The 56,201-nt window shown below is 72.4% G+C and carries 52 protein-coding genes and 1 pseudogene (2 of these 53 cut by a window edge); 23 read left to right on the forward strand and 30 right to left on the reverse strand.

Features of this window, described 5'->3' with window-relative positions:
* On the forward strand, nucleotides 1-1,038 hold the 3' portion of the coding sequence (locus GCL84_RS22865) for a glutamate--cysteine ligase family protein (protein WP_156757576.1). The gene continues 462 nt to the left of window position 1, outside the view; 1,038 of the gene's 1,500 nt are visible here — the last part of the coding sequence; its start codon lies off the left edge, out of view; the stop codon is at nucleotides 1,036-1,038.
* A gap of 201 nt (nucleotides 1,039-1,239) precedes the next feature.
* On the opposite strand, the gene GCL84_RS22870 is transcribed toward GCL84_RS22865, so the two are convergent.
* Together GCL84_RS22870 and GCL84_RS22875 are read right to left on the reverse strand one after the other, a co-directional pair.
* The gene (locus tag GCL84_RS22870; RefSeq protein ID WP_235926607.1) at nucleotides 1,240-3,084 is read right to left on the reverse strand and encodes an ABC transporter ATP-binding protein; all 1,845 of its coding nucleotides are present in this window, start codon (nucleotides 3,082-3,084) and stop codon (nucleotides 1,240-1,242) included.
* Between the two features lie 101 nt (nucleotides 3,085-3,185).
* Nucleotides 3,186-4,952 carry an ABC transporter ATP-binding protein gene (locus GCL84_RS22875; RefSeq protein ID WP_156757578.1) on the reverse strand — a complete coding sequence of 589 codons (1,767 nt, stop codon included), beginning with the start codon at nucleotides 4,950-4,952 and terminating at the stop codon, nucleotides 3,186-3,188.
* Between the two features lie 153 nt (nucleotides 4,953-5,105).
* On the opposite strand from GCL84_RS22875, the gene GCL84_RS22880 reads away from it, so the two are divergent.
* Complete coding sequence (locus GCL84_RS22880) at nucleotides 5,106-5,339, forward strand: hypothetical protein (protein WP_235926609.1); 234 nt, start codon at nucleotides 5,106-5,108, stop codon at nucleotides 5,337-5,339.
* A gap of 18 nt (nucleotides 5,340-5,357) precedes the next feature.
* On the opposite strand, the gene sepH is transcribed toward GCL84_RS22880, so the two are convergent.
* The 4 genes from sepH to GCL84_RS22905 all read right to left on the reverse strand — a co-directional run bounded on the left by sepH (nucleotide 5,358) and on the right by GCL84_RS22905 (nucleotide 11,418).
* The gene (sepH, locus tag GCL84_RS22885; RefSeq protein WP_156757579.1) at nucleotides 5,358-6,383 is read right to left on the reverse strand and encodes a septation protein SepH; all 1,026 of its coding nucleotides are present in this window, start codon (nucleotides 6,381-6,383) and stop codon (nucleotides 5,358-5,360) included.
* 372 nt (nucleotides 6,384-6,755) lie between these two features.
* On the reverse strand, nucleotides 6,756-7,892 hold the full coding sequence (gene serC, locus GCL84_RS22890; RefSeq protein ID WP_156757580.1) for a phosphoserine transaminase: 1,137 nt from the start codon (nucleotides 7,890-7,892) through the stop codon (nucleotides 6,756-6,758).
* A gap of 118 nt (nucleotides 7,893-8,010) precedes the next feature.
* Entirely contained in the window at nucleotides 8,011-9,366 is a 1,356-nt protein-coding gene (locus tag GCL84_RS22895; RefSeq protein ID WP_156757581.1) for a serine hydrolase domain-containing protein, read from the reverse strand.
* Nucleotides 9,367-10,278: 912 nt separating this feature from the next.
* Complete coding sequence (locus GCL84_RS22905; protein WP_156757583.1) at nucleotides 10,279-11,418, reverse strand: citrate synthase 2; 1,140 nt, start codon at nucleotides 11,416-11,418, stop codon at nucleotides 10,279-10,281.
* Nucleotides 11,419-11,769: 351 nt separating this feature from the next.
* On the opposite strand from GCL84_RS22905, the gene pdxH reads away from it, so the two are divergent.
* From pdxH to GCL84_RS22920, 3 genes are read left to right on the forward strand one after another with little or no spacing between them, the layout of a single operon-like run.
* On the forward strand, nucleotides 11,770-12,429 hold the full coding sequence (pdxH, locus tag GCL84_RS22910; protein WP_156757584.1) for a pyridoxamine 5'-phosphate oxidase: 660 nt from the start codon (nucleotides 11,770-11,772) through the stop codon (nucleotides 12,427-12,429).
* A 59-nt stretch (nucleotides 12,430-12,488) separates the two neighbouring features.
* A complete protein-coding gene (locus GCL84_RS22915; RefSeq protein ID WP_156757585.1) occupies nucleotides 12,489-13,778 on the forward strand; it encodes an MFS transporter in 1,290 nt (429 codons plus the stop codon).
* Between the two features lie 43 nt (nucleotides 13,779-13,821).
* The gene (locus GCL84_RS22920) at nucleotides 13,822-15,198 is read left to right on the forward strand and encodes an APC family permease (protein ID WP_156757586.1); all 1,377 of its coding nucleotides are present in this window, start codon (nucleotides 13,822-13,824) and stop codon (nucleotides 15,196-15,198) included.
* Here GCL84_RS22920 and GCL84_RS22925 read toward each other — a convergent pair.
* On the reverse strand, nucleotides 15,184-16,014 hold the full coding sequence (locus GCL84_RS22925; protein ID WP_156757587.1) for an MBL fold metallo-hydrolase: 831 nt from the start codon (nucleotides 16,012-16,014) through the stop codon (nucleotides 15,184-15,186). The genes GCL84_RS22920 and GCL84_RS22925 overlap by 15 nt on opposite strands.
* Before the next feature lie 54 nt (nucleotides 16,015-16,068).
* Here GCL84_RS22925 and GCL84_RS22930 point away from each other — a divergent pair, with 54 nt between their 5' ends.
* Complete coding sequence (locus GCL84_RS22930) at nucleotides 16,069-16,965, forward strand: aldose 1-epimerase family protein (protein WP_156757588.1); 897 nt, start codon at nucleotides 16,069-16,071, stop codon at nucleotides 16,963-16,965.
* Nucleotides 16,962-18,158, forward strand: a complete 1,197-nt coding sequence (locus GCL84_RS22935; protein ID WP_156757589.1) for an amidohydrolase — start codon at nucleotides 16,962-16,964, stop codon at nucleotides 18,156-18,158. The genes GCL84_RS22930 and GCL84_RS22935 overlap by 4 nt, the downstream gene beginning before the upstream one ends.
* A gap of 231 nt (nucleotides 18,159-18,389) precedes the next feature.
* On the opposite strand, the gene GCL84_RS22940 is transcribed toward GCL84_RS22935, so the two are convergent.
* Nucleotides 18,390-18,977 carry a hypothetical protein gene (locus GCL84_RS22940; RefSeq protein WP_156757590.1) on the reverse strand — a complete coding sequence of 196 codons (588 nt, stop codon included), beginning with the start codon at nucleotides 18,975-18,977 and terminating at the stop codon, nucleotides 18,390-18,392.
* Nucleotides 18,978-19,032: 55 nt separating this feature from the next.
* Nucleotides 19,033-20,178: an acyl-CoA dehydrogenase family protein gene (locus tag GCL84_RS22945; protein WP_156757591.1), complete on the reverse strand. Its 1,146-nt coding sequence runs from the start codon at nucleotides 20,176-20,178 to the stop codon at nucleotides 19,033-19,035.
* Between the two features lie 87 nt (nucleotides 20,179-20,265).
* On the opposite strand from GCL84_RS22945, the gene GCL84_RS22950 reads away from it, so the two are divergent.
* The 3 genes from GCL84_RS22950 (at nucleotide 20,266) to GCL84_RS22960 (ending at nucleotide 23,836) form a co-directional block, all read left to right on the forward strand.
* Nucleotides 20,266-20,859 (forward strand): TetR/AcrR family transcriptional regulator, encoded by a 594-nt coding sequence (locus GCL84_RS22950; RefSeq protein ID WP_156757592.1) that lies wholly within the window; start codon nucleotides 20,266-20,268, stop codon nucleotides 20,857-20,859.
* 204 nt (nucleotides 20,860-21,063) lie between these two features.
* A complete protein-coding gene (locus GCL84_RS22955) occupies nucleotides 21,064-22,380 on the forward strand; it encodes a citrate synthase (protein WP_156757593.1) in 1,317 nt (438 codons plus the stop codon).
* An 88-nt stretch (nucleotides 22,381-22,468) separates the two neighbouring features.
* The gene (locus GCL84_RS22960) at nucleotides 22,469-23,836 is read left to right on the forward strand and encodes a cryptochrome/photolyase family protein (RefSeq protein ID WP_156757594.1); all 1,368 of its coding nucleotides are present in this window, start codon (nucleotides 22,469-22,471) and stop codon (nucleotides 23,834-23,836) included.
* 41 nt (nucleotides 23,837-23,877) lie between these two features.
* Here the strand turns inward: GCL84_RS22960 and GCL84_RS22965 are convergent, their stop codons facing one another.
* Nucleotides 23,878-25,065 carry an ABC transporter permease gene (locus GCL84_RS22965; protein ID WP_156757595.1) on the reverse strand — a complete coding sequence of 396 codons (1,188 nt, stop codon included), beginning with the start codon at nucleotides 25,063-25,065 and terminating at the stop codon, nucleotides 23,878-23,880.
* Nucleotides 25,062-25,970, reverse strand: coding sequence for an ABC transporter ATP-binding protein (locus tag GCL84_RS22970; RefSeq protein ID WP_156757668.1), 909 nt, complete (start codon nucleotides 25,968-25,970; stop codon nucleotides 25,062-25,064). The genes GCL84_RS22965 and GCL84_RS22970 overlap by 4 nt, the downstream gene beginning before the upstream one ends.
* 196 nt (nucleotides 25,971-26,166) lie before the next feature.
* On the opposite strand from GCL84_RS22970, the gene GCL84_RS22975 reads away from it, so the two are divergent.
* From GCL84_RS22975 to GCL84_RS22985, 3 genes are read left to right on the forward strand one after another with little or no spacing between them, the layout of a single operon-like run.
* On the forward strand, nucleotides 26,167-26,601 hold the full coding sequence (locus tag GCL84_RS22975; RefSeq protein WP_156757596.1) for a YbaB/EbfC family nucleoid-associated protein: 435 nt from the start codon (nucleotides 26,167-26,169) through the stop codon (nucleotides 26,599-26,601).
* Between the two features lie 22 nt (nucleotides 26,602-26,623).
* The gene (locus GCL84_RS22980; RefSeq protein WP_156757597.1) at nucleotides 26,624-26,923 is read left to right on the forward strand and encodes a type VII secretion target; all 300 of its coding nucleotides are present in this window, start codon (nucleotides 26,624-26,626) and stop codon (nucleotides 26,921-26,923) included.
* Nucleotides 26,924-26,930: 7 nt separating this feature from the next.
* A complete protein-coding gene (locus tag GCL84_RS22985; RefSeq protein WP_156757598.1) occupies nucleotides 26,931-28,478 on the forward strand; it encodes an EspA/EspE family type VII secretion system effector in 1,548 nt (515 codons plus the stop codon).
* A 45-nt stretch (nucleotides 28,479-28,523) separates the two neighbouring features.
* Here the strand turns inward: GCL84_RS22985 and GCL84_RS22990 are convergent, their stop codons facing one another.
* Together GCL84_RS22990 and GCL84_RS22995 are read right to left on the reverse strand one after the other, a co-directional pair.
* Nucleotides 28,524-30,062 (reverse strand): glycerol-3-phosphate dehydrogenase/oxidase, encoded by a 1,539-nt coding sequence (locus GCL84_RS22990; protein ID WP_156757599.1) that lies wholly within the window; start codon nucleotides 30,060-30,062, stop codon nucleotides 28,524-28,526.
* Nucleotides 30,063-30,076: 14 nt separating this feature from the next.
* Nucleotides 30,077-30,676 carry a TetR/AcrR family transcriptional regulator gene (locus GCL84_RS22995; RefSeq protein WP_156757600.1) on the reverse strand — a complete coding sequence of 200 codons (600 nt, stop codon included), beginning with the start codon at nucleotides 30,674-30,676 and terminating at the stop codon, nucleotides 30,077-30,079.
* A 28-nt stretch (nucleotides 30,677-30,704) separates the two neighbouring features.
* On the opposite strand from GCL84_RS22995, the gene GCL84_RS23000 reads away from it, so the two are divergent.
* Nucleotides 30,705-32,330 carry an FAD-binding oxidoreductase gene (locus GCL84_RS23000; protein ID WP_156757669.1) on the forward strand — a complete coding sequence of 542 codons (1,626 nt, stop codon included), beginning with the start codon at nucleotides 30,705-30,707 and terminating at the stop codon, nucleotides 32,328-32,330.
* Here the strand turns inward: GCL84_RS23000 and GCL84_RS23005 are convergent.
* Both GCL84_RS23005 and GCL84_RS23010 read right to left on the reverse strand, forming a co-directional pair.
* On the reverse strand, nucleotides 32,275-32,673 hold the full coding sequence (locus GCL84_RS23005) for a hypothetical protein (RefSeq protein WP_156757601.1): 399 nt from the start codon (nucleotides 32,671-32,673) through the stop codon (nucleotides 32,275-32,277). The two genes, GCL84_RS23000 and GCL84_RS23005, sit on opposite strands and share 56 nt — an antisense overlap.
* Before the next feature lie 225 nt (nucleotides 32,674-32,898).
* On the reverse strand, nucleotides 32,899-33,690 hold the full coding sequence (locus GCL84_RS23010; protein WP_156757602.1) for an SDR family oxidoreductase: 792 nt from the start codon (nucleotides 33,688-33,690) through the stop codon (nucleotides 32,899-32,901).
* A gap of 118 nt (nucleotides 33,691-33,808) precedes the next feature.
* Here GCL84_RS23010 and GCL84_RS23015 point away from each other — a divergent pair, with 118 nt between their 5' ends.
* Together GCL84_RS23015 and GCL84_RS23020 are read left to right on the forward strand one after the other, a co-directional pair.
* Nucleotides 33,809-34,198 carry a winged helix-turn-helix transcriptional regulator gene (locus GCL84_RS23015; protein WP_407924423.1) on the forward strand — a complete coding sequence of 130 codons (390 nt, stop codon included), beginning with the start codon at nucleotides 33,809-33,811 and terminating at the stop codon, nucleotides 34,196-34,198.
* A 3-nt stretch (nucleotides 34,199-34,201) separates the two neighbouring features.
* Entirely contained in the window at nucleotides 34,202-35,245 is a 1,044-nt protein-coding gene (locus GCL84_RS23020; RefSeq protein ID WP_156757603.1) for a gamma-glutamylcyclotransferase, read from the forward strand.
* On the opposite strand, the gene GCL84_RS23025 is transcribed toward GCL84_RS23020, so the two are convergent.
* From GCL84_RS23025 to GCL84_RS23035, 3 genes are all read right to left on the reverse strand, one after another.
* Nucleotides 35,235-36,467, reverse strand: a complete 1,233-nt coding sequence (locus GCL84_RS23025) for a C39 family peptidase (protein WP_156757604.1) — start codon at nucleotides 36,465-36,467, stop codon at nucleotides 35,235-35,237. The two genes, GCL84_RS23020 and GCL84_RS23025, sit on opposite strands and share 11 nt — an antisense overlap.
* Nucleotides 36,468-36,509: 42 nt before the next feature.
* Nucleotides 36,510-37,100, reverse strand: coding sequence for a PadR family transcriptional regulator (locus tag GCL84_RS23030; RefSeq protein ID WP_156757605.1), 591 nt, complete (start codon nucleotides 37,098-37,100; stop codon nucleotides 36,510-36,512).
* Between the two features lie 78 nt (nucleotides 37,101-37,178).
* A complete protein-coding gene (locus GCL84_RS23035) occupies nucleotides 37,179-38,840 on the reverse strand; it encodes a long-chain fatty acid--CoA ligase (protein WP_156757606.1) in 1,662 nt (553 codons plus the stop codon).
* A 391-nt stretch (nucleotides 38,841-39,231) separates the two neighbouring features.
* Here GCL84_RS23035 and mihF point away from each other — a divergent pair, with 391 nt between their 5' ends.
* The 7 genes from mihF (at nucleotide 39,232) to GCL84_RS23070 (ending at nucleotide 44,195) form a co-directional block, all read left to right on the forward strand.
* Nucleotides 39,232-39,543 carry an integration host factor, actinobacterial type gene (gene mihF / locus GCL84_RS23040; RefSeq protein WP_197523455.1) on the forward strand — a complete coding sequence of 104 codons (312 nt, stop codon included), beginning with the start codon at nucleotides 39,232-39,234 and terminating at the stop codon, nucleotides 39,541-39,543.
* 120 nt (nucleotides 39,544-39,663) lie between these two features.
* On the forward strand, nucleotides 39,664-40,800 hold the full coding sequence (locus GCL84_RS23045; protein ID WP_156757608.1) for an isochorismate synthase: 1,137 nt from the start codon (nucleotides 39,664-39,666) through the stop codon (nucleotides 40,798-40,800).
* Between the two features lie 133 nt (nucleotides 40,801-40,933).
* Nucleotides 40,934-41,770 (forward strand): PucR family transcriptional regulator, encoded by an 837-nt coding sequence (locus tag GCL84_RS23050; protein WP_156757609.1) that lies wholly within the window; start codon nucleotides 40,934-40,936, stop codon nucleotides 41,768-41,770.
* A gap of 7 nt (nucleotides 41,771-41,777) precedes the next feature.
* On the forward strand, nucleotides 41,778-42,191 hold the full coding sequence (locus GCL84_RS23055) for a very short patch repair endonuclease (RefSeq protein WP_156757610.1): 414 nt from the start codon (nucleotides 41,778-41,780) through the stop codon (nucleotides 42,189-42,191).
* A 72-nt stretch (nucleotides 42,192-42,263) separates the two neighbouring features.
* Entirely contained in the window at nucleotides 42,264-42,779 is a 516-nt protein-coding gene (locus GCL84_RS23060; RefSeq protein WP_156757611.1) for a SigE family RNA polymerase sigma factor, read from the forward strand.
* On the forward strand, nucleotides 42,776-43,831 hold the full coding sequence (locus GCL84_RS23065) for an LCP family protein (RefSeq protein ID WP_156757612.1): 1,056 nt from the start codon (nucleotides 42,776-42,778) through the stop codon (nucleotides 43,829-43,831). Before GCL84_RS23060 ends, GCL84_RS23065 begins: the two co-directional genes overlap by 4 nt.
* Nucleotides 43,832-43,895: 64 nt before the next feature.
* On the forward strand, nucleotides 43,896-44,195 hold the full coding sequence (locus GCL84_RS23070; RefSeq protein WP_197523456.1) for a hypothetical protein: 300 nt from the start codon (nucleotides 43,896-43,898) through the stop codon (nucleotides 44,193-44,195).
* 537 nt (nucleotides 44,196-44,732) lie between these two features.
* Here the strand turns inward: GCL84_RS23070 and GCL84_RS23075 are convergent.
* The 12 genes and pseudogenes from GCL84_RS23075 to GCL84_RS23125 all read right to left on the reverse strand — a co-directional run.
* A complete protein-coding gene (locus GCL84_RS23075; protein WP_156757614.1) occupies nucleotides 44,733-45,845 on the reverse strand; it encodes a hypothetical protein in 1,113 nt (370 codons plus the stop codon).
* Between the two features lie 34 nt (nucleotides 45,846-45,879).
* Complete coding sequence (locus GCL84_RS23080) at nucleotides 45,880-46,029, reverse strand: hypothetical protein (RefSeq protein WP_156757615.1); 150 nt, start codon at nucleotides 46,027-46,029, stop codon at nucleotides 45,880-45,882.
* A 125-nt stretch (nucleotides 46,030-46,154) separates the two neighbouring features.
* Nucleotides 46,155-47,066 (reverse strand): alpha/beta fold hydrolase, encoded by a 912-nt coding sequence (locus tag GCL84_RS23085; RefSeq protein ID WP_156757616.1) that lies wholly within the window; start codon nucleotides 47,064-47,066, stop codon nucleotides 46,155-46,157.
* A gap of 1 nt (nucleotide 47,067) precedes the next feature.
* Nucleotides 47,068-48,759 carry a substrate-binding and VWA domain-containing protein gene (locus tag GCL84_RS23090; RefSeq protein ID WP_156757617.1) on the reverse strand — a complete coding sequence of 564 codons (1,692 nt, stop codon included), beginning with the start codon at nucleotides 48,757-48,759 and terminating at the stop codon, nucleotides 47,068-47,070.
* 114 nt (nucleotides 48,760-48,873) lie between these two features.
* A complete protein-coding gene (locus tag GCL84_RS23095; RefSeq protein WP_156757618.1) occupies nucleotides 48,874-50,673 on the reverse strand; it encodes an AMP-dependent synthetase/ligase in 1,800 nt (599 codons plus the stop codon).
* A gap of 244 nt (nucleotides 50,674-50,917) precedes the next feature.
* A complete protein-coding gene (locus GCL84_RS30305) occupies nucleotides 50,918-51,295 on the reverse strand; it encodes a proprotein convertase P-domain-containing protein (protein WP_235926632.1) in 378 nt (125 codons plus the stop codon).
* Nucleotides 51,296-51,298: 3 nt separating this feature from the next.
* A pseudogene (locus tag GCL84_RS23100) lies at nucleotides 51,299-52,093 on the reverse strand (S1 family peptidase); the annotation flags it as partial.
* A 75-nt stretch (nucleotides 52,094-52,168) separates the two neighbouring features.
* Nucleotides 52,169-52,978 (reverse strand): S1 family peptidase, encoded by an 810-nt coding sequence (locus tag GCL84_RS23105; protein ID WP_156757620.1) that lies wholly within the window; start codon nucleotides 52,976-52,978, stop codon nucleotides 52,169-52,171.
* A 136-nt stretch (nucleotides 52,979-53,114) separates the two neighbouring features.
* Complete coding sequence (locus GCL84_RS23110; protein ID WP_407924424.1) at nucleotides 53,115-54,377, reverse strand: M14 family metallopeptidase; 1,263 nt, start codon at nucleotides 54,375-54,377, stop codon at nucleotides 53,115-53,117.
* A gap of 324 nt (nucleotides 54,378-54,701) precedes the next feature.
* Nucleotides 54,702-55,187, reverse strand: a complete 486-nt coding sequence (locus GCL84_RS23115) for a hypothetical protein (RefSeq protein WP_156757622.1) — start codon at nucleotides 55,185-55,187, stop codon at nucleotides 54,702-54,704.
* 217 nt (nucleotides 55,188-55,404) lie between these two features.
* On the reverse strand, nucleotides 55,405-55,548 hold the full coding sequence (locus GCL84_RS23120; protein WP_156757623.1) for a hypothetical protein: 144 nt from the start codon (nucleotides 55,546-55,548) through the stop codon (nucleotides 55,405-55,407).
* 125 nt (nucleotides 55,549-55,673) lie between these two features.
* Nucleotides 55,674-56,201, reverse strand: partial view of a GntR family transcriptional regulator gene (locus GCL84_RS23125; protein WP_207710098.1) — the 3' portion only. Its footprint extends 144 nt past the window's final position; only the last 528 of its 672 coding nucleotides appear in the window; its start codon lies off the right edge, out of view; the stop codon is at nucleotides 55,674-55,676.

The following is a 56,201-nucleotide window of genomic DNA, read 5'->3' on the forward strand; positions in this document are numbered from 1 at the left end:
CGCATCGTCGCCGCCAGGGGCGAGGACGTGCGGCTGGCGATGGAGGGCATCGCGCTGCCCGGCCGCGACTCCGAGTCGCTGCGCAGCCTGCACGACTCGATCCTGGCCGAGTCGGCGTGCACCTCCACCCAGTTGCACCGCATGGTCGCCCCGGCGGAGTTCGCGCCGTTCTGGAACGCCGCGCAGTGCCTGGCGGGCGTGCAGGTCGCCATCGGCGCCAACTCCCCGTTCCTGCTGCGCAAGGCGCTGTGGCACGAGACCCGCATCCCGCTGTTCCTGCAGGCGACCGACACCCGCCCGGACGAGCTCAAGAACCAGGGCGTGCGCCCCAGGGTGTGGTTCGGCGAGCGCTGGATCTCCTCGATCGCGGACCTGTTCGAGGAGAACTGCCGCTACTTCCCCGGCCTGCTCGCCGAGGTCGACGACGAGGACCCCCTCGACGCCCTCGACGCGGGCCACGTCCCCCGCCTGTCCGAGCTGCGCCTGCACAACGGCACCATCTGGCGCTGGAACCGCCCGGTCTACGACATCGGCGCCTCGGGTCCCCACCTGCGCGTGGAGAACCGCGTCCTGCCCTCGGGCCCGACGGTCATCGACCTGGTGGCCAACGCCGTGTTCTTCTACGGCGCCCAGCACGCCCTCACCCTCCAGGAACCTCCGGTGTGGACGATGATGTCCTTCCAGGCCGCCGAGGAGAACCTGCACGCGGGCGCCCGCCACGGCCTCGCCGCCCGCCTCTACTGGCCGGGCGAGGGCCGCGTCGCCCCCGACGACCTCGTGCTCCGCAGGCTCCTCCCCTTGTCCGAACTCGGCCTCCGCGACCTCGGCGTCTCAGCCGAGGCCAGAGACCGCTACCTGGGCGTCATCGAGAGCCGCTGCCTGGCCCGCCGCACCGGCGCCTCCTGGCAGCGGGACGCGGTGGCGGCCCTGGAGGCCCGCGGCCGCACCCGCGACCAGGCCCTCACCGGCATGCTGGCCCGCTACATGGAGCACAGCGCCACCGGGGCGCCGGTCCACTCCTGGCCCGACCCGGATTGAAGATCAGTCCGGAATGAGGTGGTGTGCCGTCTTCGCCGCTGCGGCCGGGTATTCCATGATCATGGTGTGCGCGCCGAGGCGGGCTCGTCATCCGACTCCACCCACCCGCGCGCCCTCAACGGGGCGACCATGTCGGGCTGCCTCCGGTCGACCAGGCCAAGCAAGCCCCGGGCAGCGCGGGCGGGCGTTCTCTGAGATGCCTCACACCAGGGATTCGCGCCAGGTCCGGTGCAGCTCGGCGAAATCGCCGCCCGCGGCGATCAGGGCTTGGGGGGTGGCGTCCTCGACCACCCGGCCGTCGCGGACGACCAGGGCCCGGTCGGCTATGAGGACGGTGGAGAAGCGGTGGGCGATGATCAGGGCGGTGCGGTCGGAGAGGACCGACTCCATGGCTTGCTGGACGATGCGCTCGGTGGGGGCGTCGAGGCTGGAGGTGGCCTCGTCCAGGACGAGGACGGCCGGGTCGGCGAGGTAGGCGCGGGCGAAGGCGATGACCTGGCGCTGGCCCGCGGACAGGCGGCCGCCGCGTTTGCGGACGTCGGTGTCGTAGCCCTCGGGGAGGGCGGTGATGAAGCCGTGCGCGCCGACGGCCTCGGCGGCGGCCTCGACCTGGGCCCGGGTGGCGCCGGGGTCGCCCAGGGCGATGTTGTCCGCCACCGAGCCGCTGAACAGGAAGTTCTCCTGGGTCACCATGACCACCGAGCGGCGCAGCTCGGCGTCGGCCACCGAGCGCACGTCCACCCCGTCGAGCCGGACGGCGCCCTGGGTGGGGTCGTAGAAGCGGGCCACCAGCTTGGCCAGCGTCGACTTGCCCGCGCCGGTCGGCCCCACCAGCGCCACGGTCTGGCCCGCCGGGACCTCCAGGTCCAGTGGGTGCAGCACCACCGGGGTGTCCGCGCGGTAGCGGAACGCCACGCGGTCGAAGGTGATCGCCCGGCCGCCGCGCGCCCGCGGCAGCGGGACGGGGTCGGCGGGCTCGGGGACGTCTGGGCGCTCCTCGAGCAGGCCGGAGATCTTCTCCAGCGCCGCCACGGCCGAGGAGTACTGGTTGGCGAACATGGCCAACTGGTCGAGCGGGTCGTAGAACCGGCGCAGGTACAGGGTGAACGCGGTCAGCACGCCCAGGCCCAGCCCGCCGTCGATCACCCGCACCGCCCCGATCGCCAGCACGGCCACGATCGTCAGGTTGCCCACCAGCCGCACGGCCATGGTGAACACGCCCAGCACGTTGAACGCCCGCCGGTTCGCCTCCTGGAAATCGGCGTTGAGCGCGCCCATGATCTCCTCGTTGCGCTCCTGCCTGCCGAACGCCTGCACCGCGCGCATACCGTTCATCGACTCGACGAACTGCACGATGACCTTGGCGATCGCGCCGCGCGTGCCCCGGTAGGCGCGGTCGGAGCGGGAGCGGAACCAGCGCAGGGCCAGGTAGATCGGCAGCAGCCCGGACAGCGCCAGCAGCGCCAGCGGCAGGTCGAGCACCACGAGCAGCACCAGGATGCCGACCAGCGACAGCAGCGCCGTCAGCGTGTTCTCCACGCTGTTGTCGACGAGGTCCTCCAGCGCCTCGGTGTCGCTGGTCATCCGGGACACGACCTTGCCGGAGGTGTAGCCCTCGTGGAACCCGATCGACAGCCTGCCCGAGTGGTCGAACACCCGCTGCCGCAGATCGATGATGACGTCGCGGCCGATGCGCCCGGAGTAGCGCATGAAGACGTAGTAGACACCGGACGCGATCACGCTGAGCACCAGGTACGCCGCCAGGCACCAGGCCAGCGTGCCCGGGTCCCCGCCGAGCGCGTCCGGGATGCCGGAGTCGAGCGCGACGGCGACGAGCAGCGGCCCGGTCAGCGAGGCGGCGTTGTAGGCGACGACGAGGGCGAACGACAGCGCGAGCTGCTTGCGCCGGGGCCGCAGGAGCGTGCCCAGCAGTGCCCGGGACCGCTTGCGCAGCTTGACGCCCACGCCCACCTCGACCTCGGCGGTCTCCTCCGCCGCGACGCCCTGCCAGTCGAGGTCGGCGCTCGGGGCCTGCTTGTCCGTCACGGGGCGCGCACCGCCTGCTTCTCCCTCTTGTCCATTGTGGACCACCGGGCGCGCAGGTCCCTGGCGGGTGGCACCACCTGTGCCGTGGTCGGGGCCGGTGGTCACGGCGTGCCCACCGGCTGCATCTCCTCGTCCAAAGTGGACAGCAGGCGGCGGTAGGCCGGGGTGGTGTCGAGCAGGTCCCGGTGGGTGCCGATCGCGGTGATGCGGCCGTCCTCGAGCAGGGCCACCCGGTCGGCCAGCCGGACGGTGCTGGACCGGTGCGCGACGACCAGGGCGGTGGCGTCGCGCAGCACCAGGCGCAGGGCCTTCTCGACCTCGGCCTCGGTGTGCACGTCGAGGGCGGAGAGGGGGTCGTCGAGCACGAGCAGGCGGGGGCTGCCCACGACGGCGCGGGCGAGGGCCAGGCGTTGGCGCTGGCCGCCGGACAGCGACAGGCCCTCCTCGCCGATCCGGGTCGCCAGGCCCCAGGGCAGGGCGTTGACGAACGTGTCGGCCTGGGCGATGCGCAGGGCCGTGGCGATCTGCTCGTCGGTGGCGCCCGGGTTGGCCAGGGCGACGTTCTCGCGCACGCTCGCCGAGAACAGGACCGGTTCCTCGAACGCGGTGGCCACGGCGGTGCGCAGGTCGGCGAGGGCGAGGTCGCGCACGTCGACCCCGTCGAGCAGCACCTGGCCGGAGGTGGCGTCGGCGAGTCGGGGGATCAGGGCGGTGAGCGTGGTCTTGCCCGAGCCGGTCGCCCCGACCAGGGCCAGCGTCTCGCCGGGGCGCACCACCAGGTCGACGCCGCGCAGCACCTCCTCCGCCGAGCCGGGGTAGGCGTAGCGCACGTCGACCAGGCGCAGCTCGCCGCCGCCGTCGGGCAGCGGTCGCGGCTGCGGCGGGTCGGTGATGGTGACCGGGGCGTCGAGCACCTCGCGGAACCGCTGGCACGCCGTCGCGGCCTGGTTGGTCTCGGCCAGCAGCCAGCCGATCGAGTCGGTCGGCCAGCGCAGGAAGGTCGCCACGGTGATCGCCGCGACCAGCGTGCCCACCGACACCGAGCCCTGGGCCACGCCGAGCGACCCGACCACGAGCTGCAACCCGATCCCCAGCTCCGGCAGCAGGATGATGACCGCGATCAGCCCCGCCGCCACCCGGTACTTCGCCAGCTCGGTCTCCCGCAGCCCGCGGGCCTGCGCGGCGAAGCGGCGCGCGATGTCCGGGCCCCGGCCGAACGCCTTGAGCACCCGGATGCCCAGCACGGACTCCTCGACCGTCGTCGTCAGGTCACCGGTCTGGTCCTGGGCGCGGCGGGCCAGCAGCGCGTACTCGTCCTCGAACCGGTAGGAGACGACCACCAGCGGGATCGAGCACACCAGCGTGATCAGCCCCAGCCAGGGCGACAGCGTGAACAGCACCCCGATGCCGATGACGAGCGTCATCGAGTTGACCACCAGGAAGACCCCCGCGAACCCGATGTAGCGCCGCAGCGTCGACAGGTCGCTGATCGCCCGCGACAGCAGTTGCCCGGACTGCCACTGGTCGTGGAAGGAGACCGGCAGCCGTTGCAGGTGGCGGTACAGGTCGTCGCGCATCCGCGCCTCGGCGAGCGTGCTCGGCAGGCTCACCAGCCGCCGCCGCATGAAGAACAGCACGGACTCCACGACGCCCAGCCCGGCCACCATGGCGATGAGCGGCCACAGCGCCGCGGGGTCGCCGCCTGCCACCGGCCCGTCCAGGATCGCCTTCACCACAAGGGGAATCGCCAGCCCGCACAGCATCGAGCCGAGCATCGCGACGGTCGCGCCGATCAAGCGGCCGCGCACCGGCGCCACGTACGGGCCGAGCACGCGCAGCGATGCCAGCTGTGAGCTCGGTGCCTTCATGGGTCCCCCTCGGATGTGCTTCGACGGTAGCGAGGGGAACCGACAAACGACACCTCATTTTCGCTGGGGAGATTTCTCTTGTGGCACAGAGGTTGCACACGATCCGGTGATGACAAGGACGGTTTCCCACGGGTATGGGGGCATCATGTGCTCATGACAGTTCGATTCCTGCGCGCCGCGGCCACCATGGCGTTCCCGCGAGGACGTCTGCTGGCCATGCGCGGTTCCCGTGCCTACCTGCTCGCGGTCGACGGGTGGACGGGGCTCGGGTCCTCGTCGACCAGTTCGGCGCAGCCGCTGAGCCGGGAGGCGGCGACGCGGTGGTGCGCGGAGGAGGGGTGGGCGGTCGAACTGCTCGACCAGGTGCCGGGGGACGGCGTCTGGTAGCGCGGACCGCCCCGCGGCTCAGCCCCGGTTGGAGCGGGTGCCGAGCAGGACGTCCTCCCACGACGGCACGATCGGCCGGGCCTTCTTGCCCTTGGCCCGCCGGGGCGCCGGGGCGGTGGGCTCGGCCTCCTCGATGAGGGCTTCCTGGCGCTCGTCGTCCACCACGGGCTCGACCTGCTCCTCCGGGAACTCGACCAACGCCGCGGGCTGCTGCTCCACCACGGGCTCGGGGGCGAGCTCCTGCTCGGCCAGCGCGGCCGGGGCGGCGGGCACGGGCTCCGGGGCGAGCTCGAAGTCCTCGACGAAGTCCTGCTCGGCGTCGCGGGTCGGCGCGGGCTGGGGGACCTGCGCCTGCGCCGGGGGCGACGGCTGGGCCGCGGCGGCCTCGACCTCGGTCGTCTCCAGGTCCATCGCGGCCTGGGCCAGCTCGGTCACCGGCCGGACCGTGCGCAGGGTGCGGGTGGGCTGCGGGTCGAGCAGGTCGTGGGCGTGCTCGTCGAGCGGGGCGACCGTGCCGCCGTGCGCGCCGGTGCTGAACGCCCAGTGGGCGCGGTTGTGCGACCGGCCCGCGGTCCAGCTCAGGCGGACGATCCACTTGCCCTCGTCGTTGCGCCACGAGTCCCACTGGGCGACCTCGGCGTACTCCTGGCCGCGCAGGGTGAACGCCTGCTGCACGACCTCGTCGAGGGTCTGCACGTCGGGGCCGTCCTCGCGCACCGGGTGCGCGCGCTGGGCCATCTCGGCGTAGCGGGAGCGCTCGAGCAGCACCGGGTAGGCGAAGCGCTCGATCTTGTGGGTCGGGATCCCGGCCGCCTCGGCGACCTGTTCCACGGACTCGCCCGCACGGATGCGGGCCTGGATCTCACGAGGACGCATCTGGCTCTCCAGCTCGATCTCGATCTGGCCGAGTCGGGTGACGTCTCCTCGGGCGGCCGCACGCAGCCGCTCGTCCGCTGGAAGGGTGAAACGCTCGCCCCGCGCCGAGTCCTCGCAGATGACGGTCTTCCCGTCATCCGAGAGCCCGACGACCCGCAGCGCGCGCACCGTGCACCTCCCACGACATGAGCAGAAATCACTCGCCAGCGTTCACGGTAGATCGGTGCCGCCCCTGGCGCACTAGGCGCGCCGCGATCCCCGTGACATCCACTCGTGATCTTGCCGTATCCACCCGGTGTCCCGCATCCCGATTGGGTCCCGGTTCACTCGTTCGCTCGCGTGTCCCCCTGGACACGCCGGAATGTCGCGCCTGACGGTAATCGGTCGATGGCCCTGCGGTGGTGACAATGGGGCTGAAGAGGCTGGTGGTGAATGTGGTCACATTTTCATCACGCGGCGTGGCGGGCCCGCTGAAAACGCCAGGAGGCCACCGCCGGGGGGGGGGGGCGGTGACCTCCTGGGGAGCAGTGCGAGCGGGGACTAGCCGAGGTGCTCCACGACCCAGTCGATCGCGTTGGTGAGGGTGGTGATGTCCGCGGGCTCGACGGCGGGGAAGGTCGCGACGCGCAACTGGTTGCGGCCGAGCTTGCGGTAGGGCTCCACGTCGACGATGCCGTTGGCCCGGAGAGCCTTGGCGACCGCGGCGGCATCGATGGTGTCGCTGAAGTCGATGGTGGCCACGACCTGGGAGCGGTGGGCGGGGTCGGCGACGTACGGGGTGGTGTACGCCGTCTTCTCGGCCCAGTTGTAGAGGCGGTCGGAGGAGTCCTTGGTGCGGGCGGTGGTCCAGTCCAGGCCGCCGTTGCCGTTCATCCAGTCCAACTGCTCGGCGAGCAGGAACAGGGTGGCCACGGCCGGGGTGTTGTAGGTCTGGTCCTTGACCGAGTTGTCCAGGGCGGTGGCCAGGGACAGGAACTCCGGGATGTAGCGGTCGGTGGCGGCGATCTCGCCGACGCGCTCGAGGGCCGCCGGGCTCATCAGCGCCAGCCACAGGCCGCCGTCGGAGGCGAAGGACTTCTGCGGGGCGAAGTAGTAGACGTCGAAGTCCTCGGCCTTGACCGGCAGGCCGCCCGCGCCGGAGGTGGCGTCGATGGCGACCAGCGCGCCCTCGGAGCCAGCCGGGCGGCTGACCGGCACGGCCACGCCGGTGGAGGTCTCGTTGTGGGCCCAGCCGACCAGGTCGGCCCCGGACTGGTAGGCGATCTCCGGGGCGCTGCCCGCCTCGGCGGAGACCACGATCGGGTCGGCCAGGAACGGGGCCTTCTTGTTCACCGTGGCGAACTTCGAGGAGAACTCGCCGTAGGTGAACAACTGGGCCCGCTCGCGCACGAGGCCGAAGGCGGCGGCGTCCCAGAACGCCGTCGTGCCGCCGTTGCCCAGCACGACCTCGTAGCCCTCGGGCAGCGAGAACAGCTCGCGCAGGCCCGACCGCACGCGGCCGACCAGCGACTTGACCGGCTTCTGGCGGTGCGAGGTGCCCATGAACTTGGCGCCCTCGGCGGCGAGCGCCGCGAGCTGCTCGGGGCGGACCTTGGACGGGCCGCACCCGAAGCGGCCGTCGGACGGCCGGAGCTCGGCGGGCAGCTCGAGCGTGCTCGGATCGGCGGTCTGGGTCATGTCTGCGCCTTTCACATGGGACGTTGGGATTTCAGCCTATGCCTGTCCACTATCTGGTAGTCGGCGGTGCCGGGCTCGCGGGTTCTCGCTGGTCCGACCACGATCGGGTGATTCCCGGTCAGGCGGGTCGCCAGCCCCGGGCGTCCACACCGCCGGGGACGGCCGCGGGCGTGCCGTACGGGTCGCGGGTGAACGAGAAGGTCGCCAGGTCCAGGTGGCTCGGCGTGCCGTCGGCGGCCCGGTGCAGGACCAGCGCCTCCCCGGCGTAGTAGCCGTCGAGGCCGGTCCAGCGGTCCGCGCCCGCCGGGCGGAAGCGCGAGGCCCGGCCGCGACCGGTGACGGGGACGAGGTTGAGCCAGCCCTCGTCCAGCAGGTGCAGGTTGTACGGGGTCGGGCCCCAGTGCCAGCGCCCGGTCGCGGCCAGCAGCGCCGGGTCGACCCCGGCCAGCGGCCGCCACTGGGCGGGCAGCTCCGGCTCGTGCCGCTCGGCCAGGTCGATCAGGTCGGTCGCCAGCGCGCCGACGCCCACGCCCGCGGTCGAGTTGGCCAGGCACAGCGCCCCGGTGCCGGTGGCCGGGTCGGCGAACGCGGCGGCGAGGAAGCCGGGCATGGAGCCGCCGTGGCCCGCCAGCCGCCGCCCGCCTGCGCGCAGGGCCTGCAGGCCAAGGCCGTACCCGGCGGTCCAGGTGTCCGCGTCGTCGACGTGGGCGGGGGCGCGCATCTCCGCGACGGTGTCCGGGTGCAGGACCTCGCCGGTGTCGCCGCCGATGAACGCCACCCAGCGGGCCAGGTCGGTGGCGGTCGACCAGAGCTGACCGGCCGGGGCCATCGCGCCCGCGTCCGGCGTGGGCTCGTGCAGCAGCACGTCGGCGTAGGGGTGCACGGCCCAGCCGTCGGCGGCGGGGGCCACCCGGTCGGGGGTCGTGCGGGTCATGCCGAGCGGGCGCAGGACCTCGGCGTCGAGCACGCTGAACCAGTCCGCGCCGCGCAGCCGGGCCACCAGCTCGCCGAGGACGCCGAAGCCGACGTTGCTGTAGTGGAAGTGCGCGCCGGGCCGCAGGACCGTGGACTCCTGGCCGAGGCTGCTGTTGAGCGCGGCCCAGTCCCCGCCCGGCGTCCGCTCCCACCACAGACCGGGCGACTCCGAGGTCAGGCCGGAGGTGTGCGCGAGCAACTGGGCGACGGTGGCCGAGCCGAACGCCGTGCCGGGCAGGTGCGCGTCCAGCGGGTCGTTGAGGTCGAGCTTGCCCTCGTCGCGCAGGCGCATGACCAGCACGCCGATGAAGGTCTTGGTGATCGAGCCGATCCGGTACTGGGTGTCGGCGGTCGGCTCCTGCCCGTCGACGGTCCCGCGCGCGCCGTGCCAGACGAGCTCCCCGCGGCGGACCACGCCCGCCACCAGCGAGGGCGCCCGGCTGCCTGCCTGCTCGGTGGCCAGGCGGTGCAGCAACGCGAACTCAGTGGTCTGCAGCATGGGCGTGATTCTCCGACATGCCCGAGCGGGTCCGTGGCCAGCACGGCCAGTTGGGCGCCGTCCAGGGCGGTGTCCGGGCGCAGGAGCGCGCCACCGTTGGCGGGGTCGTAGTTGTAGGCGGTCGCGGTGACCACGCCGCCGTCGGGGCGGAAGTGCGTGGCGCTGCGGAGCTTGCGCGGCGCCGCCGGGTCGCCCACCACCGTCAGCGTGTGCAGGACGAGGGAGTCGTCGGGGAGGACGTCGGCCGTGCAGGACACCGTGCCCTGGCACACCTCGCGCGGCGCGGCGGTGAACAGGCCGGGGGCGTTGACCTGGAGCGCCTGGCCGGTGCTGCCCCGCGCGTCGGTGTAGAGGGCGAAGTTGCTCAGGTAGTCCTGCCCCTCGGAGATCGAGCCCGCCGCCTCGCCGCCCCAGCCGGTGAGCACCAGGTCCTGGGCCTGCGGGACGACCTGCGGGTAGAGCTGCTCCAGCCGGTCGGTCATGGTGTCGGCGAAGGCCTGCAGCTCGGCCACGCTGTGGTGCGGGTCGACGATGCCCGCGGGCGGCCACTGGATGTCGGGCACCTCGTCGGCGGCGGCCTGCGGGGCGATGGCCACGGTGGCCACAGTGGCCACGGCGGCCGCGGCCAGGGCGGTCAGGATGCGCTTGGTCATGGGTTCCCCTCGTCGTTGCTGTGGATCGGCTCTCGATGTTCCGGGGACCAGCCAACGAACCCGGCGCCCTCGGTCCCGCGGAACAGGGGCGGCGAGCGGCGCGGCGCGAACTCCCGAAAAGACTTGTCGTCAGAACGTCGCATCGTGTCCCCTCCCCACCACTCCTCACGACGCGTGACGCGCGCGGGGGTTGCACCGGGGCCGGAAAAAGGCGAAGCCGCCTCCCCTTGTGGGAAGCGGCTTCGAGGAGAGAACCGGGTCAGCCTGCCGTCCAGCCCTCGACCTGCTCGGGCGTGCGCGGGCCGGGGCCGATGTACTTGGCCGCGGGGCGGACCAGGCGGCCGGTGCGCTTCTGCTCCAGGATGTGCGCGCACCACCCGGCGGTGCGGGCGCAGGTGAACATCGCGGGCATCATGTGCGTCGGCACCTCGGCGAAGTCCAGGATGACCGCGGCCCAGAACTCGACGTTGGTCTCGATGGCGCGGTCCGGGCGGCGCTCGCGCAGCTCGGCCAGCGCGGCCTGCTCCAGGGCCGCGGCGGCGTCGTAGCGCTCGGCGCCCAGCTCCTTGGCGGTGCGGCGCAGCACGCGGGCGCGCGGGTCCTCGGCCCGGTAGACCCGGTGGCCGAAGCCCATCAGCCGCTCCTTGCGGTCGAGCAGGCCCTTGACGAAGCCGCGCGCGTCGCCGGTGCGCTCGACCTCCTCGATCATCGGCAGCACGCGGGCCGGGGCGCCGCCGTGCAGCGGGCCGGACATCGCGCCGATCGCGCCGGAGATGGCGGCGGCCACGTCGGCCCCGGTGGAGGCGATGACGCGGGCGGTGAAGGTGGAGGCGTTGAGGCCGTGCTCGGCGGCGGAGACCCAGTAGGCGTCGATGGCCGCGACGTGGCGGGGGTCGGGCTCGCCGCGCCACCGGGTCATGAACCGCTCGGTGATGGTGCTCGCCTGGTCCACCCGCTTCTGCGGCACGGCGGGCTGGTGGATGCCGCGCGCCGACTGGGCCACATAGGACAGTGCCATGACCGACGCGCGCGCGAGGTTGTCGCGCGCCTCGTCGTCGGTGATGTCGAGCAGCGGGCGGTAGCCCCAGATCGGCGCCAGCATCGCCAGCCCGGCCTGCACGTCGACCCGCACGTCGCCGGAGTGCACCGGCAGCGGGAACGGCTCGGCGGGCGGCAGGCTCTCGCCGAAGCGGCCGTCGACCAGCAGCGCCCACACGTCGCCGAAGGTGACCTTGCCGACCAGGTCTTCGATGTCGACACCGCGGTAGCGCAGCGCGCCGCCGTCCCGGTCCGGCTCGGCGATCTCGGTGCGGAAGGCGACCACGCCCTCCAGCCCGGGGCGGAAGCCGTCGTCCGGCTCGCCGTTGGCCGCCTGCTTGTCCTCTACCGCGTGTGTCATCCGATCCAGCCTCTCAGCGCCATGTCCGCGACGATTCGCCCGCAGTGGTTCTGGTCGGCACCAAGGCGGCGTCTTCGTGGCAGCACACCAGCGCCGGGCACCACTGCACGGCCGAAAAAACTTTCCTCCGTGCTCGTGTCGTTAGCAATCGTTCACCACGGTGGCGTGTGTCACGATTCAGTGAACCGATTCAGTTCGGTGCGGGGCCACAACGGGTGACAATTCAGGCGTGCCAACGTGTTCCCGCCGAAGAACCGGTGGTCGCGGTCACCTCGGCAGCGGTTTCCGTTCACCCCGAATACCCGTACCTTTCAGGTGCGAGGTGACCCCGGCGCGTGCGAGGAGAAACCGATGCCCAACGGCGACATCGATCTGAAACTGCCGTCCATGCGAGTCGCCTACGAGCAGGGCTCGCTGACCGAGGCCGACCTCGCCGCCACCTGGCACGAGCAGTTGCAGCGCTGGCTCGACCAGGCCGTCGCCCAGGGCCTGCCGGACGCCAACGCCATGGTCCTCGCCACCGCGAGCGGCGACGGGTTCCCGTCCTCGCGCACCGTCCTGGCCAAGGGCCTCGACGAGCGCGGCGTGGTCTTCTTCACCAACTACGCCTCGACCAAGAGCCACGACCTGCTCGCCACCCGCTTCGCCTCGGCGACGTTCCCCTGGTACGGCCTGCAGCGCCAGGTGACGGTACGCGGGACCGTCGAGAAGGTACGCAGTGCCGAGACCGCCGAGTACTGGGCGCAGCGCCCCCGCGGCTCGCAACTGGGCGCCTGGGCCTCCCCGCAGTCGATCGTCGTCAACGGCCGCGGCACGCTGGAGAGCGCGCTGGCCAATGTGGAACGGCAGTTCGCCGACGCCGAGACCATCCCCGTCCCGCCGCACTGGGGCGGTTGGCGCATCCAGCCGCAGACCGTGGAGTTCTGGCAGGGCCGCGCCGACCGGATGCACGACCGGCTGCGCTTCCGCGACACGCACGGCGGCTGGAAGGTCGAGCGGCTCGGCCCGTAGCCCGGGAACGCGCGAGCGGCCCGCGGACCACGGATCGTTAGCTGCCCTACGCTCCCTCCGTGAGCAGCCCACAGCAGCGGCCCAGGGGCCGGTTCCGCACCGCCCTGGGCAAGGTGGTCATCGACACGCGCCCGCTGCGGGTCAGGGACTACCGGACCTTCTGGTACTCCACCGTCGTCACCGCGATCGGCAGCCAGTTGACGGCCGTCGCGGTGCCGACGCAGGTGTTCGACCTGACCGGGTCATCGGCCTACGTCGGCGTGGCAGGCGCGGTCGGGCTGATCCCGCTGCTGGTGTTCGGGCTCTGGGGCGGGGCGATCGCCGACGCGCTGGACCGGCGCAAGGTGATCATCGTCAGCAACCTGGGGGTGGCGGTCACCTCCGGGCTGTTCTGGGCGCAGGCGTACTTCGACGTCGGGTCGGTGGCGCTGGTCCTGGTGCTGCTGGGCGTGCAGCAGGCGTTCGTCGCGGTCAACATGCCCACGCGCAGCGCCGCCGTCGCGCGGCTGGTCCCGGCCGAGGTGCTGCCGCAGGCCAGCGCGCTGAACTTCACCACGTTCACCTTCGGCGCGGTGTTCGGCCCGCTGCTGGCCGGGGCGCTGATCCCGGTGCTCGGCCTGGCGACGCTCTACCTCGTCGACACCGCCGCACTGGGGATCGCGCTGCTGTGGGTGCTGCGGCTGCCGCCGATCCCGCCCGGGGAGTCGGCGTCGAGGTCGGCGGGCGTGCGCCAGGTCCTCGACGGGTTCCGGTACCTGGCGGCCAAGAAGCTGCTGCTGGTGTCGTTCCTGGTCGACATCATCGCGATGGTCGCCGGGATGCCCAGGGCGCTGTTCCCGGAGATGGCGCACGCGACCTACGGCGACCCGCCGGAGGGCGGGCCCGCGCTGGGGCTGCTGTTCGCCGCCATCCCGATCGGCGCGGTCGTCTTCGGGCTGTTCTCCGGCGCCGTCTCGCGCATCCGCCGCCAGGGCGCGGTCATCACCGTGTCGGTCTGCGTGTGGGGAGCGGCCATCGCGCTGTTCGGGCTGACCTCGTCGCTGTGGCTGGCGGTGGTCTTCCTGGCCATCGCGGGCGGGGCCGACCTGATCAGCGCCGTGCACCGCTCGGCCATGCTGCAGGTGGAGGCGACCGACGAGATGCGCGGCCGGATGCAGGGGGTGTTCACCGTGGTCGTGGCCGGTGGTCCGCGCGTCGCCGACCTCGTGCACGGCTGGGGCGGGGCCACCATCGGCACCGGCCCGACCGTGGTGATCGGCGGCGTGGCCACCGTCGTGCTGACGGTCGTGACCGTCGCGGCGCTGCCCGCGTTCTGGCGCTACCGCTTCACCCCAGCGGCGGTTTCCTGACTTGTCAACGATCCACCCCCCGGGGCCGGCACACTGATCGGCCATGAGTGTCGAGTCGGGACAGGCGCCCGCGGCGCAGCCGGAGCTCAAGCGCGTCATCGGGCCGGGGCTGCTGCTGCTGTTCGTGGTCGGGGACATCGTCGGGACGGGCGTCTACGCGCTCACCGGCACCGTCGCGGGCAAGATCGGCGGCGCGCTGTGGCTGCCGTTCCTGATCGCCTTCTCGGTGGCCTTCCTGACCGCGTTCAGCTACTTGGAGCTGGTGGGCAAGTACCCCAGGGCGGCCGGGGCGGCGCTCTACGCCAACCGCGCCTTCAAGATCCAGTTCTTGACGTTCATGGTCGCCTTCGCGGTCATGTCCTCCGGCATCACCTCGGCGGCGTCGGCCGCGCAGGCCTTCGGCAACACCTACCTGCGCAAGCTCATGGGCGACTCGCTGGTCATCCCGACGGTGTGGATCGCCATCGGGTTCGTGGTGCTGCTCGCCGCGATCAACTTCCGCGGCGTGGCCGAGTCGCTGTGGGCCAACGTCGTGCTGACCGTCATCGAGCTGTCCGGCCTGCTGATCATCATTGTGGTGGGGTTCTACGCGATCACCTCCGGCCAGGGCGACCCGTCGCGGCTGACCCAGATCGACACCGCCGACCAGACCCCGCTGATCGCGGTCAGCTCGGCCACCGCGCTGGCGTTCTTCGCGATGGTCGGCTTCGAGGACTCGGTCAACATGGCCGAGGAGTGCCACGAGCCGACCAAGATCTTCCCCAAGGCGATGCTGGTCGGCATGGGCATCGCCGCGACGATCTACCTGCTGGTCGCGCTCACCTCGTCGCTGCTGCTGCCCGCCGACGAGCTCGCCGACGCGGGCAGCGACGCGCTGCTCAGGGTCCTGTCGGTCGGCGCACCCGGGTTCCCGCTGTGGGTGTTCGCGCTGATCGGGCTGCTCGCGGTCGTCAACTCCGCGCTGATCAACATGCTGATGGCCAGCAGGCTCGTCTACGGCATGGCCCGGGAGCGGATCATCCCCCCGTTCTTCGGCCTGGTGCACCCCTCGCGCCGCACGCCGTGGCTGGCGATCCTGTTCACCAGCGCCATCGCCGCCGTGCTGGTCGCCACCGTCGACATCAGCCTGCTCGGCGGCACCACGTCGCTGCTGCTGCTCATCGTCTTCGCCATCGTCAACGTCGCGGTCCTGGTGCTGCGCCGCGAACAGGTCGAGCACAAGCACTTCCGCGCCCCGACCGCGCTGCCGGTGATCGGCGCGGTCACCTGCGCCTACCTGGCCAGCCCGCTGTCGGGCAGGCCCGCGCAGGAGTACAAGATCGCCGCGATCCTGCTCGCGGTCGGCGTGCTGCTCTACTTCGTCAACCGGTTCGCCGTCGGCAAGGCCAACCGGGGCGACGTGTCGTCAGTGGGCTCGTAGCCGGTCCAGTTCGGTCTGGTCGTGGGCGGAGAACACGGTGACCTCGTCGCCGTGCGCCGCGACCAGTTCCCGCAACCGCGCCTGGTTGTGCCGCCGCTGCTCCCCGAGGGTCTGCATCCGGGCCTCGAACACCCGCAGCAGCGGCGGCACGCTCGGCTCGGGCTCGAGCGCGCCGTGGTGGAAGTAGGCGTCGCCCGCGTGCAGCAGCCAGCCGCCGTCGGACTCCACGGCGATCCCGGCGTGCCCGCGCGTGTGGCCGACGAGCGGCACGAGCGCGAACCCGTCGGGCAGCCCGGCCGCGGGGGCCACGGCGTCGAAGCCGAACCAGGTGTCGCCGCCGGTGGGCTCGTGCAGCCGCCACGCCGGTTGGTGCGCCCACTGGGCGGGGACGTAGCGGGCTTTCTCGGCAACGGTCCGGCGGGCGGTGGCGGCGCGGAACTCGTCGCCGAGGACGTGCACGGTCGCCTTCGGGAAGTCGGGCAGGCCGCCCGCGTGGTCGAGGTCCATGTGCGTCAGCAGGACGTGGGCGACCTCGGCCGGGTCGAGGCCGAGGCCGCGGATCTGCTCGACAGCCGCGTGCGCCGGGTTCGCGAGCGGCCGGGCGACCATCCGGAACTGGCGGCCCAGGGTGCCCGGCGGGTTGGCCAGGTCGCCGCGAGACATCCCGGTGTCGACCAGCACCAGGCCGTCCGGGGACTCGACCAGCAGCACGTGGCAGCACAGCGCCGCCGCACGCGCGGGCCCGCCCGGCCCGCCGTCCAGCAGCGATCCGCCGAACGGGCGCATCGGGCCGCAGTCGAGGTGGTGGACGCGCACTGGGCCCTCCTGGTGAACGCGCTGACCGGTCCCGCGCAGCCTAGGCTCGTGACCATGGACACAGAGCAGTGGGAGATCCGGTCGGGTGGGACACGCGCCGTCGTGACGACGTTCGGCGCCGGGCTGCGCGTGCTCGAGGTCGACGGCAGGCCCTACTCCGAGACCTACCCGGAGGGCCAGGAGCCGCCGATGGGCGCCGGGGCCGTCCTGGTGCCGTGGCCCAACCGGGTCGCGGGCGGGGTGTGGCCGCTCGACGAGGTGCCGCAGCACCTCAACATCACCGAACCGGCCAGGGGCAACGCGATCCACGGCCTGGTGCGCAAGGAGGACTGGACCGTCGGCGAGCGCACCGACGACGCGGTCACCCTCTCGGTCGTGGTCGACCGGCGCCCCGGGTGGCCGTTCACCTTCGAGACCAGCGTCAAGTACGCGGTGGGCCCGGACGGCCTCAAGGTCACCCACGGCGTGCGCAACCTCTGCGCCGACCCCATGCCCTTCGGCGTCGGCACGCACCCGTACCCGCGCGCGGGCGCGCTCGACGTCGGCGACCTCGACCTGCGCCTGGCCGCCACCACGCACCTTCCGCTCGACGCCGACAGCATGACCCCGAGCGGGCCCGCCACCCCGATCGACTCGAAGCTGCGCTCGGGCGCCCCGCTGCGCGAGCTGTCCCTCGACGACGCGTTCGGCGGCTGCGAGCCCGGTGCCGACGGCCTGGTCCGGCACACGCTGACGGACTCCTCCGGCCGGGGCGTGCAGGTGTGGGCCGAGCCGGTGTTCAAGTGGGTGCAGGTGTACACGCCCGCCGCCGGTTCGTTCGGCCCCGGCCGGTCGGTCGCCATCGAGCCGATGACCTGCCCGCCGGACGCGCTGAACTCGGGCACCGACGTGCTGACCGTGGCCCCCGGAGCGAGCTGGTCGGCCTCGTGGGGGATCGGGGTGCTGGTGTGACGACCGCGATCACCGGCGGGCGCGTCGTCCCGGTCGACGGCCCGCCGGTCGAGGGCGGCACGGTCCTCATCGCCGACGGGAAGATCACCGCCGTGGGCGATGTCGAGGTGCCCCCCGACGCCGACGTCGTCGACGCCACGGGCAAGTGGGTGCTGCCCGGCTTCGTCGAGGCGCACGGCCACCTCGGCGTCTGCGAGGAGTCGCAGGGCTGGGCGGGCCAGGACGTCAACGAGATGACCGACCCGGTCACCGCCCGCGTGCGCGCCATCGACGGCATCAACCCCGACGACGAGGGCTTCCGCGACGCGCTGTCCGGCGGCGTGACGACGGTCGTGGTGAAACCGGGCTCCGGCAACGTGATCGGCGGCCACACGGTCGCGGTCAAGTGCTGGGGCCGCACCGTCGACGAGATGCTCCTGCGCGACCCGGTCAGCATGAAGAGCGCCCTCGGCGAGAACCCCAAACGCGTCTACGGCGACAAGGACAAACTCCCCTCCACCCGCCTCGGCGTCGCCGCCGTCATCCGCGAGGCCCTGACCAGGGCCCAGGACTACCAGGCCCGCAAGGCCGCCGCTGCGGGCCCCTTCGACCGGGACCTCACCAACGAGGCCCTGGCCGCCGTCCTCGACGGCGACCTCCCCTGGTGCCAACACGCCCACCGCGCCGACGACATCGCCACGGCGCTGCGGTTGGCCGCCGAGTTCGGCTACCGGCTGGTGCTGAACCACGGCACCGAGGCGCACCTGTTGGCCGACCTGATCGCCGAGCGGGGCGTCCCGGTGGTGACCGGTCCGCTGTTCACGACCAGGACGAAGGTCGAGCTGCGGCACCGGACCCTGCGCAACCCCGGCATCCTGGACCGCGCGGGCGTGCAGATCGCGATCACCACGGACCACCCGGTCATCCCGATCAACTTCCTCGTGCACCAGGTCACCCTGGCGGTGAAGGAGGGGTTGGACCCGGAGTCGGGGCTGCGCTCGATCACGGTGAACCCGGCTTCGATGCTGGGATTGGACGACCGGGTGGGGGCGTTGAAGGTCGGGCTGGACGCGGATGTCGTCGTGTGGTCGGGTGATCCGCTGGATGTGATGAGCCGGGCTCTACAGGTCTTTGTGGACGGTCGGCAGGTCTACCGGTTCAACGCGGAGACGGGGCTGGGGGAGACGCAGCCGATCTTCTACCAGGAACCGTGACGTGGACGAGCCGGGGCAGCGGGACCCCACGTGTTCTTGGTGGGTGACTGATGGCAGGCGACGTTTTCATCAGCGATGACCGGCACTGGGCAGCGTCCAGCAGCATGTACAACTGGGTCCTCGACGTCCTCATCGACCATGCGACCAGCAACTCCCGCAGGACATGCCGGCGCGCGCCGCCTTCCTCGGGCAACTCAACACCCTCGCAGACCTCGCCGGTGCGTAGCCGGCTCAGCCCGACGCGTCGATGATCTGGTTGACGGTGCTCTCGGGCCGTTGCCCGCAGGCGTAGAGAATGCTCGCGACGATGTACGGCTCCTTCGCCCTCGCGGGCTCGCCGCGGTCTTGGAAGACGCGGGCGAGGAAGGCCTTCTGCGCGTCCTGCTCCAGGCCGAAGAAGGTGCGGCAGGCGGCGGTGCCGTCCAGGGGCGGCGGGGTGGCGAGAGCGGTGACCAGTCCCGCTGTGGCGGCGAGGAGTCCGCCGATGGCCAGGCCGATGGCGACGACGGGCAGGCCCGGGGTCCGGCGATCGGGGCGGTGGGGGCGGCTGGGCAAGAGGTCCTGGATCGTGGCCAGGAACTCGGGGGTCGTCTCCAGTTCGGTGGTGAGCACCTGGGCGAGGGCGGCCCGGCGCGCGGGAGAGGTGGGGTCGGCCTCGAAGACGTCGAAGGTGGCGGTGCGGCGGGATTGGGCGAGGCGGGCGATGACCGCGGCGAACACGTCGTCAGCGGTGCGGCGGTCGCCGCCCTCCATGCGGGGGAGGCGGGCCAGCAGGTCCACCACCCGGTCGGCGAGGGCGGGGTGGTCGGTGATCCCCATATCGCTCCATCGTCCGGAAAGATCCCGGCGTGAAGGGGTTGGCCGAAATACGACGCTATGCCTTCTTCAGCTCCCGGGCGATGACCATTCGCTGGATCTGGTTGGTGCCCTCGAAAATCTGGGTCACCTTCGCCTCGCGCATGTACCGCTCCACCGGGAAGTCACGGGTGTAGCCCGCGCCGCCGAGGACCTGCACGGCGTCGGTGGTGACCTTCATCGCCGCGTCGGTGGCGACCAGCTTGGCGATCGAGGCCTGGCGGACGAACGGCAGGCCCCGGTCGCGGCGCCGCGCCGCGTCCAGGTACACCGCGCGGGAGGACTCCACGGCGGCGGCCATGTCGGCGAGGAGGAACTCCACGCCCTGGAAGTCGATGATCGCGCGGTCGAACTGGGTGCGGGCCTTGGCGTAGGCAACGGCCTCGTCCAGCGCGGCCTGCGCCAGGCCCACCGCGCACGCGGCGATGCCCAGCCGCCCGGAGTTGAGGGCATCGAGGGCGAAGCGCAGCCCGGCTCCCTCCGCGCCGACGAGCCGGTCGGCCGGGACCCGGGCGGCGTCGAACGCCAACTGCGCCGTCGTGGAGCCGTTCAGGCCCATCTTGCGCTCGGCGGGGGCCGCGGCCAGGCCGGGGGTGGCCGCGTCGACGAGCAGGCAGCTGATGCCCCGGCTGCCGTCGTCGGAGGTGCGGACCATCGTGGTGTAGAAGTTCGCCTCGCCGCCATGGGTGATCCACGCCTTGGTCCCGGAGACCACGTACTCGTCCCCGTCGCGGCGGGCGCGGGTGCGCAGCGCGGCGGCGTCGGACCCGGCGTGGGTCTCGGAGAGGGCGTACGCGCCGAGCAGGTCGCCGCCGAGCATGTCCGGCAGCCAGCGGTCGCGCTGCTCGTCGGTGCCGTGGTGGGCCAGCGCCCAGCAGGACATCGTGTGCACCGACAGCCCCACGCCGACCGACATCCACGCGGCCGCGACCTCCTCGAGCACCTGCAGGTAGACCTCGTACGACAGCTCGCCGCCGCCCCAGCGCTCCGCGTAGGGCAGGCCGAGCAGCCCGCTGCGGCCCAGCAGCCGGAAGTGCTCGCGCGGGAACTCGGCGGCCTCCTCGTGCTTGGCCGCGGCCGGGGCGAGCTCGTCGCGCGCGATCTCCCTGGCGAGGGCGATCAGGTCCTCGGCGGCGGTGTCGGGCAGGCAGCGCTCGGCGGGCATCGGGGTCCTCCGATCGGTACCGAAAATAGTACTGCGGTTCTATCCAGAGTACCGTTCGCGTTCCCGGCCTGTCGATAGCCTGGGCCGATGACCCGTACGACCAGGCGCGCGCCGACCGCCCGGCAGGCGGCGCTGCTGGACGAGCTGCTGCGGCTGTTCCTCGCCGAGGGGTTCGCCGAGGCCACCCTCGACGACTTCGCCGCCCGGCTGCGCTGCTCCAAGTCCACGCTCTACGCGCTGGCCCCGAGCAAGGAGCAGCTCGCGGTCAAGGTCGTCGGCCAGTTCTTCCGGGTGGCCACCGAACGGGTGGAGGACCGGGTCGCCAGGGCGGCCGACGCGCGCGGCCGGGTCGCCGAGTACCTCGCGGGCGCGGCCGAGGAGCTCGGCGTGGCCTCGCCCCGGTTCGTCGCCGACGTCGCCGACTTCCCGCCGACCGCCGCGATCTACGAGCGCAACGCGTCGGCCGCCGCCGCGCGCATCCGCGCGTTCATCACCGAGGGGGTCGCTGAGGGGGTGTTCCGCGACGTGCACGCGCGGCTCGTCGGCGAGATGGCCGGGTGGCTGATCGAGGGCATCCAGACCGGTGTGCTCGCAGAGCGGGCAGGAGTGTCCGACTCCGAGGCGTTCGCCGGTCTCGCTGACCTGCTCCTGGGTGGACTGGAGCCCGGGACGGGCCGCTGAGCTTGTGATGCGTGTCCCAAGGCTCCCGAACGCCGGGCGTACGGCTGTCCGTAACGCGCCGCGAGCACTAGCGTAGGGAGCTCAGGACCCCAACGGGGCGGTGCTGCGCTGCGGCGACATCGAGCCGTGAGCGCACCCGAGGCAGGGCCGTACCGGTCCAGCCGACATCACACCGCCCTGACCGAGTGTGAGAGGTACTTGCCCATGCCCGACGGGACCGCTGTGCCCACCGGCACCGACACGACGGCCGCCCTCCGCTACCCCGGCGGCGAGCACGAGATGGCGATCGTCCCCGCCACGGAAGGCACCTCAGGCATCGACCTGGGCAAGCTGCTGGCCAAGACGAGCCTGGTGACCCTCGACAGCGGTTTCGTCAACACCGCGTCGTGCTCCTCGGCGATCACCTACATCGACGGCGACGCCGGAATCCTGCGCTACCGCGGGTACCCGATCGAGCAGCTGGCCGAGAAGTCGACCTTCCTGGAGACCAGCTACCTGCTGATCTACGGCGAGCTGCCGAGCCAGACCGAGCTCGACGAGTTCACCCACAAGATCAGCAGGCACACCCTGCTGCACGAGGACCTCAAGCGGTTCTTCGACGGCTTCCCGCGCGACGCGCACCCGATGCCGGTCCTGTCCTCGGCCGTTTCCGCGCTGTCCACTTTCTACCAGGACAGCCTGAAGCCGTTCAACGAGGAGCAGGTCGAGATCTCCACGATCCGACTGCTCGCCAAGCTGCCGACCATCGCGGCGTACGCGTACAAGAAGTCGGTCGGCCAGCCGTTCCTCTACCCGGACAACTCGCTGGGCCTGGTGGAGAACTTCCTGCGGATGACCTTCGGCTTCCCCGCGGAGAACTACGAGATCGACCCGACGCTGGTCCGCGCGCTCGACCAGCTCTTCATCCTGCACGCCGACCACGAGCAGAACTGCTCCACCTCGACGGTGCGCCTGGTCGGCTCGTCCGAGGCCAACCTGTTCGCCTCCATCTCCGCGGGCATCAACGCCCTGTTCGGCCCGCTGCACGGCGGCGCGAACTCCGCCGTCCTGGACATGCTCGAGGGCATCCGGGACGCGGGCGGCGACGTGGGCGCCTTCGTGAAGAAGGTGAAGGACAAGGAGGACGGCGTCAAGCTGATGGGCTTCGGCCACCGGGTCTACAAGAACTACGACCCGCGCGCCGCCATCGTGAAGAAGACCGCCGACGAGATCCTGGCCAAGCTCGGCGTCGACGACTCGCTGCTCGACATCGCCAAGCAGCTCGAGGAGCACGCGCTGGCCGACGACTACTTCGTCAGCCGCAAGCTCTACCCGAACGTCGACTTCTACACCGGCCTGATCTACCGGGCCATGGGCTTCCCGACGAAGTTCTTCACCGTGCTGTTCGCGCTGGGCCGCCTGCCCGGCTGGATCGCGCACTGGCGCGAGATGATCAACGACCCGGCGACCAAGATCGGCCGCCCGCGCCAGGTCTACACCGGCCAGACCGAGCGCGAGTTCAAGCCGCTCTCGGAGCGCTGAGCCCGCAATACCGGTGAGAGGGCCGTCCCCGCTGGGGGCGGCCCTCTTGTCATGCGTGGCAGTGTTGCGGTGGGTAGCGTTCCCCGTCGTGGCTGAATCCCCCTCCGTTGTCTGGTTTCGGCGCGACCTGCGCCTCGGCGACCACCCCGCGCTGCTGACCGCCGCCGACCGGAACCCGCGCGCGGTGGCGCTGTTCGTCCTCGACGACGCGCTGCGCGAGCCATCGGGCGCGGCTCGGCTGACGTTCATGTACCGGTGCCTGCGAGCCCTGGACTCCCAGCTCGGGGGCAGGCTCCACGTCGTGCGCGGCAATCCGGAGGAGGTCGTCCCCCGGGTGGCGGCGGCCTTCGGCGCCGGATCGGTGCACGTGTCGACCGACTGCGGACCCTATGGGCGCGGCCGGGACGAGCGCGTCGCGGAAGCGTTGGGGGACGTGGAGTTCGTCCGTTCGGGGTCGCCCTATGCGGTGACCCCCGGCCGGGTGACGAAAGACGACGGCGAGCCGTTCAAGGTCTTCACCCCGTTCAGCCGCGTGTGGGCCCGGCACGGCTGGCGCAAGCCCGCCGACACCTCGGCGTCCACAGTGGAGTGGGTAGACCCATCGGCGGGGACCGGTGGCCCAGAACGAGTCCAGATCCCGGATGACCCGGCGTGCGGCGCGTCGCTGCCGGAGGCGGGGGAGCAGGCCGCGCTGGAGCACTGGGAGTCCTTCCTCGAGGGCCCGCTGCACAGCTACAAGCGAGACCGCGACAAGCCCGGCCTCGACGGCACGAGCCGGATGTCGGCCTACCTGCGCTGGGGCTGCGTGCACCCGCGCACCCTCCTGGCCGACCTGGCCGAGCACAGCGGCGAGGGTCCGGACACCTACCGGACCGAACTCGCCTGGCGCGACTTCTACGCGGACGTCCTGTGGCACCGCCCGGAGACCGCCAGGCACAACCACAACCCCCGCTTCGACCAGATCCAGTACGACACCGGCCCCGACGCCGACGACCGCTTCGACGCCTGGTGCAGGGGCGAAACCGGCTTCCCCATCGTCGACGCGGGCATGCGCCAACTCCTGGCCGAGGGCTGGATGCACAACCGCGTCCGCATGATCGTCGCCTCCTTCCTGGCCAAGGACCTCCACCTCCCCTGGTGGCTCGGCGCCCGCCACTTCATGACCCACCTGGTGGACGGCGACCTGGCCTCCAACCAGCACGGCTGGCAGTGGACGGCGGGCTCGGGCACGGACGCGGCCCCGTACTTCCGCGTCTTCAACCCGGTCACGCAGGGGGAGAAGTTCGACCCGGAGGGGACCTACGTCCGCAGGTACGTGCCGGAACTCGCTGGTGTGCAAGGGAAGAAGGTCCACCAACCCCAGGACAACCCCCCGAAGGGCTACCCCGCCCCCATCGTCGACCACGCCCACGAGCGCCAGGTGGCCCTGAACCGCTACGGCCAGATCAAGGCTTGAGCCGCACCCACCCCGCCACCCGAACGGCGTGCCGACCCCGCTCAACCAACCCTGAGCGCGGCCCGCAGCTTCACCCGGCCCCCAGTGCTCAAGATCGCCCCGGTGTAGATCCGGCCCCCCGCCCAAGCCAACCCAGCCACAGCGGCCAGCATCAACACCACCGCCACCCCCACCTGCCAAACCGGCACCACCCCCAACGCCAACCGCCCCGGCATGAGGATCGGCGCGAACGGCGGCAGCACCGACAGGACCCCGGCCGCGGCTCCGGTGGGCGCCCGGGTCAACAGCCCGAAGCCGAGCACGAACGCCAGCACCAGCACCGAGGTCACCGGCAGCAGCACCGCCTGCGACTCCTCCTGCCGGGACACCAGCGAACCGGCCGCGGCGAAGACGGCGGCGTAGAACAGGTAGCCGAGGACGTACCAGAACAGGCCCCACAGCAGGGTTCCGGCGGCCGTCCACGGGATCGACAGCACGCCCGTCGCGGTGGCCAGGACGATGCCGGAGGCGCCGAGGACGGCCAGTTGGGCGAGGCCGACCAGGCCCAGGCCCAGGATCTTGCCCAGCAGGAGTTGCCAGGGGCGGATGGTGGCGAGCAGGAGTTCCACCACCCGGGTGGACTTCTCCTCCACGACGCCCTGGGCGACCATCGTGCCGTGCAGGAGCAGTGACATGTAGAGCAGCACGACGACGACCAGGGCCACCGCCAGGCGCTGGGTGCGCTGGGTGTCCGGGGTGGCGAGGGCGTGGACGTCGACCGTGGTGTCGCTGATCAGCGCCAGGACCTCGTCCGGGGTGGTCTCGGTGTCGACGGTGGCGAGCAGGCCGCGCAGGACCTCGCGCTGGGCGATGGTGGTCAGGGAGCCGCGCAGGTCCTGGTCGACGGAGTCGGCGACCAGCAGGCTCAGGGCGCTGGGGGCGCCGGTGACCAGGGCGTCCAGGTCGCCGTCCGCGACGTGGGCGGCGCCGTCTGCCCGGTCGCGGACGGTGATGGTGGTGATGGTGAGGCCTCGGGAGGCGGCCTCGCGGACCAGGGGTTCGGCGATGGCGTTGGCCTGCCCGGACAGGCCGACCCTGGTGTCGCGGTCGCCGGTGAACAGGGCGGTCTGCAGCAGCACGAACGCCACCAGCACGAGCACCGACACCGAGGTGCCGACCACGAACGACCGCGCCCGCAGCCGGGTCCGCACCTCCCGCCGCGCCACGACCCAGACCGCGCGCGCCCTCACCTGCCGGTCCCCACGGTCTCCCGGAACAGTTCGACCAGCGACGGCCGCAGCACCCGGAACTCCCGCACCGGCCCGGTCGCCAGCGCCGCGGCCAGCACCGGCTGCTCGTCGACCCCGTCGGCCAGCGCCAGCACCGTGCGCGGGCCGTCCACCTCGACCACGCGCGTGCCCGCGATCCCGTCCGCCCAGCCGGGACCGGCGCCCGGGGCCTCCACGACCAGCCGCACCCCGCCGTCCGCGCGCAGCCCGGACACCGTGCCCGCCGACACGACCCGGCCCGCGCGCACGATCACCACCCGGTCGCACAGCCGCTCGACCAGGTCGAGCTGGTGGCTGGAGAACAGCACCGCCACCCCGTCCCGCGCCCGCTCCCGCAGCACCTCGGCCAGGGTGTCCACCGCGGCCGGGTCCAGGCCGGAGAACGGCTCGTCGAGCACGAGCAGGACCGGGTCGTGCACCAGCGCCGCGGCGAGCTGCACCCGCTGCTGGTTGCCCAGCGACAGCCGCTGGACCTCGGTGTCGCGGGCGGCGCGCAGGCCGAGGCGGGCGATCCACGACTCGGCGGCGCGGTGGGCCGCGTTGACCGCCAGCCCGTGCAGCTCGGCCAGGTAGACGAGCTGGTCCAGGACGGACATCCGCGGGTAGAGGCCGCGTTCTTCGGGCAGGTAGCCGAAGCGGGCCCGGGTGGCCGGGTCGACCGGGGCGCCGTCCCAGGCCACGGTGCCCGCGTCGGGGGCGAGCACGCCGAGCACCACCCGCATGGCGGTGGTCTTGCCCGCGCCGTTGCCGCCGACGAAGCCGACCAGCTCGCCGGGGCCGACCCGCAGGTCCAGGCCGTCGAGGGCGGCCAGGCCGCCGAAGCGCTTGGCCACGCCCGAGCAGACCAGGCCGGAACCGGCGGTCATGCCGACAGCAGGCACTGCGCCCCCTTCCCGCCCGGTCCCGTCATGGTCCAGTATCCCGGGTGCGGGCGCGCGGGGGCAGTGGGTGGCCGGTGCGACCGCAAACGAGTTGGGTGTTTCACACCCGAGCCGGAACCGATCAGGGGATGCTCCGTCAAAGCAGGCGGATGCTCCGGGCAGGACCATGAGAGAGGCCAGGATGAACCCCGAACAGTGGCTCGCCTCCTATGACGAGGAGCTGCAGCAGGTGGCCGCCAAGGCCGCCAAGACGGAGAAGGCGCTGCGCGAGGTGACGGGCACCGCCACCTCGTCGGACGGGGAGATCTCCGTGCGGGTCAGCGCCAACGGGGTGACCACCGGTCTGGTCCTGCGCCAGGGTGTGCGCGAGGTCGAGCCCGACCAGTTGGCCAGGCAGATACTCGAGGTCACCCGCCAGGCCCAGCGCGACGCCAGTGCCCAGGTGGTGGCCGCGATGCAGGACCTGGTCGGTGACGGCGAGGCGCTCGACGTGGTGAAGGCGGGCATGCAGGAGGGCTACGCGGGAGACGAGGAGAACGGCGGCGCCCCGGCGCGCAAGAAGGTCGCGCGCTCGGACGACGAGTACTTCGACAACCCGCCCGAGGTCGTCAACTAGAACGCAGAACGGGGCCGGATCCATGGGGCAGAGTTTCAACGTCAACGTCCAAGAGCTGGTCGGCCACGCCAAGACCGTGGCCACCATCTCGAACCAGGTCAACGCCGCGACCGGGTCGGCGCAGGCCGTCTCCGGCGACGCCTACGGGATGATCGGGCAGTTCTTCGCCCAGGCGATCATGGGCGCCTGCGGCGACGTCGCACAGGGCATCGTCAAGGTCGCCACCTCGGTGGACGACGTGCGCAAGGGCATCGAGGCCGTCGCCAAGCAGTACTCGGACATCGATGCGGCGAACGCGAACACGTTCGCCGGGAAGCTGTGAGGCGGCGATGACGACCACCACCACGACCACGGCGTCCGGCAACCGCACCGCCGAGCAGGGCGCGCAGAACATCGCCGCCGACATCGATGGGGTCAAGGCCTCGATCGAGCGCGGCGACTGGCTCGAGGCCGGGCTCGGCGCCACCAACGTGGCGATGGACATCATCGGCATCGCGGGCGACCCGCTGCAGGCCGCGGGCTCGGCCGGGTTCGGCTGGATCATCAGCCACATCTCGTTCCTGCGCAAGCCGTTCGAGGCCCTCTTCGGCGACGCGAACTCGATCATGGGCAGCTCCAACGGGTGGGGCAGGACGGGCGGGCAGCTCGGCCAGCTCGCCGAGCAGCTCCGCCAGGCCTCGAAGAAGGAGACCGGGCAGTGGACCGGTGTCGCCGCGGACGCCTACCGCCGGGCCGCCAACACCCAGGCCACCGGCCTGGACGCGCTGGCGCAGGTCAGCAAGGCCATCGGTGAGACCGTCAAGCAGGCGGGGCAGTTGCTGGCCGAGGTCCGCGACGCCGTGCTGGACTTCATCAACAAGTGCGTCCGCAAGGTCATCCAGATCATCATTGAGGCGCTGGCGAAGTCCTGGCTGTCCTTCGGCGCCTCGATCGCCGAGGGCATCGCGCGCTCGGTCGCCGAGGCCGTGCAGACCGCCTCGAAGATCGCGCAGAAGGTGCAGAAGTTCGTCTCCTCGCTGCAGAAGATCATCCAGGCGGTGCAGAAGATCGTCCAGCTCGCCAAGTCGGTCAAGCAGCTCCTGGCGACCATCGGCGGCAAGGCCGCGGGCTCCCCCGCGGCCGTGACCCAGCAGGCCCCGCAGATCAACACCGGGACACTGGACACCGCCGCGAACGCCCAGTACTCGCAGAACTCGCAGAACAACGCCAGCTACGGCGGCACTCAGCAGCCCGCGTACGGCGGCTACCAGAACCACAGCGGCAACGGCACCAACACGGCGAGCTACGGCGGTTACCAGCAGCCCGCGTACGGCGGCTACCAGAACCACAGCGGCAACGGCGCCAACTCCGCGAGCTACGGCGGGTACCAGCAGCCGGGCTACGGCGGCTACCGGCCGCCCACCGGCGGCGGCTCGTACGTGCCCCCCGGCTCGTCGGCGCCCGTCCCGAACCCGGTCAGCCAGGTCACCCCGCCCGACTACGGTCCCTCCGGCCCGCCCCCGACCCCCGGCGCCCCCGCGTCCATGGTCGACCGGGCCCGCTGGATCGGCGCGGCGGTCGAGGTCCTGGTCAACCACGGCGTCGACCCGTCCAAGATCGACGCGGGCCAGATCGCCCAGGTCGTCGACCGCACCTCGGGCGGCAACCCGCACGCGATCGACATGAGCGCGCCGTCGGCGGGCGAGGGCAACCCGCCCAAGGGCCTGCTGCAGATCACCGACACCCAGTTCCAGCAGGACCACATCCCCGGCTACGACAACATCTGGGAGCCGGTCGACAACATGCTGGCGGGCATCAGCGGCATCCTGCGCGAGTGGGGCTCGATCATGGCCCTGTTGCAGACCATGTCCGCGACCTCGGGCACCAGTCAGGTCTGATCGGACGACGCGCGGCGGCNGAGGCGGCCCCGCCGCCGTTCGGGGTCAGGCGCCCGCGACGGAGTCGAAGCCCGCGAGCGCGCGGTCGACGAGGTCGCGGACCTTGGGCGCGGCGGCCGCGGCGTCCGCCGGGACCAGGCCGATGCGGGTGCGGCGGTCCAGCACGTCCGCCGCCGACAGCGCCAGTTCGTTGCGCACGTGCCAGACGACCTCCGCCGCGGTGGTGCCCGGGTGCACCTCGACGGCCAGTTCGGGGTCGAACTCCGCCATGGCGTGGATCTTGGTGGCGTCGGTGCCGTAGCGGGAGACCAGGTCGCGGGGGGCGTCGGTGCGGTCCAGGGCGGGGCGGGCAGCGGCGCCGACGAGGGGCAGGCGAGCGGTCGTGGACGGTCCGGCGGCCAGGGCCGCGCGCTCGACGGCGGTGTCCACGGCGTCCTCGGCCATGCGGCGGTAGGTGGTCAACTTGCCGCCCACCACGGTCACCACACCGTCGCGGGAGAGGAGGACGGCGTGGTGGCGGGACAGGTCGGCGCTGCGGCCGGTGGCGTCCAGCAGGGGGCGCAGGCCCGCGAAGGAGCCGATCACGTCCGAGCGGGTCGGTGGTTGCTCGAAGGCGCGGGCGATGGCCGAGAGCAGCAAGTCCACATCGGACTCCGGGACCGGGGGGACGTCGGGGACCGGGCCGTCGAGCGGCTCGTCGGTCAGGCCCGCGTAGGCGCGGCCGTCCGCCTGGGGCAGGACGAGCGCGTAGCGGCCGAGGGCGATCGGGACCGTCAGCGCGGTCCCGGTGACGCCGAGGCGGCGGGTGTCCAGGACCAGGTGGGTGCCCCGGGACGGGCGCAGCCGCACCGAGTCGACGAGGGTGTCGGCCCAGACCCCGGTGGCGTTGACGACCGAGCGGGCGCGCACCGAGAACGCCTCGCCCGTCAGCGTGTCGACCGCGTCCGCGCCGGAGCCGGTCAGGGTTCGCACACGGGCCCGGGTGAGGACCCGCGCGCCCATGCCCGCCGCCGTCCTGGCCAGCGCGACCACCAGGCGGGCGTCGTCGACCAACTGGCCGTCGAAGGACAGCAGGCCACCGCGCAGACCCGCCGCCCGCAGCCCGGGGACCAGCGCGGAGGCCTCCTGGGCCGAGACGCGGCGGGGGCGGGGGAGCAGGCTCGACGGGGTGCCCGCGACGCGGCGCAGGCCGTCGCCCGCGACCAGGCCGCCCATGGTGAGGGCGGCGTCGCGCGCCGACACCGACGGGTGCAGCGGCACGAGCTGCGGCAGGGCCCGGGTCAGGTGCGGGGCCGTGCGGGTCATCAGCACGCCGCGCTCGACCGCGCTCTCCCTGGCCAGGCCGACATCGCCCTTGGCCAGGTAGCGCAGGCCGCCGTGGACGAGCTTCGACGACCACCGCGACGTGCCGTGCGCCAGGTCCGCGGCCTCGAGCAGCACCACCGACAGGCCGCGGGCGGCCGCGTCGACCGCGACCCCGGTCCCCGTCACCCCGCCGCCGACCACCAGGACGTCCGCGACCCCCTCGGCGGCGGCGCGCAGGTCGGTCGCGCGGCGGGCGGCGTTGAGCGCGGTGCGGGACAAGGCGGGTTCCCCAATCAGGGTCGGAGGCTGGATTCCAGCAGGTGCGACAGCTCCTCGAGCAGGTCCTCGGCGTCGACGTCCGCCGTCGCGGGGACGTGGGACAGCACGAAGGACTGCACGACCAGCAGCAGCGCCCTGGCCTGGACGGCGGGGACGGCCGCGCGCACGGTGCCGTCGGCGTGGCCTGCGGCGAGCTGGGCGACGAGGAACTCCTCGGCGATCTGCTGCGTGGTGCCCAGGCGCTCGACGACGTAGGGCAGGACCAGCGCGCCGTCGCGGGCGAGGACGGTGCGCATCAGCGGGTCGTTGGCGATCACCCGCACCCCGGCGACAGCGGCGGTGACCAGGCGTTCCCTGGCCGAGGGGCGGTCGGCGACCTCGGCGTGGGTGCGGGTCAGCGCCGAGCCGAACTCGCGGGTCATGAGCTGGGCGAGCAGGCTGCGCACGTCCGGGAAGCGGCGGTAGAGGGTCATCCGGCTGACCCCCGCGCGCCGGGCCACGTCGGTCAGCGTCGTGCGCCGGACCCCGTTCGCCAGGACGCAGTCGCGAGCCGCGTCGAGCAGGACGTCGTCCTCGACGCGGGTGGGCTGACTGCTGTGACGTTTAACCGTCATATGTCACACTCTATCCGTGAGCGCTGAGATGGACCACACCGACCGGACCGTGCGCGGCGGGTGGACGGCCGAGGGGGCCGCCGCCGGTGACCTGCCCCCGACCGCGGCCCGCTGGCTCGCCGCGCGGACCGGGCTCGTCCCGGCCGCCACCCCGGTGGCGCCCGCGTCGGCGACCCCGGTGCCCGACTCCGCCCTGCCCGCCTCGGTGCGGGCCGCGTTGGGGACCATTGTCGGGGTCGAGCACGTGCTGGTCGAGGCGGGGGACCGCGCGGGCCGTGCGGGTGGTCTGTCCTATCTGGACTTGCTGCGCCGTCGCGGCGCCGGGGCCACCGCGGTGCCCGACGCCGTCGTGGTGCCAGGAGACCCCGCCGAGGTCGCGAAAGTCCTCGAGGTCTGCGTGCGGCACGGCGTCGCCGTCGTCCCCTTCGGCGGCGGCACCTCCGTCGTCGGCGGGGTGAACGCGCTCAAGGGGGAACACGGCTGCGTCGTCGCGCTCGACCTCGCCCGGCTGGACCGGCTGGTGCGGGTCGACGAGGTGTCGCGGCTGGCGGTGTTCCAGGCGGGCGTGACCGCCCCCGAGGCGGAGCGGCTGCTGGCCAGGCGCGGTCTGACGCTGGGGCACTTCCCGCAGTCCTACGAGCGGGCCACCCTCGGCGGGTTCGCCGCCACCCGGTCCTCCGGGCAGGCGTCGGCGGGCTACGGCCGGTTCGAGGACATGGTGGAGGGCGTGCGCGTGGCGACCCCGCGCGGCGAGTGGCGCCTGGGCGTCGCCCCGGCCAGCGCCGCCGGGCCGGACCTGCGGCAGGTGGTCGTGGGCAGCGAGGGCTTGTTCGGCGTGATCACCGAGGTGACCCTGCGGGTGCGGCCCAAGCCCAGGGTCTCGCGGTACGAGGGCTTCGTCCTCGACGGCTGGGAGGCGGGCGCCGAGGCGGTGCGGACGCTGACCCAGGAGGGCGTGCGGGGGACGGTCACCCGGCTCTCCGACCCCACCGAGACCGAGGTCGGCTTCACCCTCAACGGCAGTTGGAAGACCTCCGCCGTGCGCAGCTACCTGCGCGCCCGAGGCGTGCGCCGCCCCTGCCTGCTGGTCCTGGGCTGGGAAGCGCGGAGCAGCGCCGCGCTCAAGGCCAAGCGGGCGGCGACGCTCAAGGTGTTGCGTGGCGCGGTGCGGCTCGGCGCCCCGGCCGGGGAGGCCTGGCGGCGCGGGCGCTTCAACGGTCCCCGCCAGCGCGACGCCCTGATGGACGTCGGGGTGCTGGTCGAGACGCTGGAGACCGCGGCGCACTGGTCCAAGCTGGGCGAGCTGCGCACCGCGGTGTCCACCGCCCTGACGTCGTCGCTGACCAGCGGCGACCGCAAGCCCGTCGTCGCCTGCCACGTCTCGCACACCTACGAGACCGGCGCGTCCCTGTACTTCACCGTCATCGCCCCCCGCGACCCCGAAGACCCGGTCGGCCAGTGGCAGCGCGCCAAGCACGCCGCCTCGACCGCCATCGCGGGCCTGGGCACCATCACCCACCACCACGCGGTGGGCGCCGACCACGCCGCCTACCTGCCCGCTGAGATCGGCGACCTGGGCGCGGACGTCCTGCGGGCGGTCAAGCGGGAGTTGGACCCGACGGGGGTGCTGAACCCGGGGAAGCTGATCCCCTAGCCGGCCCCCAGCGCACCACCGACAGCGCGAGACCGCCGATCAGACCGGGCACGACGAGCAGCAGGACCGTGGTCCCGCGATCGCTGATGGCCTCCTCGCACATGGCGATGTAGGCGATGGTGGTCTCCCGACTGGGCTGCCCCAGGTCCTCCGACACCCACGGCGTCTCCACACCGCCGATGGTGTTTCCACAGGTCACTGAGCCCAGGGCGGGGTCGACCGGGGCGACGCGGACCGGGATGAGTGCCAGGACCAGGCCCAGCAGCATGGCGGCCACCGCGAGCACGGCGCCGAACCGGCGCGGTGTCAGGGTGATCTTGGCCAAGGGGTCCTCCTCGCTCATGCGTCGAGCGTGGACCACGGGGGGCGCTGGTGGAAGGGGTTCCGGACAGATGCGTTCATAGTGTTCCCTACCTGCCCAGCACCGGCACCGGCGTCCGCGGCATATGCGCCGCGCACCACCGCGATTCCGAGTCGCCCGCGTCCACCGCCTCCTTGGTCGACCTCACCGCGAACCGCCGCGGCTTGTCGATCTTGTTCGGCTGAGTCGTGCGACAGCCGGGGCGGGTCAGAGTTCCCTGACGGCTTCCTCGATGGTCTTGGGGGTGCGGCCGAGCAGGTCCTCCAGGTCTCGGTGGACCTTGTCGAAGGTGCCCGCGGCGATGTTGACTTCGATGTCGACCAGCAGGGTGGCCACTTCGGGCGGGAGGCCGGAGCCCTCGAAGGCGGCCTTGCGCTCGGCTGCGGTGACGGGGTGGTGGGTTTGGCCGACGAGGTTGTTGAGTTCGGTGAACGACCATGCGGTTGGGCCGGTCAGTTCGTAGGTCTTGTTCTCGTGGCCCTGGCCCGTCAGGGCGATCGCTGCGGCCTCTGCCAGGTCGTCGCGGCTGGCTGAGGCGATGCGGCCCTCGCCGGTGGCGGTGGTGGGGGAGGTCGGGAGGTAGTTCTCGTGGTACATCCCGTTGCGCAGGAAGGTGAACGGGATGCCGGTGGCGCGCACGGCCTCCTCGGTGGCCTTGTGGTCGGCGGCCAGGCCGGCCGGGGAGGTGTCGGCGTCGGTGACGCTGGTGTAGGCGATCCGGCTGACGCCTGCTGTGCGGGCTGCCTCGATGGCCTTGCGGTGGGCGGTGACGCGGTCGCCGGTGTCGGTCGAGATCAGGAGGAGCACGTCGGCGCCGGAGAAGTCGACGCCTGTGCCGAAGTCGCCTTGGCGGACTTCGACGCCGAGCGCGGCCAGGTCCTCGGCGCGCTGGGGGTCGCGCACGGAGACGATCAGGTCGGCGGCGGGTACGCGGTCCAGCAGGTGCTTGACGACGCGACCGCCGAGGTGGCCGGTGGCACCGGTGACCAGGTACTTCATGGGTTCTCCCTGTGGTTGAGCGCTGTGCGGCTCACCGTAGGAGTGTTACTCTCTCGGGGTAAGTACCTACCTGTGCGTTGGGTACTTACCCCGGAGTGAGAATTGAGGTCAGCGCGCTGTGAGTGTGAGTGAAGCCACGCCCGTGTCGTTCAACGTCTTCGACCGCGACTGCCCGGGCCGCAGCGTGATGGACCACATCTCCACCCGCTGGGGCGTGCTGGTGCTGGGTGTCCTGCTCGACGGCACGCTGCGCTTCGGCGAGATCCGCCAGGCCGTCGGCGGGGTCAGCGAGAAGATGCTTGCCCAGACCCTGCAGGCCCTCGAACGCGATGGCCTGGTGCTGCGCGAGGTCCGCCCGGTCATCCCGCCGCACGTCGACTACTCGCTCACCGGACTCGGTCGCCCGCTGGCCGAGCAGGTGCGCGTGCTCTACCACCTCATCGAGGGCGCCACCGCCGACGTGCTGGCGGCCAGGGCCGCCTACGACGAGCGCAAAGCCGCCCGGTAGCCGGTGTTCGCCGACCACGAGTTCCCCGCCAACCCCTACCCCGGCGCCCGGCCGCCCTACTCCTTCGCCCACCACGACGGCGGGGGCGTGCGGGTCGACCCCGACCCGGCGGCGCTCGCGGGGTGGCGCGCGGGCGGCGACGACCTCGACCACTGGCTGGCCGGACGCGGTGGTCCGCCGATGGCCGAGCGGGTCCCGGTGCTGGGCTACGGCTCCAACCCGTGCCCGTCGAAGATCACCTGGTTGCGCGAGTCCCTCGGCCTGCGCGGCCCGGTCGTCGTCCTGCGCGCCCGCTGCACCGGCCTCGGCGCGGTGTGGGCCTGGGGGCGGCGCGTGGTCGACGACCAGCGGCCCGCCGTGCTCGCGGCCGTCGACGGGGTCGAGGACCACGCCGTGCTGATGCTGACCCCGGACCAGGTCTCCGTCTTCGACGCCTGCGAGGGCCGGGGCCGCCGCTACGGCCTGGCCCGCGTCCGCACCGGGGCCGTCGAGCTGGTCGACGCGCCCGTCGCCATCCGCGACCCCCTCGCTTACGTCGGCGCCGCCGAGATCCGCCGCCCCCTGCTCGTCGACGGCCACCCGGTCCGCTGCGCCGAGATCCCCCAAGCCGAGGCGATCGGACTCATCGGCCACCCCGCCCGCACCGACGGCCTGGCCGCGGAGCCGATCACCGGCCCACCGTCCCCGATGGACTTCCCCGCCGCCCTCTTCGTCTACGGCACACTGCAACCCGGCGAACCCGCCTGGCCGCTGCTGGCCCCGCACGCCCACGGCGAGCCCCGCCGCGCGGCCCTCCCCGGCGCCCTCTACGACACCGGTCAGGGCTTTCCCGCCCTGACCCTCGACGAAGGCGAGGTCCACGGGTGGGTCGTCCCGCTGCGCCCGGGGACCGACCTGACCGCCCTGGACGAGTACGAGGGCGTCGAGTACCGGAGGGTCCGCGTCGCCGTCGGCGGGGAGTTGGTGTGGACCTACGTCTGGGTCGACCCGGTGGAGGGGATGGCGCTGCTCCCGGGCCGCTGGGAGCGCGACCGCCTCACCGGCTGATGATGTAGGCGATCCCGCCCGAGCCGGAGGCCACCGCGCCGGACGCGGTGTGGCGCTTGGTGCGCAGCCAGATCGTCTCGAACTGGGCCCGCTGGTACACGCGCCGCACGGCCTCGTTGGTGGGCGAGGCCGGGTCGTTGGCGATCACGTCGCCCTCGGGGGTGAAGCCGATGACGGTCATGAGGTGGCCCGCGGTGCCGTAGCCCGCTCCGTCCAGTTCGGACTCGAGGAAGGATTGCGAGGTGATCACCGGGATGCCGCGGGCGATGTAGGACTCCAGCTCGGTCAACGACTTGAGCCGGGTCACGTGGGCCTTGAGGCCGTAGGTCGCGGCGTAGGCGGTGTTGAACGGCCAGTTGCCGGTGCCGTCGTAGTCGTGGTCGTAGGTGGCGCGGGCGGCGTGGGCGACGCTCGGGTCGGCGAACGACGGGTCGATCCACGACAGGTCATCGGCGGAGGGGCGCTCGCCCCAGTACTCCACGACCATCTGCGTGGAGGTCGGGCTGCACCACGCCTCGCCGCCCCCGCCGTACTGCGGGTACTGGCCGACGTGCACGTTCTGGGAGTAGCGCGGCACCGGCAGCTCGCGGCCCACCCCGGAGGGCCTGCTCGCGGGCACGGTGAACCGGTCCGGCACCGCCGAGGTCATCGCGCCGACGGCGCTCAGCGTGGGCGTGGTCCGCGTGCCCTCGGCGCGGAACAGGGTCACCCTGAGCTGGTAGGCGTCGAGCGGCACGCCCGGCGCCGCGGTGAAGGTGTCGACGTCGACCGAGCCGGTGGCGTCGGACTGGCCGGGCACGCTGCTGCGGATGATGTCCTGGTCGCCCGCGGCCCAGTCGCCCAGCGCGAACCAGGTCCGCCCCGAGCCGCGCACCTCGACCCGCAGCCAGGTGCCCGCCGGGGTGGTCGCGTTCCACGACGCCACGAGCTGCGTGGCGTCGAACCCGGGCCGGTGCACCGGCGAGGTCCAGGTGCCGAACTCGTACCGGCGGGTCGTGCCCAGCTCCGGCTCGGTGCGCTCGACGCTGCCCGCGGGCGTGCCGATGCGCAGGCCGGCGCGGCTGTGCTTCACGCCATCGGCGGTGCCGCTGGCGAACCCGCGCGGCGACGACCACCGGTGGAAGCTGACCGGCGGGGTCGCCGCCGCGGCGGGCACCGGGGCGGCGGTTGCCGCCGCGAGGACTGCGAGAACCGCGCTGAGCAGGCGTGTCGGTCTGGTCATGGCGAGGATTTTCGCCTTGACCGGGGGATGTGTAAACAGGTCTCACCCGGGGCGGGGTGGCTCTCCCGCGGGCGGCTCGGCCTCCAGCTCGGTGAGGAAGTCCGCCCAGAACTCCTCGACGCAGCGCTCGAAGCGGATGCCCAGCTCCAGCGACTTGAGCTGCCAGCGCGTCGCGACCCCGGAGACCTGCCCGTACTGCGCGACGTAGGCGTCCGCCCTGGCCTGGTGCGAACTGTGCCGGTCGCGGGCCAGTCCGATCAGCGTCCTGGGGTCGCCCTGCGCGGCGAAGAACAGCTTGAGCAGCCCGAGGTCGCGCACCTCGGTCTCGTCGTGGGTCGGCGCCCGCAGCCACTCGCGCAGCGCCGCGCTGCCCGCCTCGGTGATCGAGTACGTGCGGCGGCGCCTGCCGCCCTCCTCCACCGAGGCCACGACCAGGCCGTCCTCGGCCAGCCTGCTGGGCTCGTCGTAGAGCTGGGAGTGGGCGAAGGCCCAGAAGTGGCCGATGGTGAACCCAACCCGCTGCTTGAGGTCGTAGCTGGTGGCCGGGCCCGCGCTCAGCATGCCCAGCACGACGTAGGAGGTGGCGTTGAGCTTGCGCGCGCGGCCCTTGGACTCGGCTGCCAGCGTCGGCACCTCCCAGCACGGCGACTTGCGTTCACCGCACTTTACCGCCGGACGGGCCCCGGACGCCCCGGGACCCGTCCGGGCAGGTCAGCTCAGGTGCTTGACGTCGAGCCGCCCGTCGGCGTGCTGGGCGCGCAGCACCTTCTTGTCGAACTTGCCGACGCTGGTCTTGGGCACCTCGGCGATGAACGCCCAGTTCTCCGGGAGCTGCCACTTGGCGACCTTGTCGGTCAGGAAGGCGCGCAGCTCCTCCGGCTCGACCGCGCCACCCTCGCGCAGCACCACCGCGACCAGCGGGCGCTCGTCCCACCGCTGGTCCGGGATGCCGATGACCGCGGCCTCGGCGACGGCCGGGTGGCCCATCACCGCGTTCTCCAGGTCCACCGAGGAGATCCACTCGCCGCCGGACTTGATGATGTCCTTGGACCGGTCGGTCAGCGTCAGGAAGCCGTCGGCGGTCAGGACGCCCACGTCACCGGTGCGCAGCCAGCCGTCGTTGAACTTCTCCGCCCCGGAATCGTCGACCGAGCCGTCCGCTGTGCTGTCTTCACCGAGCCGGTAGTAGGACGCCGCGACCCACGGCCCCCGGACCTCCAGCTCACCGATGCTCTCGCCGTCCCACGGCACCTCGTTGCCCTCGTCGTCGATGAGGCGCGCGGTGACGCCCGCGGGAAGCCTGCCCTGGGTGTAGCGGTACTTCCAGGTCTCCTCGTCCGAGAGCCCGGCGGGCGGGCGGCACACGGTGCCCAGCGGGGAGGTCTCGGTCATGCCCCACGCGTGGACGATGTGGATGCCGTACTTCTCGGCGAAGGCGTGCATCAGCGACGGCGGGCAGCTCGACCCGCCCACGACGACCTCGCGCAGCGAGCTCAGGTCGGCCGGGTGCTGGTCGAGGTGGGAGAGCACGGCCTGCCAGATGGTCGGGACCGCGGCCGAGTGCGTCGGCTTGAGCTCGCTGATCATCCGCACCAGCGGCTCCGGCTGCAGGAACCGGTCGGGCATGACCAGCGACGCGCCGGACATGAACGCCGCGTAGGGCATCCCCCAGCTCATCGCGTGGAACTGCGGGACGATCACCAGCGACTTGTCGGCCGGGGACAGGCCCATGCCGTCGGACATGCAGACCTGCATCGAGTGCAGCCAGATCGAGCGGTGCGAGTAGACGACGCCCTTGGGGTTGCCGGTGGTGCCCGAGGTGTAGCACATCGCCGCCGCGCTGCGCTCGTCCACGTCGGGCCAGTCGAAGGTGTCCGGCTGCTCGGCCAGCAGCGCCGACCAGGAGTGCACCTGGACGCCCTCGGGCGCGGTCAGCGCCTCGGCCGGGCCTCCTGCGACGATCACGTGCTTGACCGTGGTCAGCGTGGGGAGCTGCTTGGCCAGCAGCGGGGCCACCGTCGCGTCCACGATGACCACGTGGTCCTCGGCGTGGTTGGCGATGTAGGTGAGCTGGTCCGGGAACAGGCGCAGGTTGAGCGTGTGCAGGACCGCGCCCATGGCGGGGACGGCCAGGTAGGCGGTGAGGTGCTCGGCGTTGTTCCACATGAACGTCGCCACCCGCTGGTCGCCGGTGACCCCCAGGCCGCGCAGCGCGTTGGCCAGCCGCGCCGACTCCTCGGCCACCTCGGCGAACGTGGTGTTCCTGGGGCCGTCGGCGGTCCAGGTGACGACCTCGGACGACCCGTGCACCCGGCCGCCGTGCCGCAGCAGCGCGCCGATGGACAGGTTGCCGTCCTGCATGGTGCTCAACATCGTGATCAAGCTCCCTGTGGGGTTGGCGGCCGGTTGGACCGCCGTCTCGGACATCAGCCCCCGACTGGCTAACTTACTTCCAGTAGGGAACAGTAGTCCGAAAGTGGCGTGCGCAACACCGGGGGAATGCCCGATTTCCTTGATTTGATCATGGTGTCACGCAGCGTGCCGCCGCTGGACGTGACCGGCTCCGCAGGAGCTTTGCGCGTGTCGGGGGTATGTTGCCCCCCGAGGTGTCGTTTACTGGTGAAAGGCGTCGGGCGGCCGGGTCGCGCGGTGCGTCCGGGGTGGGTGCCAGATTCCGCTCCGGTGACTGTCGGTAGTCACGATGCCCTCGAGAACGCTGGGCCCGCCGCTGCCGCGGCGGGTGAAGATGGAAAGGACTACCACGTTGGCTCTGCCCACGTTGACCCCGGAGCAGCGCGCCGATGCGCTGGCCAAGGCCGCTGAGGCGCGCAAGGCGCGCTCGGAGCTGCTGGCCTCCATCAAGGCTGGCGAGCAGACCATCGCGTCGGTGCTCGGCAAGGCCAAGGAGGACAAGACCATCGGCAAGACGAAGGTCGCGGCCCTGCTCAAGGCCGTCCCCGGCCTGGGCGCGGTGAAGGTCGCCAACCTGCTGGAGCAGGCTGGGATCGACCCCGACCGCCGCGCTGCGGGTCTCGGTGACCGCCAGCGCTCCGCGCTGATCGATGCGCTCGGCTGACAGCCGGACCGCACCGGGGCGGGGCGGGGNGTCTCACGACCCCGCCCCGCCCCTTTTCCGTGGGCTAACCCACGGCCACCGGACACCGTCCGGTCCGGCGGCGCTGGGCATCATTGAAGGATGAGTGCTGCGCTCGTCCACGAGTACCGCCGGGGCGCGTTCCTGCTCGCCACCCCCGGGTCGACGCTGCTCGCGGAGGGTGAGCACCAGGTGGTCGCCGAGGCCGATCCGGACGACCTGGCGACCGGTGTCGCCAAGGCCCTGGCCGACTCCGGGGCGCCGCTGGCGGTCGGCGCGCTGCCCTTCGACCCGGCCCGACCGGCCCACCTGGTCGTCCCGGAGCACGTCCGGCAGGGCGATTCACCTCACTCGATCGAGGGAGATCCTGTTCGAGACGGCGTGCTCCCGGTCTCGGTCGAGCCGGTCCCGGCCGCCGACGCCTACGCCCGCGCGGTGGCCACGGCCGTGGCGCGGCTGCGCGCGCCGGGGGAGCTGCGCAAGGTGGTGCTCGCCCGCGCGCTGCGGCTGGGCTTCGCCGACCCGGTCGACCTGGCGGCGCTGCTGCCCGGCCTGGTCGCCGCCAACCCCACGGGCAACGTCTTCGCCGCGCCGCTGCCCGGTGGGCGCACGCTGGTCGGGGCCACCCCCGAGCTGCTGGTCGCCAAGACCGGCACGCGCGTGGTGTCGAACCCGCTGGCCGGGTCGGTCCCGCGCGGGGCGACCCCGGAGCAGGACCGGGCCCGCGCCGCCGCCCTGGTCGCCTCGGCCAAGGACCAGGCCGAGCACCGGGTCGTCGTCGAGGCCGTCGAGGCGGCGCTGCGGCCGTTCTGCCGCGACCTGGTCGTGCCCGCGGTCCCGTCCCTGGTCGCCACCCCGACCGTCTGGCACCTCTCGACCCGGATCACCGGCGAGCTCGCCGACCCCGACGCCTCCGCGCTGCGCCTGGCGGGCGCCCTGCACCCGACCCCGGCCATCTGCGGCGCGCCCGCCGCCGCGGCCAGGGCGGCCATCGGCGAGCTGGAGCCGTTCGACCGCGGCTTCTACAGCGGCGCCGTCGGCTGGACCGCCGCCTCCGGCGACGGCGCCTGGTACGTGGCGATCCGCTGCGCGCAGGTCCTCGACCGGGAGGTGCTGCTCTACGCGGGGGCCGGGATCATGCCGGACTCGCGACCGGAGTCGGAGGTCGTGGAGACGGCGGCCAAGTTCGGGACCCTGCTGAGGGGTCTCGGGCTCGGAAAGGTTGCCGATTCGCTGTAGTCGGCTTGGTCTCAACGGGGTGAGCGGCCGGGTTGCGCGTCCGGTGAGGGATTGGCCGGTAGCGCGTGTGGGCTGTGGACAGCTCCCTCACCGGCGGTAGGTCGACAGCCCTGGGCGGGATACGCTCCGGCCCGTGGTCGACCTCGCACCCGGGCCGGACAAGGCCGAGACGCCCCCGCCCGCCGACAACGTCACGGCGGACGTGACCGTCTACCGCGAGATCGGCGAGGTCCCCTCCGAGGAGAAGGTCCGCCGGGAGCTGATCGACCGCCTCCTCGACGGCCGCTTCACCCGCCGCAGCGAGCTCGCCGACGCCGCCCGCGTGCTGGAACTGCCCGAGGACGGCCTGTTCATCGTCCTCTACGGCGACGGCGCCATGGACGGCGACCGCCCCGAGGTCGGGGTCACCACCGTCGACCCGGAGCGCGGCCGGGTCATCGTCTGGCGCAGCCTGCCCGACGCCGAGATCGGCATCGTCGCGGTGGAGAAGGCCGCCGACTTCGAGGGCCTGCGCGCCGCCCTGTCCTCCACCGGCCAGGTCGTCGGCATGAGCCGCCCCGTCTCCGGCCTGACCAAGGTCCCCGCCGCCCTGCGCCGCGCCCGCATCGCCCGCCGCTGCATCCCGCCGAGCGAGACCGGTGTCGCCGTGTTCGGCGAGCACCCGCTGACGACCCTGGTCGCGGGCGCGCCCAAGCTGGCCCGCGAGTTGGCGGGCGAGATCTTCGCGGGACTGGCCGACACCTCCGTCGAGGAGCGCTCCGAACTCCTGGCCACCCTCCGCCTCTGGTTCGAGCACGACGGCCAGGCCAAAGAGGTGGGCGACATCCTGCGCGTGCACCCCAACACCATCCGGTACCACCTCCGCCGCCTGCACGACCTCACCGGTTTCTCCGCCGAACACCCCCGCGGCATCGCTCAGCTCTACCTGGCCATGGAGTCCCTGCGGCTGGACCCCGGCGAGGAGATGTAGGTCGGCAGTGGCCGAGCTCAGCACCACCCCCGCTGTCCGCTCCCGCATGAGCCGACAGCGCTCACGCGACACCACTGTCGAGTTGGCGTTGCGCAAGGAACTGCACGCCAGGGGGCTGCGCTACCGCGTCCACCGGCGTCCGCTGCCCGGCGTCCGGCGCGAGGCCGACATCGTCTTCGGGCCCGCGAAAGTCGCTGTCTTCGTCGACGGCTGCTTCTGGCACGGCTGCCCGCGGCACGCGACCTGGCCCAAGAACAACGCCGAGTTCTGGCGGGCGAAGATCGAGGCCAACCGCACCAGGGACCGCGACACCGACCAGCGCCTGGCGGACAACGGGTGGACCGTCGTACGCGTCTGGGAACACGAGGACCCGATCGCGGCCGCCAATCGCGTCCAAGAGGTCATCATCGACACCAAGTGACCTGGATCACTTCAACGGTTGGTGCTGCTCGTCGCGTTACCCGGGGCGCACTCGACACGAGGAGGGGCCGCGGTGCGCCAGAGTTTCGACGAGTTCGTGGCGGAGAGGCTGGACCGGTTGTTGCGGTACGCCACTGCCATGACCTGTGACCGCCACTTGGCACAGGACATAGTGCAAGAGGTGTTGCTGCGCGTGCAGGGCAAGTGGGCGCGCATCGATGCCATGGATGCTTCTTACCTCTACGTCAAGAAGATGGTCACCAACGAGTACTTCTCGTGGCGGCGGCGCAAAGCGGCAAAGGACATCTCGGCCTCTCGGGCCACTCTGGAGGCCATGGCGCCCCCGACTGGCGACTTCGCGGGCGAGTTCGTGGAGCGGGACGCGATGCGGGCGCGGATAGCGGGGTTGCCGCGACAGCAGCGGGCGGCTGTAGTCCTGCGGTACTACGAGGACTGCACAACCGCCCAGATCGCCCAGGTCATGGGGTGCACCGAGGGGACCGCCCGAAGCCACCTGTCCCGGGCGCTGTCGACGCTGCGCGCCCACCAAGCCACTGCTGACGCGCGGAGCCCGGAGGTTTTGCGATGACCGACCACGAGATCCTCATTCGCCAGGCCGTCGAGGCCGAGGCTGACCAAGCCCCGCACGCCGAGGCTGTGCTGTCCCGGTTGCGGACGGCGCGCCGCAAGCCGGTGTGGCCCCGCTTCGCCATCGTCGCGGCGGCTGCCGCTGTCGTCGTCGCCGCTGTCGTGGTTCCGTCGATGCTCAAAGACAATGCGGCCACCGACAGCCCTATCGCCGCGCCGCCTGCCCGGGTGGACCAGAACGTCCTGTTGGTGGGGATGGACGGGCAGGGCATGGCTGATTCCCTTGTGCTGGCCAGGGTCCGGGTCGATGGCGGGATCAGCGGGGTGTCGCTGCCCCGGGACACCGTGGTCGACGAGGAGAAGGGGTGGAAGCTCGGCTCGATCCACGGCCGGGCCGTGCAGGCCGCGGAGCAGGCGGGCGCCGCCGACGACGCTGCCGCACTCGCGGGTCGTGACGCGCTGGTCGCCTCGGTGCAGGCGCTGACCGGGGTGCGGGCCGAGCACGTCGCCATCGTGGACACGCTGTCGTTCGTGGGCTTGACCGACGCTGTCGGCGGGGTCCGCGTGTGCCTCGTCAACGCTGTCAAAGACAAGTACAGCGGCGTCGACCTCCCAGCGGGTGAGCAGACCCTCTCCGGTGAGCAGGCTCTTGCATTCCTGCGCCAACGCCACAACCTGCCGAACGGGGACCTGGACCGCATCGCGCGCGCGGCGGCGTTCCTCGGCTCGCTGAGTGAGCAGCTCCAGACGAGCGGTGTGCTCTCCGATCCCCAGCGGCTCAAGGGGTTCCTCGACGCTGTGGGCCGCGCCGTGCGCACTGACCCCGGCTGGGACCTCGTGGCCTTCGCGGCCACCGTGACCGCGCAGGCCCCTATGGACACAAAGACGATCCCTTACTTGAGCTCGGAGTTCAGGACCGAGACCGGGGCCTCCGGGATCTCTGTGGACAAGGAGGCGGTGCGGGCGTTCACGGCCGAGCAGCTATCCGGGGCCGCGGGCGGCGGTGGTGGCGCGGGGGGTGGGACCTCCACCGCTCATGGTTGCGTCAACTGAGCGCTCGGGCGTTTCTGACGGTCCCTTGTGGTGAACTGGGGGAAACCACTGGGGAGGGTGTGCCGTGCCAGAATCCGAGATGCCAGATCCCGAGCTGTCAGGTCCCGGACCGGCGGAGCGCGCGCGCCGGGTCGCGGGGGACGCGGTGGAGCGCTTGCTGACCAGGGAGGGCCACTTGCCCAGCGGCCGGGTGCTCACGCACGCGGTCCTGGTCTACCGCACCTTCGAGATCAGCGGTGAAGGCCGGGCCCTGTCCCGGCGCGGGCGCTGCTACCCGTTGGGAGAGCTCGATCCCGCGATGGAACGGGCCATGCTCGACGACGCCCTGTACGACGCCAAGCGGGCGCGCTCGGCGGGCGGTTGACCGGTGGTGGGCGGCCCCCCGGGGGGAGGGGCAGCCCACCACCTCAACCGCTTACCGCCACTCGGTCTGCGAGCTGGCGACGACCCGGCCGCTCTCGTTGAGCCAGCGGCCGTGGCTGGTCGGGCCGCCGCCGGTGTGGGTGGCACCGCCGCCGAGGTTGCCGATGTCGCCCCGGGTGCTGACCGGTGTGCCCGGACCCAGCTCCTGGCCTCCGGGAAGAGCCGCGCTCGGCGCCGCGCGCGAGCCGACGATCTCGTCGAGCAGGTAGCGCGGGTGGCCACGCTGAAGGCCACGGAGGATCCAGCAGGGTCGGCCGTGCCGTTGCGCCAGGTCACCGCGGCCGCGTTGCCCGCAGCCGTGTAGGCCCGGCCGAACAGGAGCCCGGTGGCGGTCTGCCCGCGACCCCCTTCCGGCGCGGGTAGCACCCGGGCCGTGGGCGGGGACTGCGGCGCGGCCGATGCCACCGCGGGCGTCAGCACTGACGCCGCTAAGACAAGGGGCCGAACGGTTCTGAGCACTCTCATCGTGCCTTCTCTTTCACCGGGTGGAGGTGAAGAGGGTCGTGGTCGAGCCGTCGGGGGAGTGGTCGACGCCTGCGACCACCGGCAGCCGGGGGTGCAGGGCCGTGGGCGAGGTGAGGTGGCCGGGGGTGAGCCAGCCCAGGTGCGTCACGCCTTCGCGGTGCCACAGCGCGGCGCGGCTGCCCGGCCCGCCCGTCGCCGGGACCTCGCCCGCGATGTCGCCGCGCTCGTTGACGCCGTGGCTGGTGCTGTGCGCGGCGGCCGGGGTCAGGTCGGTCATCGTGCCGCCCCGCCAGCGGAAGGCGTGGTAGCGGCCGTCCCGGGTCGCGGAGACGCCGGTGACCTCGCCTGCGGCGTTGAGCCACGGGCCGGTCCTGGGCCCGGTGGCGGGCAGCCGGGTGTCGCCGCCGCCGAGCGAGCCGATGTCGGTCAGCCCGCCGTCGCGCCACAGCGCCACCCGGCCGCGGCCGGAGTCCGCGCAGGACAACAGGACCTCGCCCGCCGCGTTGACCGCCACCGGCCGGGGCGCGGGGTCGCAGCCGAGGCCGGGCAGCCGGATGCCGGGGCCGCGCCCGCGCGGGAACAGCAGCGTCCGGTCCGCCACCCGCACCGCGACGTCGCCGGTGGGACCGAGCACCGGGTCGTCGAACCAGCCGTCCTCGACCAGGGTCGTCCACCGCCCCAACCGCCACAGCGACAGGTCGCTGGCGGTGCTGGTCGGGTCGGCGCCGACGTGGTGGCTGATGACCAGCACCTCGCCCTGGCCCGCGATGGCGACCGCGCTGGACTCGAACGCGCCCGGCGGGTGCAGGTCGACGCGCTCGCCGCCGGTCCACAGCGCCGCCCTGGCGGCTTCCCCGGGGTGGCGGGTGTAGGCGCCGACGACCTGGTCCACGTCGTTGGCGGCGACGGTGTCGCTCGGGCTGCGGCGCTCCAGCACCACCACCCGCCCGTCGCGCCAGACCGCCGCGCGGGGCGGCCCACCCCGGTGGCGCAGGTAGCCGTGCAGCATGCCGGTCGCGGTCATCCCGCTGAGCCCGGCCTCGGTGGCGCGGTCGGGCAGCGGCAGCGGGCGCAGCGCCGGGGCGGGGCAGGCCGCGTGGGCAGCCGTCAGCTCCAGGGCGCGCATCGGACACCTCTCGTCGAAAAGGGAGGGCGGAGGGTCAGAGCTGCCCTGCCACCCAGGTCCAGTCCGGCGGCCGCGGGTGGGGGACCGGGTCCGACGGCTCGTCGACCTCGGGCCAGTCCACGTCGTCCTCGCCCGGGTCCGCCTGTGCCGCCAGCACCCAGGCCAACACCGCGTTGCAACGCATGCGACACCCTTCCCCGCTGAGACCGGTCCCCGACGATTCCGAACTGTAGCGATATCAATGCTACTCAAACAATGGCGTTATGTGAAAAACAGGCCAGTACCGGTCCACGGGTGAGCCCCGATGGCTCAGGCGAAGCGCTTGAGGGCCTGCGAGAGCGCGGCGTTCGCCGCCGCGGTGAAGCGGTGCCCGGAACCCTCGAGCACGTCGAGCTCGGCGGATTCCCACGACTCGGCCAGCCGCCACGCCGTGCGCAGCGGGCTGCCCAGGTCCAGCCGGCCGTGGATCAGCACGGCGGGCACCCCCGCCAGCACCTCGGCCGCCGAGCGGGCCAGCGCCCCCTGTTCCAGCCAGGCCGAGTGGGCGAAGTAGTGCGCGCAGATTCGGGCGAAGGCCAGCAGGTCGTCGGACACCTCGCCGCTGAACGCCGAGGGCGGCCCGGCCTCGTGCGAGAGCACGGCCTGCTCCCAGGCGCACCACCGCTCGGCGGCCTCCTGGCGCACGGCGGCGTCGTGCGAGCCCAGCCGCCGCACGTAGTCGTCGAGCACCTCCGGCCACGCCAGCCCGCCGTGGAAGCGCTCGGCCTCCTCCGGGAACACCCTGGCCAGCTCCGCGTACCGCCACGCGATCTCGTCCGGGCCCGAGGTCGTGACCGCCGTCAGCACCATCTCGGTGACCCGCTCCGGGTGCGCCAGGGCGTAGGCCAGCGCCAGCGTCGACCCCCAGGCGCCGCCCGCCACCAGCCACCGGCGGACGCCCAGGTAGCCGCGCAGCTCCTCCATGTCCGACACCAGCGCGGGCAGGGTGTTGGGCGACATGTCGACAGCCGGGTCGGCGGCGTGCGGGGTGCTCAGCCCGCACCCGCGCTGGTGGAACAGGATCGCCCGGTGCCCGTGCGCGGTCAGCCTGCGCCGCCAGCGCTCGGTCTGCGGCATACCGGGGCCGCCGTGCAGCCAGACCAGCGGCTTGCCGTCCGGGTCGCCGCAGCTCTCCCAGTAGATCGTCTGCCCGTCTCCGACGTCGAGGTGGCCGGAGTCCACGTCAGCCCGTCCCGCAGGTGGGCGGTTGGCACAGGAACTTGCCGAGGGCGGTGTAGAACACGTCGGAGATCTTGGTCGGGTCCGCCGCCGTGTAGGCCTGGCCGCCGGTCGCCGCGGCGATCGCCGACAGCTCCTCCTCGTCGACGTCGGGCCCGATGCCCACCCCCACCAGCGGCAGCGGCCGGTTCGGGTCCTGCAACGCGGCCAGCTCGGTCAGCAGCTCCGACCGGCTGATGCCGTCGGCGTCCTCGTTGCGGCCGTCGGTCATCACGATCACGACGTTGATCCGGCCCGCCTCCCAGTTCGACCGCGACGACCGGTAGGCGGCCAGCACGCTGTCGTAGAGCCCGGTCGCGCCGCCCTCGACGGCCTCGACCGCCTCGACCTTCTCCTTGGCCCCCGCCCCCAGGTGGTCCTTCACCAGCCCCATCGGCAGCAGCTCGCGGTAGTCGCGGTCGCCGTCGAGCTCGGTGGAGAACAGCCACAGGCTCCACTTGGACTCCGGCCGGAACAGCGTCATGCCCAGCGCGGCGGCCCTGGCGGTGACCTCCATCCGGGTGGCGCCCGCGCCCGGCACCTGCGCGGCCATCGACCCGGACACGTCCAGCAGCACCTGCGACCGCGAGGCCCGGTTCGCCCCGGCCCACTGGTTGAGCAGCTTGTCGATCGCGGCGGTGTCGGGCGCGTCGACCCTGGGCACCGGGTCGGTGCTGGTGCGCTGGTCGACCGACCGGTCGCGCAGCACGTCGCCGTCGGCCGCGCGGAAACCGGCGTCGCCCAGCGCCCGCACCGACGACTCGTCGAGCAGCCGCCCGGCGAACCTCAACGCCAGGTCTCGCTTGTCCTGCGCGGCGCTGGGCAGCACGGTGAACGGGTAGTCCATCGACGGCGCCCGCGGGTCGGCGTAGCCCGCGACGACCTTGTAGCCGGAGTCGGCGGCGTTGTGCCGCAACAGGTCCCGCTCGGTCGTGGCGATGACCGCCAGCGGCCGGTCCGGCGACCCCGTCCCGGGCAGCCGGTCGTAGAGCTCGCGCGCGGTGGGCGCGGTGTGCTCGGCGAGGCGGCGCAGCGACTCGGTGAGCGCCCCCTCGGGGTCGGGCGTCGTGTCGGCCACCGCCCGCACGCCGAAGACCGCCGCCGTGCCGACCGGGTCGCGCACCGGGTCCGGCGCGCCGATCGCCGTCTCGGCCGGGGTGGCCAGCACGTCGGCCCACGTGGGCTGCTTGCCCGGCCAGCCCAGCGAGGTCGCCGTCTCGTCGGTCATCGCCAGCACCACGGGGGTGCTGGCGATGGAGGTGCCGTTCACCGGACCGCTGAACGCCCCGTTGGCCTGCGCGCGGCGCAGCACCATCGTGCTCTCGGGGATCCACACGTCCGGCAGGGCGCCATCGGCCGAGACCGCCAAGGACTCGGCCACCCCGGCGGAGTCCTTGGCGGTGACGGCGACGTGGTAGCAGGAGGCCTCGTCGCCCGCGCGGCCCTGTTCCTCGACCCGCTCGCCGATCAGCTCGACCAGCGGGGCGATGTCCGGCGCGGCGGTGACCGCCAGGGTCGGCGGCTCGTCGCAGGTGAACGCGAACCACTTCGGCACGACGTTGACCGCCGTCCAGGCGAGCAGGCCGACCGCCGCGGCGACCGCGACCAACCGCAGCGCCGGGCGCAACCGGCCCCGGCCCGACGAGTGCCGCCCCATCGCCCCCACCCTCCCCGGCCGTGGATTTCGGTCAGGTTAAGGCAGACCCCCGGCACCTGTGTACCCGGGAGAGCTGAATCACCGTTACCAATCGGTTGGCAGGAACGGTTTTGCTCACGAGTAGAGCGAATCGACCTCCGCGCCGAAGTCCTTCATGATCACGGAGCGCTTGAGCTTGAGCGACGGGGTCAGGTGGCCGGTCTCCGGGCTGAACTCGGTCGTCAGCACCCGGAACTTGCGCACCGACTCCGCCGTGGACACCGCGGCGTTGCCCTCGTCGACCGCGGTCTGGATCTCGGCCTGCAGGTCGGCGTCGTCGACCAGGTCGGCCAGCGTGGCCGACTCCGGCTTGCCCGCGGACTTCTTCCAGTGCACGAAGAACTCGGGGTCGATGGTGATGAGCGCGGCGATGTACTTCTGCCCGTCGCCGACGACCATGGCCTGCGCGATCAGCGGGTGCGAGGCGATCCGGTCCTCGATGACGGCCGGGGCGACGTTCTTGCCGCCGGAGGTCACCAGGATCTCCTTCTTGCGCCCGGTGATCGACAGGAACCCGTCGGAGTCCAGCTTGCCCAGGTCGCCGGTGGCGAACCAGCCGTCGGCGTCGAGCACGTCCTTGGTGGCGGCGGCGTTGTTCCAGTAGCCGTTGAACACCTGCCCGCCCTTGAGCAGGATCTCGCCGTCGGAGGAGATCTTCACCGCGGTGCCCGGCAGCGGCTGGCCGACCGTGCCCGCCTTGAAGTTGTCCGGTGCGTTGACCGTGGCCGCCGCGGTGGTCTCGGTCAGGCCGTAGCCCTCGAGCACCACCAGGCCGATTCCCCGGTAGAAGTGGGTCAGCCGCAGGCCGAGCGCGGCGCCGCCGGAGATCGCGTAGCGGGTCTTGCCGCCCAGCGCGTCGCGCAGCTTGCCGTAGACCAGCTTGTCGAACAGCGCGTGCTTGACCTTCAGGCCCAGCCCGGCCTTGCCCTCGGCCTCGCTGTAGGCGATCGCGGTGGCCGCCGCGGCGTCGAAGATCTTGCCCTTGCCGCCCGCGTGCGCCTTCTGCCGCGCCCCGTTGTAGACCTTCTCCAGCACGTAGGGCACCGAGAGGATGAACGTCGGCTGGAAGGCGGCGAGGTCGGGCAGCAGGTTCTTCACGTCCGGGCCGTGGCCCATCGTGGTCTGCGAGTACACGCAGCCGACCTGCACCATGCGGCCGAACACGTGCGCGATCGGCAGGAACAGCAGGGTGGCGGCGTCGTCGGGCAGCCCGGTCCCCTTGAACAGCCGGGTCAGCACCTCGCCGCCGTAGCCGACCTCGGCGAAGAAGTTCGCGTGCGTCAGCGACACGCCCTTGGGCTGGCCGGTGGTGCCGGAGGTGTAGATGATCGTGGCCAGGTCGTCGGCCCGCACCGCCGTGCGGCGGGCCTCGACCTCGGCCGCGTCGACCTCGGCGCCCGCGGCGGTGATCGCGTCGATCGCGCCGCCCTCGATCCGCCACACGTGCTTGAGCGCGGCCAACTCGTTCTGCACGGCCGCGACGCGCTTCTCGTGCTCCTCGGTCTCCACCACCACGGCCACCGCGCCGGAGTCGGAGAGGATCCACTGGATCTGCTCGGCGGAGGAGGTCACGTAGATCGGCACCGGCACCGCGCCCGCCGCCCACACGGCGAAGTCGAGCAGGGTCCACTCGTACCGGGTGCCTGCCAGGATCGCGACCCGGTCGCCCGCGCCGACGCCCGACCCGATCAGGCCGCGGGCCACCGCGGTCACCTCGTCGGCGAACTCGGCGGCGGTGACGTCGGTCCAGTTCTCGCCGTTCTTCCGGCGGAACTGGACGTGCCTCGGCGTTGTCCTGGCATTGGTGAACACCAGGTCCGCGAGGCCGCCCGCCTCTTCTCGCACAGCGACAGCGGGGACGGCGAACTCGCGCATGGTCTCTCCTCCGGATGGCTCCGTACGTTCCTGTTACTCCCGGGTAACTGCTACCTCGGGGTAACTTTGTCCGTATCTTGCCCGTAACTGCTCGGTTCAGCCAGAGTACGGTGCCAACTGATACCTCCGGCGTGACAACTTCACAGGTCAGGGCCCCGGGTGGTGGCTTGTGCGCACCGCCCGGGGCCCTGCTCCCGCTGGTCTGGCCGAGCGGCCTGGGCCGAGTTCCGAAAGCCGCGCCGGGCTAGAAGGTCAGCGTGACGTTGCTGATGTACCCGGTGTCGATCGTGGCCACGTCCTGCACCCGCAGGTGCCAGGTGCCGGTGGCCACCGGGACGGCGGACGCGTTGACGGTGTAGGTCTCGATGACGTTGTCAGCGGAGTCCCCGCCACTGGAGTTCTTCAGCCGGAACGCGGTGCCGTTCGGGGCGATCAGGTCGATCACCAGGTCGCCCCGGTAGGTGTGGCGGATGTCGACGCCGACCTTGAGCGCGGACGGCGCGGCCCCCGCGACACCGGAGACGGCGACCGGGCTGCTGACCACGCCGCGGTCGGGGATGGCGTAGTCGGTGGTGTTCGAGAAGGTCTCGCCGCCCCCGGGCGGGGTGCCGCCGCCGAGCACGTCCGCCTGCGCGGCGATGGCCGCGGACAGGGCGCTGACCTGGGCGTAGACGCCGGGGTAGTTCGGGCGGGCGCAGCCGCGGCCGTAGGAGACGATGCCGACCTGGACCCAGTTGCCGCTCCCGTCGCGGCGGACCATCGGGCCGCCGGAGTCGCCCTGGCAGGTGTCGGTGCCGCCCTGCGGGAAGCCCGCGCAGATCTCGACACCCGCCTTCATCGACGGGTACGCCGACCGGCAGTCGGCGTCGGAGATGAACGGGACCTGCGCCTTGAGCAGGTAGCGCTGCTGGGCCCCGCCCTCGGTCGCCGCGCCCCAGCCCATGATCGCGAAGGTGCCGCTGTCGTGGGCGGGCGTGGTGGCGGTGGGCAGGGTGACCGCGCCGGGGATCGGGGACGCCAGCTTGATCAGCGCCCAGTCGCCGCCCGCGGCGGTCGAGTAGCCGGGGTTGCGGTAGACGTAGCTGGACTGCCGGGTGACCCGGCTGCCGCTCTGCAGGTCGACGACGCCGTAGGTGGCGGTGATGCCGGTGTTGTCGCCGGTGCCGTTCACGCAGTGCGCGGCGGTCAGCACGAGCTGGTCGGTGTACATCGCGCCGCCGCAGCCCATCGACAGCCGCACCATCCACGGGAACTCACCCTGGGCCGCCCGCGTGCCGCCGACGACCTGCGGGGTGAGCGGGCCGTCGTCCGGCGGCGGCGCGGCGGTGGCCTGCGCGGCTAACCCGGTGGTCAGGGTGGCCGCGCCGACGGCGGCCACGGCCGCGCGCCGGAGCCTGGAGTACCACTTGCCCTCGATCATGGTTCTCTTCCTTTCCTCCCGGGCCCTGGCAGGGGGTGGACCCGGTGGACTGCGCGGGGACGGCTCCCCGAGGGCCTAGAGCTTCGCAGCCCGTGCGGCGATCGCCGACGCCAGCGCGCTCACCTGGGCGTACACGCCCGGGTAGCCGGGCCGGGCGCAGCCTGCGCCGTAGGAGACGATGCCGACCTGGACCCAGTTGCCGTTCGCGTTGCGGCGGACCATCGGGCCGCCGGAGTCGCCCTGGCAGGTGTCGGTGCCGCCCTGTGGGAAGCCCGCGCAGATCTCGGTCTCGGCGATCATCGACGGGTACGCCGCCTCGCAGGCCGTGTCGCTGACGAACGGCACCCTGGCCTTGAGCAGGTGGCGCTGCTGCGGGCCGCCCTCGGTCGCCGCGCCCCAGCCGATGACGGTGAACCTGCCCGAGTCGTTGGCGGTGTTGGTGGACAGCTTCAGGGTGGCCGCGCCGGGGATCGGCGACGCCAGCTTGATCAGCGCCCAGTCGCCGCCCTCGGCGGTGAAGTAGCCCGGGTTCTGGTAGACGTAGGCCGACTTGCGGGTGATCCTGTCGGGGCTCTGCAGGTCGACCACGCCGTAGATGGCGGTGATGCCGGTCTCGGGACCGGTGCCGTCGACGCAGTGCGCGGCGGTCAGCACGATCTGCTTGGTGTACATGGCCCCGCCGCAGCCCATCGACAGCCGCACCATCCACGGGAACTCGCCCTGCGCGGCGCGCGTGCCGCCGACGACCTGCGGGCTCACCTCACCCGGCGTCGGCGGCGGCGGCGCGGCGGCGGCCTGCGCGGTCAGCCCGGTGGCGAGCATGGTCGCGCCCGCGGCGACCAGCACGGCCCGTCGGATGCGTGCGGTCCACTTGCCCTGGCTCATCTTCGGTCTCCCTCGTCCTGTCGGGCCCCGGTTGCAGGGGTGGACCCGGCGAGCTCGTGCCCGGGGTGCGCCCCCCGGGTGTGGAGCGCCCCGAGCGGGCGGCAGGGTTCAACCCGCCCGGGGCGCGAGTCGGTTGTCAGCAGGTCTGACCGATCGACCTCTTAGGACAATCGGCGTGGTCCAGCAGGTAGAACAGCGCGTCCTTGTTGCGCGCGGTCTCCGAAGCGATCACCTCGTCCGGCGGGTAGAAGCCGGACAGGCCCCCGCCGCTGGCCGGGTACATCTCGAAGGTGTAGCCGTAGATCTTGTGCACGCCCCACAGGTAGTCGTCGATGGAGCCGTCGGTGATGTAGAGGTCCGACGACTGCTGCGCGGTGTAGCCGTTGCGCGCGGCCATGCCCCGGCCCAGTGTGGCGAACACCCGCTGGTCGGTGGAGTTCAAGTCCGCCGTGGTGTTGCTGTAGGTGTAGCCGTAGGGCCACAGCACCAGTTCGGAGTAGGTGTGGAAGTCCACGCCGGTGGTGATCTGCTGCCTGCCGCCGACCACCCGCGAGCTGATGAAGTCCTGCAACGCGGTGACCTCCGGGCTGCTCGCCGCCCGCGGCCCGCGGTAGGTCTCGCTCGACGGGCTGCCGGAGGAACCGCCGCAGCAGCCCCACTTGTGGTTCCAGTTGCGGTTGAGGTCGGTCCCCACCGCGGACGTGCCCGCGTTCGGCTGCCGGTTCTTGCGCCAGCCGCGGTAGGCGCCGGTGGCGATGTCGTACTCCCCGCCGTCGGGGTTGACGTCCGGCACCACCCAGATCTCGCGCGTGTCGACGAGTCCCCTGACCCGGCTGTCGGTGGCGTAGCCGTCGGTCATGGTCTTGATGAGGTAGAGCGCCATCTCGACGGTCAGGTGCTCGCGGGCGTGCTGGTGCGCGGTGAACAGCACCTCGGGCTCGGCCTCGTCGGAAGCGGCGTTGTCGGAGATCTTGACCGCGACGATGTCCCGGTTCTGGTAGGTCTTGCCGATCACGCGCCGGGTGATGATCCCCGGGTGGTCCACGACCGCCTGGTTGATCTCCGCGTTCATCTCGGCGAAGGTGTGGTACCGCGAGTCCGCGCTCGGGAAGTCGTTGGCCGCCAACACCCCCAGGTCCCGCACCACCGCCGCCTCGGCGGCCACGGTCAGCCCCATCGCCCGGATCTCCGCCACCTCCCGGGCCGTGGCGGAGATCAGCAGCCTGCTGTCCTCCACCCCGGTGACGGCCGCCCCGGTCGCCGCCACCGCACTGCGCTGCTGAGCCGTCGTCACCCCGCTCACGTGGTACTCGGCGGACTCCCGCCCACCCACCCCCCTCGCCGCCCCGACCGGCGAGCTCACCCCGACCACTGCCAGCGCGACCAGCACCCCACCCAAGATCCCAAGCCGTCGACGTCGCACAGGCCGTTCCTTCCGCAGCACCGGTTCGCGTCCCGCGACCGGAGAAGGTGGATATCCCGCCGAACTGCCCCGCTGAGTCGTCCTGTTGGGCCGCCCAACCAACCCAACCCCCGCCTGGTCGAATCCTGACCGCCCGCCCGGCGTCGGACAAGCCCGCAAAGGGGCATGAGCCTTCCCGTTTATTTCCCACTTCCCCACGCAGACCCGCAGGTGAGCCACCGTCCACCCAGAACATTCACCCGAACGCAGGCTCAAGCCCGCCCTGCTGCCGCTGAGCGTGACGAGCGCGGCAAGCGGATGCTAATTCGACGTGTCCGGTGCGCGGTCTTCCTCCGGGTCCGGTCCCCCGTCGGCGCGGGTGGCTCGGTCCTGGAGGCTGAGCAGCTTCTCGGCGACGTAGAGCACCATGTCCTGGGCCTCGGGCTCCAAGGCGCGGTAGATGCGCCCGATCTCCCGCTGGCCATCCGCCTTCGCCAGCTTGCGCCCCGCCGCCCGGATGCGTCGGGGCGTCGGCGAGTCCTCGTTCGACACGGCGGCCTCGCGCAGCGCGAGCGCCTCGGCCAGATCGATCTCCATCGCCGTCGCGGCGGCGGTGACGAGCTCCTCGGTGGGGCGGAACGGCCGTCCGTCGAGCCTGCTGCCGCGCTCCAGGTTCTGCCAGGACGACTTGGAGACAGCGGCCTCGAGGGCCGCCTCGATCTGGTTCAAACCCCGTCCCACGCGTGCGTTGGCGATCAACCTGGCCAGCTTCTGCAGCAGGTCGTCGTTCGGCAGGCCCTTGCTCACGGCCGCGATGATCTCGCAGCGAATTCGCGGTGATCGCCGCGAAACACCTATACCTACCTGTAGCCAATTGAAGCTTTTCTGGTAGCCTCGCGGTGGTCGCTAGGAGCCACCGCTCGTCTTGCGATAAGCGGTGTTTCAACCCCAAAGACACAACCTGTCCAAGAAAAAGCCCGCTGCGACGCGTTCCCACGCGCCGCGGCGGGCTGGTCCCAGCCGATCAGGGCAGTGGCACGACCGAGATCGCCGCCAGCAGAACCGCTGATCGGGAGAGCAGGAGCATGCTCATGCGCAGGGTCGTCCCCCACCCGGCGCCTGCCACCTCGGCCAGCACCCCGATGGCGTCATTCCGTGGTTTCCTCACCTGTGTTCCTTCCCGAACCGATGATTGCTGCAACGCCGCCTGCGGTGACGTCGCGCATTCCTAGCCATTCGGTCCCGCGTTGTCTTGTCGATCGCGGAGAGCGGGGGAAATGGGGCGGTGAGCGGCTAGCGCATTGTCAGTCGCACGGCGAGCGCACGGGCGGCGCGCTCGGCCGTGGCGGCCAGGTTGGGGTCGAGGTGGGCGCGCAGGAGACGGACCGCGGAGCCCACGTCACCGGAGCCCAGGTGCTCCAGGATCTCGATGTGGTCGGCGATCGCGACCGCCACTGCCGCCGGGTCCGGGAACGAGTAGAGGTGGATCGGCCGCGTGCGGCGGTTGAGGGCGGTCAGGGCGCCGACGAGTTCGGTGTTGCCCGTGGCGGCCAGCAGCGCCGTGTGGAAGCGCTCGTCCTCCAGCGCGAAGTCGGGCCCCGGTGGGGGAGGCGCGGCCCGCAGCGCCCGCCAGCGCAGGAGTTCGGCGTCCAGGGCCGAGCGGTCATGGCCCAGGTCCGGGTCCTCGATGGCTCGGGTGATGCCGCGCAGCTCCACCGCCAGCCGCACCTCGTGCAGGTCGCGGACGGTGGCCAGGTCCGGCACCACGACGGAGTAGCCGTAGTCGTGGCGCCGGACCAGGCCGTCGGCGATGAGGCGGGT

Origin of the sequence: Actinokineospora pegani, assembly GCF_009745975.1 — a bacterium.
Lineage (GTDB): Bacteria > Actinomycetota > Actinomycetes > Mycobacteriales > Pseudonocardiaceae > Actinokineospora > Actinokineospora pegani.

What these genes read in the sequence shown, in the direction of transcription:
- GCL84_RS22875 (WP_156757578.1), bottom strand. Translation starts at nt 4,952, where the DNA reads ATGAAGGCACCGAGCTCACAGCTGGCATCGCTGCGCGTGCTCGGCCCG.
- GCL84_RS22880 (WP_235926609.1), top strand. Translation starts at nt 5,106, where the DNA reads ATGACAGTTCGATTCCTGCGCGCCGCGGCCACCATGGCGTTCCCGCGA.
- serC (WP_156757580.1), bottom strand. Translation starts at nt 7,892, where the DNA reads ATGACCCAGACCGCCGATCCGAGCACGCTCGAGCTGCCCGCCGAGCTC.
- GCL84_RS22895 (WP_156757581.1), bottom strand. Translation starts at nt 9,366, where the DNA reads ATGCTGCAGACCACTGAGTTCGCGTTGCTGCACCGCCTGGCCACCGAG.
- GCL84_RS22905 (WP_156757583.1), bottom strand. Translation starts at nt 11,418, where the DNA reads ATGACACACGCGGTAGAGGACAAGCAGGCGGCCAACGGCGAGCCGGAC.
- pdxH (WP_156757584.1), top strand. Translation starts at nt 11,770, where the DNA reads ATGCCCAACGGCGACATCGATCTGAAACTGCCGTCCATGCGAGTCGCC.
- GCL84_RS22920 (WP_156757586.1), top strand. Translation starts at nt 13,822, where the DNA reads ATGAGTGTCGAGTCGGGACAGGCGCCCGCGGCGCAGCCGGAGCTCAAG.
- GCL84_RS22930 (WP_156757588.1), top strand. Translation starts at nt 16,069, where the DNA reads ATGGACACAGAGCAGTGGGAGATCCGGTCGGGTGGGACACGCGCCGTC.
- GCL84_RS22940 (WP_156757590.1), bottom strand. Translation starts at nt 18,977, where the DNA reads ATGGGGATCACCGACCACCCCGCCCTCGCCGACCGGGTGGTGGACCTG.
- GCL84_RS22945 (WP_156757591.1), bottom strand. Translation starts at nt 20,178, where the DNA reads ATGCCCGCCGAGCGCTGCCTGCCCGACACCGCCGCCGAGGACCTGATC.
- GCL84_RS22950 (WP_156757592.1), top strand. Translation starts at nt 20,266, where the DNA reads ATGACCCGTACGACCAGGCGCGCGCCGACCGCCCGGCAGGCGGCGCTG.
- GCL84_RS22955 (WP_156757593.1), top strand. Translation starts at nt 21,064, where the DNA reads ATGCCCGACGGGACCGCTGTGCCCACCGGCACCGACACGACGGCCGCC.
- GCL84_RS22970 (WP_156757668.1), bottom strand. Translation starts at nt 25,970, where the DNA reads ATGACCGCCGGTTCCGGCCTGGTCTGCTCGGGCGTGGCCAAGCGCTTC.
- GCL84_RS22975 (WP_156757596.1), top strand. Translation starts at nt 26,167, where the DNA reads ATGAACCCCGAACAGTGGCTCGCCTCCTATGACGAGGAGCTGCAGCAG.
- GCL84_RS22980 (WP_156757597.1), top strand. Translation starts at nt 26,624, where the DNA reads ATGGGGCAGAGTTTCAACGTCAACGTCCAAGAGCTGGTCGGCCACGCC.
- GCL84_RS22985 (WP_156757598.1), top strand. Translation starts at nt 26,931, where the DNA reads ATGACGACCACCACCACGACCACGGCGTCCGGCAACCGCACCGCCGAG.
- GCL84_RS22995 (WP_156757600.1), bottom strand. Translation starts at nt 30,676, where the DNA reads ATGACGGTTAAACGTCACAGCAGTCAGCCCACCCGCGTCGAGGACGAC.
- GCL84_RS23000 (WP_156757669.1), top strand. Translation starts at nt 30,705, where the DNA reads ATGGACCACACCGACCGGACCGTGCGCGGCGGGTGGACGGCCGAGGGG.
- GCL84_RS23005 (WP_156757601.1), bottom strand. Translation starts at nt 32,673, where the DNA reads ATGAGCGAGGAGGACCCCTTGGCCAAGATCACCCTGACACCGCGCCGG.
- GCL84_RS23010 (WP_156757602.1), bottom strand. Translation starts at nt 33,690, where the DNA reads ATGAAGTACCTGGTCACCGGTGCCACCGGCCACCTCGGCGGTCGCGTC.
- GCL84_RS23025 (WP_156757604.1), bottom strand. Translation starts at nt 36,467, where the DNA reads ATGACCAGACCGACACGCCTGCTCAGCGCGGTTCTCGCAGTCCTCGCG.
- GCL84_RS23035 (WP_156757606.1), bottom strand. Translation starts at nt 38,840, where the DNA reads ATGTTGAGCACCATGCAGGACGGCAACCTGTCCATCGGCGCGCTGCTG.
- GCL84_RS23045 (WP_156757608.1), top strand. Translation starts at nt 39,664, where the DNA reads ATGAGTGCTGCGCTCGTCCACGAGTACCGCCGGGGCGCGTTCCTGCTC.
- GCL84_RS23065 (WP_156757612.1), top strand. Translation starts at nt 42,776, where the DNA reads ATGACCGACCACGAGATCCTCATTCGCCAGGCCGTCGAGGCCGAGGCT.
- GCL84_RS23075 (WP_156757614.1), bottom strand. Translation starts at nt 45,845, where the DNA reads ATGCGCGCCCTGGAGCTGACGGCTGCCCACGCGGCCTGCCCCGCCCCG.
- GCL84_RS23080 (WP_156757615.1), bottom strand. Translation starts at nt 46,029, where the DNA reads ATGCGTTGCAACGCGGTGTTGGCCTGGGTGCTGGCGGCACAGGCGGAC.
- GCL84_RS23090 (WP_156757617.1), bottom strand. Translation starts at nt 48,759, where the DNA reads ATGGGGCGGCACTCGTCGGGCCGGGGCCGGTTGCGCCCGGCGCTGCGG.
- GCL84_RS23095 (WP_156757618.1), bottom strand. Translation starts at nt 50,673, where the DNA reads ATGCGCGAGTTCGCCGTCCCCGCTGTCGCTGTGCGAGAAGAGGCGGGC.
- GCL84_RS23105 (WP_156757620.1), bottom strand. Translation starts at nt 52,978, where the DNA reads ATGAGCCAGGGCAAGTGGACCGCACGCATCCGACGGGCCGTGCTGGTC.